This is a genomic window from Bacteroides sp. 2201st1_D9_2201SCRN_220225 (assembly GCF_040928965.1).
In the GTDB taxonomy this organism is placed as follows: domain Bacteria; phylum Bacteroidota; class Bacteroidia; order Bacteroidales; family Bacteroidaceae; genus Bacteroides; species Bacteroides stercoris.
Window position 1 is genome coordinate 1 of the sequence record NZ_JBCODG010000006.1, and the last position, 57,671, is coordinate 57,671.

Sequence of the window (57,671 nt, forward strand, 5' to 3'; positions counted from 1 at the left end):
AACGGAAAATCGGCGTTTGATGCGCTTCTGGTATCGCACGGTGGCTCTTGCGTTCCAATTCCCGTTCACATTCACGGGATAGCTTTCTATACCGCCTGTTTGGGTATTGTACGTCACAGCCCGTGTCACACTGTTCACCGTGTTCGCCCAAGTCATGTCTCCGTTCAAACCTATCTTCGTGTCTCGTGCTTCTAAGCGCACCCTTTGGTTGTACGAAGGGCGCAGGCTGGGATTTCCCCGTGTAATGTTCAGCGGATCGCTGTTGTCGGTCAGTGTCAGCAGTTCGGTCAGTCCCGGCTGTTTCGTATCTCCCTCGTAACTTAGTTGCACCCGTGTTTTCTTTTTGTGCCACAAGACGGTAACAGCCGGGTAGTAGTTCACGGAGGTTCTCAGCGTGTCAGCTTGTATCCGCCCGGTCTTCTGGTCGAGACTCTGCCGTTCGGGAACGACGGACAGGCCGGCGTTGATTTCCCAAGTTCTGTTCGTATAGTTAAGGTGGAGGGCCACTTCATGCGCTGTCGTGTGGCTTCGGCTTCTGTTGCTCAGGCTGTCGGTATAGGCTGCCTCGTAGCCTTCCGGCAGGGTGTACAAGGGTTCATCGTCCGTACCGTCGAAAAAGCGGGACAGGTCGTAGGTATTGCGGTCGTTGTTTTGGTTTTCCCGTCTGAATTTATACGAAAGTTGTGCCCGCAGGCTCTTGTGTAGTGGCTGTGTCAGTATCAGTCCCAAGCTGAATTTGCGGTTTCTGTTTGGGCTGTCATAATATTGGTTACGGTAGAGGACGGAATCGTTACCCCACTCATCCTGCAATTGGTAATAGGTGGTGGACGACATGGAAAACGCCTCGTTCTTTCCTCTCCCTTCCGAGTATTGCATGGTTAGCCCCAAACTGCTGCCTTTCTCGTTCAGCCGTCGGGTGAGGTCGGCGTTCAGGAAATACTGCCGGTTGGCGCTTGTTGAACGGGAGTTCATGCGGATGCCATTCACCCGGATATCGTTTTCCGTTTGGCCGTTTTCTTCCCCATTAAACGGTGCTGTGATATCCAATTCTGGATCTTCATTGTAGGTCGCCTGCCGGCTGTCACTCCCGTTTGTCCCTTTCATCGCACTAAAGCTGCCTGAAAGGTTCAGCAAGGTCATCTTATCGATATTCCATTTCATGCTTAGCATGGTGCTTGCCATGCGGTTGGTGTTGTGGCGGTCGCTGGTCGCATAGCGGTAGCGGTTCCCCGTTTTCAGGTATTGCTCGTAGTAAGATGTCCCCTCGTTCCCATTGATAGCATTGCTGTACATGACATTCCCGTTAAGGTGTATCTTCTTTCCGAACTTTTTCAGGAAGTTCACCGCTACATTGTCTTGGCGGTTGTCTTTGTTTGCGGATGTCATGTTGCGGTTGCCGCTTTTGGCGATTACCGACAGGTTTTCCCCGGCGGTTTTGAAGAAATTGCTGATTAGTTCCGCTTCTTTTTTCTTGTTGTTACCCTTGCCTGCGGCTACGGAAGTCATCAGTGTACCGTTGAACTCCTTCTTGGTTTGCAGGTCGAGCACATAGTTTTCTTCCCCTGTTTTTATCCCCATGAATTTCTCCATTTCGCTACGCTTGTCATACACTTTTATCCTGCTTACCAAATCGGCGGGCAGATTTTCCAAAGCCAGCGCATGGTTTCCGGCAAAGAACGCTTCCCCGTTTACATTGATTTCCGCAATGGGAAGCCCATTATAAACCAAGGTTTTGTTTTGCCTGTCATATTCCAAGCCCGGTATCTTTTTTACCAGCTCTTCCAAGTTCGAGCCTTCGGGAATCCGGTAGGCATCGGCATTGATGACGGTAGTGTCGCCCACCAGTTCCACCTCCTTTATGGGAGCCGTGACCACCACTTCGGACAGTTCAAGACCTTCTGTCAAGACAATGTTTCCGACATGGATTTTCGTCTTGCCTGTATTTAATGCACGAAACTCCGGCTTCATGCCTATATAAGAAACTTTCAGCAGGTAAGGCGATTCTTTCTTTGCATGGAAGCTAAGGCGGAAATTCCCGCCGGCATCACTCATCACCCCTTTTACAAGGGTGGAATCCCCGGCTTCGAGTACCAAGATATTGGTATAGGGCAACACCTCTTGTCCTTCTCCATTATTGGAAACGACAAGGGTTTTTCCGGTCACATCCACCCTCTGTTGGGCAAATAGAGTTATCGGAAACAGGAACATAAGTATCAGTCCGAGACCAGATATACGCACAATTACCCGTTATTTTTTTATAGTTTTTAAAAGAAATGAAAAACGGGTACAAAATTACAAGCTTTTACCAGCCGTGCCAATACCAAACAATCGGTATATATAATAACTCATTACTTTAACCTTCAACATATAAAAAATGGTCGGAACGATACAGAGTACAAGAAAACCTGCCGTACAACCGAGCCTTTTCCAGAGCATGGCGTCGTGTATGAACCGGACATTTGATTAACAAAAATAAACGGAATCATCTGTGTATTCCACCCGCAGGACTTAATGCGGGGGCCTCTCTGGATTCGGCCAGTGCCGCCACGCACTCTTCGCGTATGGACTTGATGTAATCCAGTACCATTAACGGATCGACATTCTTACCGTCGAGTTTACAGGTGATATGCAGATGTTCGCCGGTGCTGCGTCCTGTAGAACCGGTAATGCCGACGACATCCCTCGGCCCGATAGCAGCCCCTTTCCGGGTAAGGATACGCGACAGGTGGCAATAGCTGACCGTGTAGTCTCCATGCCGTAAGGTCACATACTTGCCGGAGGATTTGTCCTGCCCGACTTTCACTACCACTCCCGCCATCATGGCCATCACCTCGTCGCCCCGTGCGTGGAGGTCGATTCCGTTGTGAAACTTCTTTTTTCCGGTAAAAGGATCTTTCCGATACCCATAAAGCGAGTTGATTTTCATCCGGCGCAGCGGATAGCTTACGCTAAGGTAACGCTCTATCCATACGTGTTTGCAGGTGTCGGCGGGCAATGCCGGGGCAGCATCTCCTGCCGACGGTAAGGTGTCTTGGACGGAAAGCGTGTTTCCGGGCAAGGTCGCTGCATTATCCCTACCGGCAGAAACGACTTCAACCCTGTATCGGGACGGCACGGTCGAGACCGTATTGAATTGTGCTTGAACGGGGCCTGCGATACTTGCAGCACCCGCCATCAAAACCAGTAGTTTCTTTCTCATGCGGCAAATATAACCAGCCCTGCCCAAGATGTCCCGTTTCCACGGCCTTTTTCGATCAAAGTACAACAAAAAAAGCATTCAGAGTATGAATTTATGCACAAAATCATACTCTGAACATAAAAATAAACTCTCTTAATACACTAATATTATTCTATTATATACAAGGGAATGAAAAGAATCTATCTTTGCAAAGTGTAATTCAAAATACAAAATTAAATATGAATGTAGTACGATTTGAACTAATTAAATTGCCCTATCCGACACTGGCCCGATTCGGGCTTACACAGGAGATGATCGAGGACTTGCCGATGCGTGTCCTCGATGAGATTTGCGACGGCAGACACTCTCCCGTGCTTCCGGTCCGTGTCCGTGACGAGAAGGGAGAACTAATTGAAAGCCGCAGCCGCTTCGCCCTTGTCCGCAGAGATGACGGTCTGTCGGACGTGGTATTTTATCCCGTCCTGGAATCCTCGCCACTGGAACGCTACGACGAGGCGCAACAGAAACAGTTGCTCGACGGCAAGGCCATCATTGCGGACGTGGAGACGGCAGACGGACGACACAGCAAGGCATTCGTGCAGATAGACGAGGAAACGAAGCAGGTGATGTATATCCCCACGCCGATTATCGGGCGCAACCTGCAAGTGCTGGCCGACATAATGCACCTCGGTACAATGGAGGTAAACAGTATGCAGAACGGCGAACCGCTGACACTGGTCGTGGACGATGAACCCGTCACGGTGGGCATCGACCTGCATGACAAGACCGGCATCCGCTTCTGTTCGGGCGACAGCCAGAAATGGAAAGAACAGCCCAAACGCGAGTGGGACAAGTACACTTTCGGCGTGTACGGCTGCTGGGTGATGGACGATGACGGCAACCTCGACTATGTTCCCGAAGAGGAATATACCGAAGAACTGTGGAACGAACAGAAGAAAAGCGCCGAGCGTAACCGTGCGGCGGGAGTTCACAAATAATATCTTAACATCCAGCGAATATGGCAGAACACCAATATTATCCCGAAGAGGTCCTTATCGAGAAGATGGAGCGCGGCGAATACGGCTGGCTCGACTATGTGAATCATTTCTCGCCCGAATGGCAGGAGGAATATGCCCGCTATTGCAAGGAGCACAGCCTTATGGCGGGCAACGAATCCGCCGCCGAGTTCGTCCACTACAAGGACGAGCAACTGGAGGCGGCGATGGAGAACGGAGATGCATAACGGAAACCCTTTTTAACAACGGATTATGGCGATACGAAAGAATACCAACCCCCGAATGATGGACCTGCAACCCGAAATGCAGGACATATTGAGGCGTAACGGTATGCAGGCCCACGTGGTCAGCGACGGCACGGGCTACCGGCTCATGGTGCAGGGCCACGATTCGCCGCTGCTGACCTACGACCTTACCGAGCGTCAGATGTTGGCCCTGACGGACTGGGGAACAAACTCGGCCAACAAGAAAGCCTACAACGTGTTCACGAGCATTGTAGGGAAAGACTTTTATATGCCCAAGAACTTCGTCCATGCCCGCAATGCCAATGGCCGTGTCGCTATGGGGCTGCACGGCTACCGTATCGGTATCGGCGAATACGGGCGTGTGGGACGGCTGGGTATGCCGCCCCCGTTCCTCGGCTGGACGCCACGCCACCAGTGGGGCTTCCATCTGCGGCGGGTCGGCGGCCAACTGTTCTATCCGGGGCCGCCCATTGTCCCTGAACGGTGGGACGGACGCATGAAGCCGGGCGAATTGCAGTCGGGCGGCTACGGCTTCTATTACAAATACAAGGCCGGACAACCGGTGCAACCGGCACAACAGACCGACGTACTGCAAAACCTGCAGACGGTCATCACGCCGCTGGTCAGTCGTCCGCGCAGCACGGAACCGGCCCGTACCTACAAGGAACTGATAAGCTCTCCTGTCTATTTTTCCAATGAGAAATGGCAGGAATGTCTTGCCTCCCACGGCCTTATCGTCGATAAGGAGGCACGGACACTGACCGTACAGTCCGAAAAGGTCGCCGCCGATCTGGTCTATGACCTGACGGAAGAAGAAACGGCCGTCCTGACCTCCAACTCCATCGAGGAACAACCGGTCGAGAAGCGGCTGGAAGTCCTGAACGGGGTAATCAAGGCAGATTTTGCCGACAAGGTAACGATGGCAGACCTCGACAGCAAGCAGCGTATCGCCCTCGGTCTGCACCCCGAAGTACAGGAGGAACTGACGCAGCGACAACAACAGGAGCAGGAAATCCTCTCCCCACTGGAAAACCAGCTCCGGCAGGAGATGCCGTATGGCGCAACCGCTTCCGTCGATGGACGCGATATTTCCGTGCTCGACGAGCGCAAGGGCTGGTACCGGGAAGAACGGCACGGCAGGGAGGTCGAGGTCGGCGAGATAGCCGTACACCCATCCCCCATAGAGGGCAAGTACAAGATGACGGCCGTCATCGACGGACAGGTCATCAGCCACGAGATCAGCCAGAAGGACTATGACAAATTCCTCGCGGTCGATGACTACCACCGCATGAAAATCTTTTCGAAAATATTCAGCGAGGTGGACATGAAGATGCGGCCGGAAGCACAGCGCGGTCTCGGCGTGAAGATTTTCGCCGCCCTTGCGGCAGGAACGGTCGTCACGGCGGGTGTCGTCCACGGCCTGCGGCATCATCATCACGGTCCGGAGTTCTACGGTGAGCGTTTCGGAGGCGAGCCGCGTCCGTATTTCAAACCCGGTGTCGATACGCCGAGGGACGTGGCCATACGCAATTTCGAGGCACAGATGAATCAGGATATTAACGATATGAGAAGAGGGAGATAAAGACAATGAGAGAAGGAGACCTTACCTACGACGACTTCCTGCAAAGGCTGAACATTCAGGACGTGCTGATTGACGCAGGCTACCACCTGAACCGGCGCGACGGCCTGCGCTATCCCTCGTATGTCCGTCTGGACAGCGAGGGACGGCGTATCCGTGGCGACAAGTTCATCGTGACGCAACAAGGAAAGTGCTGCTTCCAAGCACAGCAGCAGAAAGTCTATAACATCATCTCGTTCATCAAGGCGCATCCGCAGTTTTTTGCGGAATACCGTGCGGGCATGGCTCCCGACCGACTGGTGAACCTCGTGTGTAACCGGCTGCTGAACCATCCCATCGAGGACCGGACAACGCGGATTATCCAGCCCAAGCGGGACATCCGCCCGTTCGACATCGCGAACTACGACATCCACAAGTTCAATCCGCAGGACCGGGAGACACAGAAGAAGTTCTATCCTTATTTCAAGAGCCGGGGGATCGATCTTTACACTCAGTACGCTTTCCACCGCCACTTCTGTCTGGCAACGAAACACCGTGAGGACGGTGCGGCATACACCAATCTCGCTTTTCCGCTGACCTTGCCCAAAGGCGACGGCACGGTCGTGGGCTTCGAGGAACGGGGACGTGCAAGAACGGACGGAAGCGGCAGCTACAAAGGCAAGGCCGAGGGAAGCAATTCGAGCGAGGGGCTGTGGATTGCCAGCCCTGCCCAAACCCCACTTGCGGAAGCCAAGCGTATCTATTGGTTCGAAAGTGCCTACGACGCGATGGCTTATTACCAGCTTAACCAGAAATGGGACAAGGAACTGCGAAAGGGAGTGTTCGTCTCTACCGGCGGGGCACCGAGCCAGCAGCAGTTCAAAGCCATGACAAAGGCCACTCCACGCGCTTACCACCATCTCTGCTTCGACCAGGACCGTGCCGGACAGATCTTCGCCATCAACTTCGCGCTCACCCAGGCGGGCAAGACATTCACCAGCAACGTGACGAAAGACGACAAACTGCTGGTCCGTATCAGTGGCGAGGAGAACCAGAACTACGAAATAAAACTCGAACCCTTCGACTTTCACAGGATAGTCGGCACGCTTTTACGTCCCAAAGAAATCTATCGGGAAGATGGTACGCTTGACTATCGGACAATCGGCGACGGATATTTGCAGGAGATGAGTATGGTGTGCCAAGACGAGTACGAGATGGCTCTTGCCGAGGGTTCGGCCAGTGAGGAAACACTGGAGGGCATGAGACAAAATATCATGGCTATAGAGGATGCGATCCGTAATCTTCCCGCTCCCGGTGAGGACGGCACCGGCCTTATCGTGTACGAGCCTGCTGAAAAAGGCTATAAGGACTGGAACGAACAGCTCTTGGCAAAGATCAAGCTGCAAGAATCAGTTCACGAAGAGCCGACCAGGAGAGAAGAACCCGAACAGGAACGGCAAGTACGTTTCCACCGATGACAATGCGGCACACCCCACATGAAACAATAAAAGAGAAAACAATGAATGACAAGGAACTGACACATGACGATTTTGTGCAAAGGATCGACATCCGGGATGTACTGCTCGATGCCGGGTATCGCCAGAACCGACGCTTTGGACTACGCCTCTCCTCGTTTATCCGCACGGACAGTGAGGGAAAGCGTATCCGGGGTGACAAGTTCGTCATAACGCAACAGGGAAAATGCTGTAGCCAGCCACCCCGGCAGAAGGAATACAACGTCGTTTCGTTCATCAAGGAACACCCGACGCTATTTGCAGAATACCACGAGGGAATAGACCCGAACCGGCTGGTAAACCTCGTGTGCAGCCGTCTGCTGAACATACCCGTCGAGGATAAGCAAGACCTACGGCCGTTCGACATTGCGGACTACGACCTACACCCATTCGATCCGCAGGACCGGGAGACGCAGAAGACGTTTTACCCCTATTTTAAGAACCGGGGTATCGACCTCAGCACGCAGAATGCTTTCCACCGTCATTTCTGTCTGGCGACAAAACACGGCGCAGACGGTGGGGCATATACCTGTCTCGCTTTTCCGCTGACCTTGCCCAAGGAGGGCGGTACGGTCGTGGGCTTCGAGGAACGGGACTGCGTGCGCATGGACGGGAGCGGCAGCTACCAAGACAAGGCCAAGGAAGGCAATGCGAACGAAGGGCTGTGGATTGCCAGTCCTGCCGGAACGCCCCTTGCCGAAGCCGAGCATATCTATTGGTTTGAGAGTGCCTACGATGCGATGGCTTATTACCAGCTCCATCAAGCGCAGAACCAAGAGCTACGAAAGGCGGTGTTTGTCTCTACGGGTGGTTCCCCAACCGTGGCGCAGATGCAGGGCGTGTTTTCTGCCGCTCTTCCTGCCCGGCAGCATATCTGTTTCGACACCGACCTCGCAGGAATCGAGTATGCTAAAAATCTTCAACAAGAGATGTACCGTGCAGTGTGTTCCACCATTGAGGCGACCTCCGAACGTAAGCCTTATCTCGACTCTGTTCCGGATGGCGAAAATCTGGACTGTGGAGAGGTGGAACTGCTGCCCAGGGATTTGCTAAGCAAGTATGGGAAATACGAATCAGCATGGATAGAAGCCAGGTCGATGCACTCGAGCGGTCTGTGCCATACGGACGATATACAGGTCCAAGAGGATATTGTAAACAGGCTTTACAAAGAGTTCCGCGAGGGACTGCGGGAGTTCCTCGGACTGGATAAAAGGAATGACACCTCCTTTGTCCGCGAACGGCCCGCCTATCCGCACAAGAACTGGAACGGATTGCTTCTGGCCGAGCAAAAACGGGAAGAATCCATCGGACAGAATCAGGAACGAGAGGAAAATGCCGAACAGGAACGACAAACACATTTTCGCCGATGACCACGCCATACTCCATACAAGATGTCCGAAACATCACCCTGTGGCCGCACGCCGGGCAATTCGTCATCGACGAACTGCCATTGATATTCATGTGCATGGCGGGGCTGGTGTACGGCGGCATGGAAGGTATGCCGCTGGGCAGTATGGCAACGGTCATTGCCTTGTTTCTGTTCCTCGTGCTGCTGTATCGTTTCATCTGCCTGCGCCGGATACGTTACCGGGTCGGCGAAGAACAGCTTGTCTGCGAGCGGGGGCTTTTCTGCCGTAGGGTGGACTACATGGAACTGTACCGTATCGTGGACTTTCAGGAACACCAGAGCCTCCTGCAACAGCTTTGCGGTCTGAAAACGGTCGTTATCCTTTCGACGGACCGGAACAGCCCGAAGCTCGACCTTATCGGTATCCGGCGCGGAAACGACATCGTGGCGATTATCCGTGAACGTGTGGAAATCAATAAACGAAAAAAGGGAATCTATGAGATTACGAATCATTAGTATATGGGTGGTCTTTGTGCTTGTCGGTCTGTTTCCGCAATTGGCCAAGGCGCAGGTTGCCGCTTCGAACCCGTTGGAATGGGCAGCCTTGGCCGAGGGAAACGAACTGATAAACGGCCAGATAGACAAACAAATCAAGGGGCAGACACAGACCGCCCTGATGCAGAACAGTATCGCGGCGGAGTTCAACCGCATACATGAGTGGGAAAAGCAGTACAACAGTTATCTCAAGACGGCGAACGGTTATGCTTCGTCGCTGAAAGCCTGCACCCACCTCTATAACGACGGCGTGCGGATTTTTCTCACGTTGGGAAAACTGGGCAAGGCGATACGGGACAACCCGCAGGGCATCGTCGCCAGCATGAACATGAACAACCTCTATATCGAGACGGCGACGGAGCTGGTCTCCGTGTTCACGCTGCTGAACGACGCCGTGGCCAAAGGCGGCACGGAAAACATGCTCACGGGAGCGGAACGGAGTAAGACCCTATGGGCATTGAACGACCAGCTTGCGGCGTTCAGCCGGAAACTTCACCTGCTCTATTTGAGCCTGCGCTATTATACGCTGAACGACGTGTGGGACAACATAACGGCGGGCATGATCGACCGCAGCAACGGAGAGGTGGCCCGTCTGGCCATGTCCCGCTGGCGCAGGGCGGCCGCTATCGCCCGCTGAAAAAAGAAAAATAAAAACGGAGAATGATGAAGTGGACAATCTGGATATGGATTCTGTTGCTGTGTGCCGGTATCCCGAAGGTGCAGGCCCAAAACGATGCAACCCTTGCGGGAATGATTCTGGTTTATACCAACAAGGCCGAGAAAGAACTGAAGAATCAAGAGAAGGTCATGCTGATGCAGACCACGGGGCATGTGTGGACGAAGGAGGAAGTGGAAGGCACGACGGACTTGCAACGGGAGTTCAACAATTACCTGAACTCGTTCCGCTCGATTGTCTGCTATGCGGCGCAGATTTACGGTTTCTACCATGAAATAGCGCAGCTGACGGACAACATGGGCGACTTCACCAAGCAACTGGGCAGACATTCGACCAACGCGCTGGCCGTCGCCCTTTCCACGCGGCGCAACCAGATTTATCGGGAGATGATACTGAACAGCGTGGAAATCGTGAACGACATACGCACGGCCTGCCTGTCGGACAACAAGATGACGGAGAGGGAACGCATGGAGATCGTGTTCGGCATACGCCCGAAACTCCGGTCGATGAACCGGACGCTGCAACGGCTGACCAAGGCAGTGAAATACACCACGATGGGCGACATCTGGCGGGAAATCGACGAGGGCGCACGCCCTGTCGCAGATAAGTACGACATCGTGAAAGCCGCCCAAAGACGCTGGCGGCAAATTGGAAGAAATGTAAGACCCTAAAAAAAGAATAAAAATATGGGAGCTTGGGATATGATATTGAAATACGGCGGAAAGGCCATGAAAGGCATGGGCAAGGCCGCCAACATGGCGGGAAAGAGTGCCGGTCATGCGGTACTGCACCCTTCGCAGACCCTTCGGGGAGCCGGGCAGGCGGTCAAGACGGCCACTGCCGGGGCTGCTGTCGGCTATGTGGGTTGGGAGAAACTGACGACTGATAAAAGCGTCGCACGGATAGTCAGCGAGGCCGTGGTCGGCAAATCTGCCACGGATGCCCTTGCGGGTACGACCGAAGACATGAAGGAGCTGAAAGACAAAGCCGGAGAGGCGGTTTCTGCGGTAAGCGAGGCCGTGGGCGGTGCAGACTCGAAACTGAACGGGGTGTCGCACTTCCTTCGGGAAACTTCCGGCGGCGGATTGTTCGACATGCTCGGCGGCTTTCTGCGAAACCTCGGAGGGGGCAACGTGTCGGGATTGAACATTGCCGGTCTGATCGCGGCAGCGTACCTCATGTTCGGACGTTTCGGCTGGCTGGGTAAAATCGCCGGATTGTTCCTGGGCATGATGCTTATCGGCAACAATGCGGGCGTTGTCCGCACGGCTTCCCCGGAAACGGTGTCGAGGGCACAGATGCCGACCCTCTCTCCGGAGGAGCAAACGCAAAGCGGAGGAATGAGAAGATAGAAACACGAAAATATATATATCAATGAAATATACGGAAGAAATGATTCTGCACTCCGACAGCGGCTATTGTATGCCGTTCGAGGAGCCGCAGGGGAAAGACGTGGAACTGTCGCTCGGCTATGGCGAGCAGGTACACCCGGCAACGGGAGAAAAGTTCTTTCATCACGGGATAGACTTCAACGTGAGGTGTTACATGCTGTCAGCCGTGGCCAGCGGCATTGTGTCGGGCGTGGGCAACGACCCGGTACACGGCATCTGCCAGACGGTCCGTTACGGCGGGTACGAGGTGACATACGGTCATCTGTCGAATGTGTTCGCCCAATTCGGACAGCGGGTGAAAGCCGGACAAACGGTGGCTTTGAGCGGCGAACGGCTGCATATAGAAGTCAAATTCAAGGGCGAGGAGCTGAACCCGATAGAGTTTCTGACCATGTTGTACGGCAATATCAAGGCTTTGCAGGAAGCCGACGGCAATGGTGCGGCATCTTTTTACGATGCGGAAGCAGGAGTAAAAAACGACTACGAGAAAGATCAAAGGGAAATAGAAGAGCTGATGCTCCGCTTTCTGCCACTTTACATGGAGGATTTGCAGCGGGGAGCGTACACGGTTCCCGCACATACGGAGCAGTCGCTACGCCACATCTTTACAATGGGAGCTGCGAAAGAGTATTTCTACGAGAAGATGCCGAGCATGTACAACCCGCTGGGACTGGGGCGCAAAGCCATGCCGCTGGCCTGCAAGGTACAGAACCTGCTGATAGCGGATTTTCTGAACTACCTTGCCCTGCGGCATGAGGTGTACCTTTCCGCAACAGGCGGCGAGGTAAAAAAAAACTTCATGACGAAGCCGTAGCGGGCAGCGGACTCATTGATCCGTTGGCGGAACTGGACATCGACATCCAGAGTTTCGACATACCGAGAATCGTCTCCGTCTATCCCGACCGTGCCGGAGTCCGCTGGTGGACGAAGGCATGGTTCAACAACCGGGAGGAAGGGGAAGCCTCGGTAGAAATCGAGCGGGAACAGGCAATACGTTTCATTCACGACAACATCGAAAAGGACACGTGGCTCGAAGAGTTTTTCCCAAAGCAAATGGAGGTGTACCATAACGCTATCGAGCAGACGAAGGAACAACTGTTGAAACAAATAAATATGATATAGAAAGGCATTGATTATATGGACGGAATCAAACATAGCAGAAGGTTTGCGGAGTTGGAGGCCCTGATGGGCAGTTATTTCCGCCATCATCTTGTCCCCGTCATGACGCAGACGCAATCCTACCTGACCGAAAAACAGGGCGAGGAAATGAAAGCGTATTCGACCTCCCTGGGCGGCATACTCGGCATGATGGCGTCAGCGGGGCAACCGCTCGCCGACCCGTACCAGACTCTCAAGGTTACGGGAGAGTGGAACTCCAAGACGACCGAGGACTACATCGGGATGTGCAAGGACAGGATTCTCTCGTCGGAGGAGATGCAGCACGACCTTGCCTACATGGCCGGACAGTGGCGCGATGCCGTCGTGAAGGAAGTCGGACGCGAGCGTTACGATAAACTGTCGCAGGAATTAGGCTGCGACCTCGCCTATGCCTTCGTGGACTATCGTGTAGAGCAACTGATGATAGACCAACTGGTCAAGGAGCGTATGCCCAAATCCTCGGCGGACTACATCATCCGTAAGGCAGCGGAATCGAGCCTGCTGGGATTGCCGCAGGCTTTGGGGCGCTCGCCGCTGGCCGAAGAGATAGAAAAACGCGGAGAGGCTGCCTACCGGCCGAGCAAGTTGGAGAAAGGTGCGGGCTGGGTGTTGGGGGCTTCGGCCGATACGGTCATGCTGGGCGGTACGGGTTCGTGGACGGCCGTTGCACGGTTCATCGGTGCGGACACGGCAATCTCAGCCGTTGCCGACCATTTCGGGAAGGAGGAAACGCAGCCGCCCTCTACAGAGGAGTGTATCAGCAAGGGCGTGTTCGGCAGCGACAGCAACGTGTTCGACGGCTTCCGCAAAGAGGCGGCAAGCATACCGGGCAAAGAAAACACGGCTCTTGTCGCAGCCAACGGAGAGTTGCAGAAGAAGATACCGATTGTAACATTCGATTTTATGGACTGGTGGAAAACAGACAATAGAAATATGCCGTGGCGGGAAGAAACCGCCGAGGAGAAACGGAAACGGGTGAAACGGTATAAAGACGTGCCGATGGTTATCGCTCCCGGACAGGAGGAAGCCTACCTGCAAGATATGGAAAGACGGAAAGCCGAAACAGAGGAACAGACCGGTCAGGAATCCGAACAGAGGGAAAAAGAAGTACAGGTTTTTACAGTCTCCACCGAAAAGACAGTACGGGAAGATCCGTCCGGGCAAGAAGCGCAGACCATACAGACCAACGAGAACGGTTGGGATGGACTGACCCGCTTCCTCGGACTGGAAGGTTTCGGCGAAGTCATGAGTAATCCAGGCAGTGTGTTGGCCATGCTGCCCGACATGCTACTGGGCATATTCACAGGCAAGACGCAATCTTTGGGACTGAAAGACAACCTGCTGCCGATTGCGAGTATCGTGGCGGGCATATTCGTCAAGAATCCGATGTTGAAGATGTTGCTTATCGGCTTGGGTGGCGCGAACCTGCTGAACAAGGCAGGGCACGAAGCATTGGGCAAAGAAAGGACAGAGAGAAGCAGATATGCGGCCACAGCCGACAGAGAGGTTCAATACAGAAGCTATCCCGATGAGCCGCTGAATCCGCGTATCGTAAACCCTGCACTACAAGGCTGCACGCTGGTCGCCACGATAGACCGTGTACCCTGCACGGTGCAGCTCACACCCGCTATGGCCGACGCTTACCGTGCAGGAGCCTTGCCGCTGAACACGCTGGCCAATGCCGTGCTCGCCCAAAGTGACAAGCTCCGCCAGATGGCTTCGCAGAACTACGACAACGGACAACAGGAGACCATCGTGAGGACACGGGGCATTCAGTAATCCTGTAACCGATAAAAATATGGGAATATGAAAGAAAAATCGCAAATGGAAAAGAATGCCGAGGAGCGTCAGATAGAGCTGCTCTCCACGGCTTTGAACGAAGCGTCGAATGCCGGAGGACACTGGCTCAACGCTACGGGCAAGGGTTTTCCGAAATTCTACCCGCGCGGTGTCGCTGTCAGCCCGTTCAACGGCCTGTTTATGGCCTTGCATTCGGACCGGAACGGGTGTAAGACCAACCTGTTCACACTTTATAGCGATGCCAAAGCACGCGGCACGTCGGTCCGTGAGCATGAACAAGGTGTTCCGTTCCTGTTCTACAACTGGAATAAGTACGTCCACCGCAACAATCCGGAGGACAACATCAGCCGGGAAGCCTATCTGAAACTGGACGAGGAGATACGAAAACAGTACAAGGGCATACATAACCGGGAGATCTATACACTTTTCAACATCGACCAGACGACACTACCCTACGTGGATAAGGAAGAATACGATGCGGTATTGCTGAAAGACGGCAGTGCCGTGGAACGGGGATATTCCGAAGCCGATGAACGGCGGCTGCATATCCGTTTCAACGACTTCCTGCTGAAAATGCGGGACAATCTCGTGCCCGTGCGTTCGGACGGCAGCGGAATGCCCCATTATGAGACGGACCGCGATGCGGTCTATATGCCGCGCCAACGGAACTTCGAGCATTATAACGACTACGTTCAGGAAGCCTTGCGGCAAATCGTGAGCGCCACGGGACACCAACAACGGCTGGCCCGTGAAGGCATGGTGATGAAAAACGGCATGGGTCCTTCGGAAGATGCCCTCAAACAGGAACGGCTGATCGTGGAGGTGGCTTCGGGCATCAAAATGCTGGAACTGGGACTGCCTGCCCGTCTGTCCGACAAAAGCCTTGAACTGGTGGACTACTGGAACCGGGAACTCAAAGAGAACCCCAACCTGATGGATGCCCTCGAAAGCGACGTGAACAACGCCCTCGAAGTAATCCACAAGGCGGAACGAGGCGAGAAAATCGAATATGCCACGATGCGTAACCGCCGACAGACTTCGGATATGCAGGAGCAGCTACCCAAGCATTTCTATGTGGCCGATGAGATCCGGAAACACCCGAACAAGGAGGACAAGACCATTGTCATCGTCATCGACCCGTCCTCAAAATCGGCGGACGTGATACTCCCTGCCGGTGCGTCGCCGGAGGTGGACAATGAAGTGCCGGGCATGAACAAAGCCCGTATCGGCAGGGCTTTGCGAAGGGAAGGTATTGAAAACGTGCGTTTCTTCAATCCCGACGGCGCATGGGGGTACAGGCCCGATGATGCCTATTTCGCCAAGAAACAGGTATCACTGGCCCGACTAAAGAACTGGGCACTGGAAATGCTTTCCACACTGGACGTGACGCCTGCGGTCAAACGGGCGGACGAAATCGGTTTCGACCAGGTACAGATGATCCAGGATGACAAGAACCGTTGGGCACTGTATCTGAAACCAGAACATCAGAGCGGGTACAGTATCTATCCCGATAAGGACGACCTGAACCGTTTCTTCTCCACGCTCAAACAGTCGATGGACAATATCGAAAATGTACGCATGGAACTGGCGCACAAGTATTATGCACTGGCGGAAACCCAGCCCGACCTGAAAGTGGACCTGTTCAGCAGCGGGGCGCAGGACATCGACCTGAACCGGATTCAGCGTGTGTCCGTGTTCAAGACCAAACAAGAGGGTATTCTGTGCGTGGCGACCATCGACGGAAAGAAACTGCAGCCCCGGAGCGTGACGCGGCAACAGTGGCAGCGTATGTGGCTGGCGGAGGACCGTGCCGGATATAAACACCATCTGGCGGCCACGCTTTTTGCCGATGTGCTGCGTAAAGGACAGACGCAGGAAGAGACTGCCGGAAAGAAACAAGGAGAAAAGGATACCCTACAGCAGGATAAAGACAAGCATCCCAAACAAGCCAATGAGGAATCCCCAAAAACTGCTTCATCCTTGAAAGAGTTGTCCATAAAAGATATACCGGAACAACTGTATGACAAATACAAGAAAATCAAAGAGGAACAACCGGAAGCGGTCGTCCTTTTCAAACATGAGAACAAGTATTACGCGTCCATGTATGATGCGGAAACCATAGCGAACGAGCTGAACATGCCTCCGGACAAAGAACGCATTCCGTATGATGCGGACAAAATCATATCGGTATTTGAACACAGCAATGAGGAAACAAGGCAGCAAATCCATGCGCTGCGGGCATACGTGATGGATTGTGACGGTATGTCCAAGGCGCAGCAAAACGAGCCTGCAGAGGCAACCGACGAACAGAACATGAACGAACAACGTCCAACCATGAGGAGGTAAAGATATGGCAAACAAGAATCAAGAATATACGGAACAATACGCAGATTATGCGATGGCACAGATGCGGAGGTACGGCATTCCGGCCTCCGTGACGCTGGCGCAGGGCATACTGGAAAGTTCCAACGGGCAGAGCCGTCTGGCCGTGAATGAGAACAACCATTTCGGCATCAAGGCCACGCCCGAATGGATTGCCGAAGGTGGCCGGTACGGCCTGTATTCCGATGACAAGCCGAACGAGAAGTTTTGCAGCTACGACAGCGTGGGCGATTCGTATGAGCACCACTCACGCTTTCTGAAAGAGAACAGCCGCTATGCCCGCTGTTTCTCGCTCTCGCCCGACGACTACAAGGGCTGGACACAGGGCCTCGAAAAGGCGGGCTATGCCACGGGAGGGCATTATGCCGACAGCCTACAACGTATCATCGAACAGAACGGGCTGCAAAAGTACGACCGGCAGGTCATGCAGGAAATGGAGACGCAGGGAAAGCGGTTCGGCGTGGAAGAGAACCCGCTCCGTGAGGTCGGAAATACAGTGGACTATTCGTTTCCGGTGGAGCGGAAAGAGTTTCTTTTCGTCACCTCGCCATTCGGTTTGCGGCAAGATCCGGCAGACGGCAAGGAGCGTATGCACACGGGTATCGACATCCGGTGCGACGGCGATACGGTCCTGGCCACGGAGAAAGACGGCAAGGTCGTCGCTGTCAAAGACAAAGGCCATGCACCCGGTAACAAATCGCTGACCGTGGAATACACCCGTCCGGACGGCAGCAAGGTACAGTGTACCTACATGCACCTCGGCGAAGTTTCCGTAAAGGCAGGCGATACGGTACAGGCAGGCCAGAAGCTCGGCCGTTCCGGTAACACGGGGACACGGACGACCGGGGAGCACCTGCACTTCGGTGTCCGGCAGATTTATGCGGATGGCACGCAGCGGGACGTCGATCCGGCAGCGTATCTGGCTGAAATCGCACAAAAGGGACACATCAAACAGCAGGTACTGCATAACGGCAACGACTTGCTCGCCCGATATAAGGGAACAGAAGAGAATGCCACCGGCAAAAGCCTTTCGCCCGATACGTGGATGAAAAAACTGCTCTCCTCGGAGGATAGCGGCGTGGGATTGTCGGGGTGCAGTGATCCTGTCGTGGAAATGGCCATGACCGCCTTTACCTCCCTGATGTTGCTGGCGACGCAAATCGACAGCAAGAACAAGGAGGTACAAAAGGCGGCCATTTCCGAGGCGATGGACAGCCGGCGTATCGACCTCAAAGCGTTGCTGCCGGGCATGAAAACCTGTGACCTCACAGTCGGGGAAAACGGGCGGGCTGTCCTGCAGGCGGACAACGGCAGCGTTCAGGTATCACGGGAACTGACCTCTGCCGAGTTAAGCCGCCTGTCGGTGACGCTGAACGACAGTTCTCTTTCGGAGGAAGCCAAACGGCTGCGTGTGACCGGCGTGCTGAACACGGTCATCCTCTCGGAGGCGGCGTCGCAGAACTTTGAACGGGGCATGTCCGAACAACGGGCACAATCGGAAAACCTGAAAAGATAATCCCAAAAGTCATGATAAAACGCGTGATGATACGACTTTGCGGATATTTGTCCGGGGTGTCCGCCTGCGCCTTGCATATCCTGTTTTGTTCCCGGCTATTCGGTTGGGTAGCAACACTCGTTATCGTGGGCGTCCAACTGGGTATCGCCGGCTGGATTGTCTACATGAGAATACGTGCTCCCGATTAGGAAACGCTTTCAACCTGTTCAACTTCAAGACACCCCGCTTTGTCCGGTGGACTATGTATCACTAAAAGACAAAATAAAATGATTAAATGCAATATTACGGCGTGCGGCACCATCGGCCGCGACGCTTCGATGCGCACGACCAAAGAAGAGAAAACATTCCTGACCTTTCCGCTCCGCGTCGTGCTCCAAGGCAAGGACGGCCGGAACGAAACGGTCGAGATCAGTGTCAGCAAGGAGGGCGGTCAGAAGAAGGTATCCGGCTATCGCAACGGATTGCGTGTCGAGGTTGCGGGGACGCTGTTCCTGAAACGCCGGGGCGAAAAGCTCTATTTCAACCTCTTTGCCGACCGTATCGGCCCGGCGGCAGACATCGCGGATTCCATCAAGGGCGAACTTTCGTTCCGGGGCAAGGTGGGCAAGAACATCGAGGAACGGAAGGACAAAAAGGATAAGTCCTATACGATGTTCTCTGCATTCAGCACCGAAAAGGTCGATGAGAATTTCGAGTACCAGTGGGTGCGTTTCTTCTGCTTCGACAGGCAACGTGAAGAGTGGCTGCAACCGGGCGTCAAGGTAGAAGCCAAGGGCGAGATGACAGTCTCGGTACATAACGGGAAGCCGGACATCTCCTGCCGGGTGGAAGAACTGGCGCAATATATTCCCGAATCGGATAACTTCAATCAGTAGCAGTCATGGCCGGTTATAGAAAGCGAAATACGGAGGGGCCGAGCAGCGAGGACAAGGCGCTGGACCTCTTTGCCGAGATGATGATCGAGAAAATCGAAAGCATCCACAAGGACTGGCATAAGCCGTGGTTTACCGAGGGGGCACTGCAATGGCCGCGTAACCTTTCCGGGCGGGAGTACAACGGTATGAACGCCCTTATGTTACTGTTGCATTGTGAGAATGAGGGGTACAAGATTCCGCGCTTCTGCACCTTTGACTGCGTGCAGCGGCTCAACAAGCCCGGCAAGGACGGGCAGGAATTACCCCGTGTATCTATATTGCGCGGCGAGAAATCGTTTCCCGTCATGCTGACCACATTCACCTGCATACATAAGGAAACAAAGGAGAAAATCAAGTACGACGACTACAAGAAACTCTCCGACGAAGAGAAGGCGCAATACAATGTCTATCCGAAAATGCAGGTGTTCCGGGTGTTCAATGTCGCCCAGACCAACCTGCAGGAGGCTCGACCGGAGTTATGGGAGCAGTTGGAAAGAGAGAACGGGAAAAGGGTCGAAAACGGCGAACATTTCAGTTTTGGGCCTGTCGATGCGATGATAAAGGACAACCTTTGGATTTGTCCCATCAAACCGACGCACCAAAACGAAGCATACTACTCAATCACAAAGAACGAGATTGTCGTACCCGAAAAGGAGCAGTTCAGAGACGGGGAATCTTTCTACGGAACGCTGTTCCATGAGATGGTCCATTCCACGGGTGCCGAAGGTGTGCTTGACCGACTCCAACCTACCTCTTTCGGTTCGAAAGAGTATGCCCGCGAGGAACTGGTGGCCGAACTGGGCAGCGCGTTGGTCGCACAACGCTACGGCATGACCAAGCATATAAAGGAAGACAGTTGCGCATACCTCAAAGGGTGGCTCGATGAGTTGAAAGAATCCCCACAGTTTATCAAGACAACGCTTCTGGACGTGAAAAGAGCTTCGTCAATCGTTACTCAAAAGGTGGATAAGATTGCGCAGGAGTTGGAACAAAATGTTACCGAAGAGCAAGAGGACAAACGCTCTGCCAAGGAACGTATTTTTTATGCTTCGGTGGCCTATCTCCAAACCGCTGACGACACGAAGCAACTGGACGAATTGAAGGACAAAGGCGACTACAAGGGTCTGCTTGCGCTCGCCAAGGAGTATTACGACGGCAACGGCATGGACGAGCAGTATACATACGCTTCTCCCCTCCAGAACCGGGGCGATGACCTGCTGATTGAAGATAAGGACTTTGCCGTGGTGTACAACGGAAGTGTCGGAGGCACATACGACATCATGCTGAAATACACGGAACAGGAGGTGCGGGACCATATCACACGTTACGGCACAGACCGTGCCAGCGATGATGTGAAAGAGGTGGCCAAAGATATGGCGGCGGAACAGTTTGCTGAACTGACACATCAGAGAATGCCGGTATTCGAAATGCCAAACGGAGATATTCTGTATGCAAGGTACAATAGGGACAAGGATACGCTGGACGTGGGTACGGCCACCAATGCAGGGATGGCCGTACAACATCATTACCCTTATGACCACAACATGACGCTGGAGGCCAACCTGCAAGCCGTGAACGAGAAGCTGAACGAGCTTGAAGAATACAGGGAGGAGCTACAAGAGGCGGAATATGGCGGCGGTCTGCGTCGGTAACGGCAGCGTAATATGAAGAATGTGGAGCGATTTCATACTGAAGGCGCTCCACATCCTTATAGTCCCTACCGGTTTTCATTCCGCTACAGACTATATGTTATCATTACGACAGCAGTTTGTCAATCATTGACTGTAACTGCAGCATATCGCAATATTGATTGTTTCCGCCGGTATAATCCTTTGCGTGCCGGGCAGTCCGTATCATGAACGAACCGAGTTCTATCTTTATCCCATCATCCATCCGCACATCCGCAGAATGGTTTATGTATACAAACTTACCATTACGTTCAATAAAGCAACTTGTATAATAATGCCCCTTATTCTCGGATACGACCGCCGCATCCACGGCTTCTGCATATTTGGATATTTCACGTAGCAATGCCGTTTGGAAATTACTGTATTCCTTTGAAACATAAGTTTCTGCGTCTGCAAGGACAGAAGATTGCCATTGGGTATAAAAAGTCTGTGTCATATTCTTTCAATTCTAATTCTGTAAATAAATTAGGCACATAGCAATAAAAGTATTGAATTTATAGTATTCAATTAACATTTAAGCAATTACCATGATGTTTTCAGAGACCAAAGTTACGGAGATTTATTGTATGGCAGATGATTTTTGCAAAGAAATTGCTCAATTTCAGGAAAAATATATGGTTGAAGATAAAGATATTGAATATTCCATGCCCCACTTCCTTTAATATAACTTTATTTCCAACTCCCTTTCTACCATAACAGCATACTGTTTTTGAAAGAAGCCCGCCATTGATGTATGTTTTTCAAAGACGGGCAACTGGCTATATTTTGAATTATACTCACGTTAAATAGCTTTCCCAATTCTCTTTGTCGATAGTTAATTTGTTCATTTCCCAATCGTATTCCACTTCCGGTATATCGGAATAAGGGAAGTGCACGGTATAGCCTATCTGTCCGTAGGAGCAATGCAGCGGTACAACGCAAATTTCCTGACCGCAATAAGACTGTGGCGTACAGTATTTCTTCCAATCAAAACGGCCTGCAACTATATTGCAGCAGAGCAGTTTTAGAGCCATTATGCCTTTCCAACTCTGAAAATCTTTCTTGTAACTTGCTCTTTTCATAATGAATACCATTTAATGAGCCATGTTGTAGTAAATTTCGGGTTCGCTCGATACGTTGTAAATCTGACTCCCGCAACGTACCAATAGGGCGTTTTTTCCGTAGTAAAGCTGCTTCATGCCGGTTATGTTCCCCGTGCGGTGAAAGTTTGGGAAACGGCTTATTCCTGCCTTTTCGGCGTCTCGTGTGTAGAGGGTTTTCGTTCTCATTGCATGGTTGTTTTTAATGTTTCATAAAGTTTTTCTATCATGGCTTCCGCCTGCTCCATATCGCTCACGATGTCTTTGATTCGGTAAGGTGCGCCGTTCTTGCCATGCCCGTCCGTACCAATCCACAGGTAGGCTTCATAGTCGGGGTCGAAGTCTTCGTAATATGTTTCAACTTCCTGTAACAAGCTGTCGGTGTCATTGCCTTTCATCTCAACCGAGAAACTGAAATCCTGCCCGTGAGGTGTGTATTGCTGAAAATCGAACACCACGATGTCCGGTTTGTCAGTATCGGTTTTAACTTGCCAGCCTAATTGTTCAGCTATGGCGATAATCTGTTCTATTGCTGTCATTGTTCTGTTTTTTTATTTCCCTTTTCTTGAAGCCTTCCGACTTCGCCCAAAGGGTTGATTTTTACGTGCAATTCCCAACGGCGAAAGCAAGAACAGCAGGCAAGGAACGGAGGTTAAAATTTTATGAAATGCCGCAATCTGCGATTGCGGAAAGTTTGCGTCAAATTTTATCCGGAGTAGCGAAGCGGTACTTGACACGCTGTTCGTTCGCCGTACCTTTGCTGCGTAAAAACAGGCCGTGGCGATAGTGGAGATTCCATGAAATGATACGCCCAAGCATACAAAGGGAATGGAGGCAAAGATCTCCGGCCGTTACAACAGGAAACGACGGCCGTATGTGTCTGCGGTATAAAGGGCAAAAAAAACGTCGAACGATTGTCCATCGGACAAAATGTAAGGGAATGGAAAAAGAATTGTCTGTATAACAGAATGTTCGACATGGCCTTTATCGGGAATATGAACAACCACCTGTCCCGATTGGCAGGTGGTTGCCCGATATAACTTCCGCAGCCGGTATCAGGCGGCCATGCGCTTTCGGATAAGGGCGATGTTCTTATGCACGAGGTTCATAATCCGCTTGTGATATTTCGTATTTTTATTACACAGTCCTCTCGACTGCAGCACCTTGAATGTTTCGAGGCTCAACTCAACGGTCTCGACCCTCTTGTTTTCTATCCGTGCGGAGAATACCAGCGTATCCGGTTTGAGGTAATATTCGCACTGTCCTACGCAGTGATGTAACGCATTGCCCTCGTCGTAATAGGCTTCCACGCTGTCCAGTACACGGACAACTATCGTCCCGTCCGTGAACTCCAGACCGAAAAACTTGCCTTTCAACTCCCTGAAACGTGCTTCGTTTTCCCTCGCCCGTTTCATCTGCTCCATGCGTTTTTCCCGCTCTTGGAGAATACGCACCTTGTTCTGGTACTTGTCGTGTTCGACTTTCAAATCGGCAGGGCAGACATAGTGGGCGTTGTGCAAGTCTTTGTCGCACCTGTCGAGCATACGGAGATAATCTGCCCATATTCCCATGTCCTTTATCCGATACTTCTGGCGTAACACGATTTTGTAGGACGGCCAACAGAAATCCAAATCCTGCGGGTGGTCTATAAAATACTTGAGGTCGCGTTTGCGTCCGCTTTTGAGTATCGTTTCCACACGGTTGTCTGACAGCAGGGCTTTCATCAGCTTTTGCGGGGCGATGTCTGAAAACGAACCTTTCAGACCGTTACGCCGTAACTTCGGAATAACCGTGTATTTCGGATAGACATAGCAGTCGGCAATGTGGCGATACACATAGTTATCGTTCCGCAGTTCCAACCCCGACCCGTACAGAAAACAATCCAAGTAACGTCCCATTGCCCGTTGTAAGGCCGTCAGAGCGGTTTTCCCGTTCTCGTCCAACCAATACCTCGCCACTTCGCACACGTCCGTCCGAGCTTTCCGGCTCTTGTGATAATAAACGGTCATTCTGAAAATCCGCTGCACCTGAAATCCGTCCTGCGTGGTGATGACAGAAAAATAGCTTTTCTCATCTGTCTTGCGGCAAAGCGTGTCTTTGAGCGTCAGTTTGGCGTGGCAGTTCGGGCAATGGCAACGCTTCGCCTTTGTCTCGTTCCACCTATGACCGCAATCGAGGCAGGTCGTTTGTCCGCTCGGTGTACGAAAAGCGTAATGTCCGACGGTATGCCGGAACGCCCATTCTGCCTGTTTCTCCGTGATAGGCAGCAACCGCCCGTTGGCGGCTACTACCTGATGCTGAAATTTTGTCCGTGCTTTCATGGTCAGAAATCGAAGAGTGAGAGTTCCGTTTGGGTATTCTGTACAGCTTTGGCGGTCGGCTTCGGCCTGCTGTGGCGTTGCTGTATCTTGCGCATTTCTTCCTCCTGATAGGCTTTCAGCGCGTCTTTTCGGGCTTGCGCCTTTTCTTCTTCGGTCAGCTCCACCTTGTGATTGACCACGACGCCACAACTGATAGGTTTGCCCACGTCGATGTTGTCCTCATCATAGTAATGAATGGCGAGCGACCACACCTCGTCGTCGGTCATTCCGCAACAGCCGCTTGCCTTGACTTGATTGAGAATGAATGTGATACAATCGTCCAAGTTTTTGTTTTCTTTGGCATAGGAGACGGCGAAAAGTTCGTCCGTCCGTGCCTTGCCATCCAAGTATTCCTTGATAGTCCGTTTGAAATGTTCCGTACCTTTCATCGTTCAGCGTTTTGAGGTTAAAAATGATAGTCGATGACACCGCCGATGTAGAGCAGCGTACCGGGTTTAAATTCACATGCCTGCCGCAGGAACTCGTAGGATTGCTCGGCGTTGGATTGCAGCCCCTCCTCGTCCATGTAGAACCAGTAAGCGGTATCGAGCGGGTTTTTCAGGAACTTTTCGAGTTGATAGACCGGGCCAATCCAGTCCTGCACGCTTTCGGGGGTAAGGGCTTCCGCCCTGCTTCGAATGTCTGCGATGAAATCTTCTCTCCATCGTTCCGCACCGCCTTTGTAGCGTATGGTATCGTCGGAAACAAGCTCGAACATGCCTTTGGGCAGAATGTTGTTTACCAAGTTGTCGATATGGAACTGGCGTTCCTCATCGTCAATCTCCGCACAATAGTCGAAGAAACTATCGTCGCCCTGCGTGAGGGTGTCCTCGTTCAGGTAGTTGTCCTTGCTCACCCGTGTTTCGGTAATTTGAAAAATCTTGCTGTGCATAACTTTAAATTTTTAATTTGTTGAACTTGCTTTTTTCTTCTCCCTGCTTTCGGAGCCTTTCGGCTTCCTTGGCGGGAGAGATTTTACATGCAAGCCAGACAGCGGGGAAAGGACGGAAAGGCAAGCAAACGGCCGGGGAATTTCACGGAATACCCAATCCGTCGAGGTACGAGGCGGGGGCTGAAAGGCCATCTTCGATTTGCGGAAGGCTGCCGGGCAAATCCGCGAGCCGTTAGCATAGTGGTGCTTGACGCCGGACGACCGCTGTACCTTTGCATGAGAAAATCCAACCGGCGAGGATGTGACGACAGGATGATGAGAGATATGTAATATGGTTAGAATAACCACTTAAAAAGTGGCAGATTGTTTGTGAATTGACATAAACCTGTTACGGTTAAATTCAACGTAGCATTTTGTTGTATGGCAATAAAGTAGTATTTTTGCATAAAATTAATGACTATGGCTATAACGATTAAGAATATTCCGGTTTTGGAAGGTGCTACGGCAGAAGATTTCGTGCGTAGTGCCGACAAGAATGCTGTAAAGGTAACTCCACGGTTGTCCGTGGCGGCCAAGAAACGGCTACAAAAGGTATTGGAAAAATCCCGTTCATTCCGATTCAACTGACAATGGACGGGATTTCCTTATACGATGATTGCGTCATGCTTGCCTATAACAAGGAAGTGCGGGAAAAGTGTCTCCCTTTCACTTGCGGCGAGGATGATCTTGATGATTTTTTCCTTCATGATGCCGATTTATATGCGGATGAACTTTTAGGGAAAACTTACTGTTGGGTGACGACTGAATTTCCGCACCGTATTGTAGCGTTGTTTACCTTGGCTAATGACAGCATCAAGACCAAATTAATCTCTTCCAATGACAAAAATCGTTTGCAACGTAACATCGTAAACCCTAAACGTGGGCGTAGCTATCCGGCTGTATTGATAGGAAGACTGGGGGTAAATCGAGAATATCAGGGCACACCGAGCCATGTCGGGCAGCAACTGATGGTCTTTATAAAAGACTGGTTCCGCCACGAGGACAATAAAACGGGATGCCGCTTTCTCGTAGTGGATGCGTACAACGAGGACAAAGTGCTTAAGTATTACGACAAAAACGGCTTTGTACCCCTGTACAAGACCGAAGAGATAGAAAAGCAGTATTATGACATTCCACAAGACGCACCCTTGAAAACGCGTTTGCTGTATTTTGACTTGAAAAAGGACTGATATAACTTGACATTCGATAGAAACGGTCTCGGACGATTATTCCGGGACCGTTTTTTTATGTGCATATCTCTGCCGGGGATTAATATTTGCCATGCGTATGCCTGTAAAAATAGTCTTGCAGGGATTGGTAACGGTTTTGAATATTCGCGTTTTCATTGAAACCGTTCAGGCAATGGAGCAAAGCTTTTTCGAGCGTGGTGTACCGACGGCTGAAAGTCTGTATATTATCCAAGCAACAGGCTTCCAGAGCGTATTCGAACGGTGCAAGGTTTTCAGGCTCTCTCCGAATCCGCACATGCCACAGGAAGAACAACTGAATCGTGAAACTGTCGGATTCACCCGCTTTCATCAAATGTCCTTCATCGAGCAACCGCCGGACAAGCTCCGGGGTAAGCTGACAATTATTTTTCCGGTAATACTTGCGTTTTGCCGTATTATAGGCTGCGAACTGTTCGATGTCCTGTGCCGTCAGCCCCGGATAGAATGCACGTACTTCTTTGCCTGTAACAGCGATTTTCTCTCCTCCGAACTCGTATTCATACGTCTTTTCATCGGATATTTCTTCTTCCGTAAAGGTTTTGAATGCGTAACATTCCGTTACGATGAACGGTTCTTTTCCAAACTCTGCCAGAGATTCGAGGGCATGGATACTGCCACAGGAGAAGAACATGTTGTTTCCGATACTTTCATCGCTTCCCAGCAGCCGGATTTTTACGTCTTCGGAATCGTTGGTGTACTTCCATACTATCCGACAGCTTGCATAATGAGGCTTCCTGCCGTTCACCTCGACAAATCCGGCAAATCCGCTCTTGATGGCGGCCTTTGTTTTCTCTACATCCGTCAGGACGCTTCGTACCTTACAGGTTTCGCACCAACCGGATTGCAAAGAATCGTCGGCAATTTCCGTTATCACTTGGGTGTTGGGGTTTACCGTGGCTTCGCATACTACCTGCGTACCGCCACATCGTGTACATATTATACTCATATCTTGTCAAGATTAAAAATTAATATATCTTTCTATCCGCTATTTTGAACTTGTCGATAAGGTTCTGCAAACGGCTGTAAATCCTTTTCAACCAAACCGTTTTTCCAGATTCAGCTTAAAGCGTAACATGAGGCGACACTTCCCATCGCATTTACGAACCGACCCCATATAGGCGCATTGACCGCTTGTTTCATCAAACAAAAAACATGACTGCTGAAATGTCTCAAAAATTTTTGTTTTAACCTGTCCGTCCAGAACTTTCCCTTCCGTAATTTGATTAATATCTGCGTGCATAATACATAAAAGTTTAATTAAACATCCGAATTATTTATTTCCCTCCCCTCGGAGGCCTTTCAGCTTTCCTTGCCGGGAGAGATTTTACATGCAAGCCAGCACAGTGGGAAAATGAGGAAAAGGCAAGGAAACCGCCGGGGATTGAACGGAATACCCAACCCGACAGCGCAGCACGGCGGGGACCGAAAGGTCATCTTCGATTTGGGAAGGCTGCCGGGCAAATCCGCGAGCCGGTTAGCGGAGCGGTACTTGACGACCGAATGACGCTGTACCTTCGCATGGGAAAATCACACCGACAAGGGAGTGCGGCAGGGAACGATAAGAATGAGAATAAATAAAAAGGAAAGGCGAACGGGATATAAGAGGGATAGAATATGGACTTGAAAAGGAAATTTTTCGGTATAATTATAATAAGGTGTTTCCGGACACGAGGCCGGGTAGCGGTCTTGTCTCTGCCATAACCGAAAGGTCCAGCGAACAATGAATAACGCAACATCGTTCAGCAGTCAGAAACAGTAACTATGCCGTCGTACTGATTTACGACAATGCCGATAAGATAAGGAAAAGCCGAAAAGAGGGGGTTGCCTTCTTTCCGGCTTTTCGTGAAAGTCCTATTATCCGGGCTTTCCGTTATTCTATACGGTCCAGCCTGCGGATTTCTCCTGAATCGTCCACAGACGGGCATAAAGCCCCTCGTGCCGCATCAGCTCGTCGTGCGTGCCCTGCTCCTTTACCCGTCCGTCTTCCAGAACGACGATCCGGTCCGCATTCATAATCGTCTTGAGCTTGTGGGCGATGACGATGACGGTGCGTCCCTCGATAAGCGTGTCGATGGCTTTCTGCACCTCCACCTCGTTTTCCGGGTCGAGCGATGCGGTCGCTTCGTCCAGCAGGATGATCGGCGCATCCTTCAGGATGGCGCGGGCGATGGATATGCGCTGCTTCTCGCCGCCGGAGAGCGTGCAGCCGCCTTCGCCCACCATCGTGTCGTATCCCTGCGGCAGGCGCATGATGAAATCGTGGCAGCAGGCTTTCTCGGCTGCTGCGATGACCTCCTCGTCCGTCGCACCGGGCTTTCCGAAGCGGATATTGTCGCGTATCGTGTCCTGAAACAGATAGACGTCCTGGAACACCATCGAGATGCGGCTCATCAGACTTTCGGGTTCTATATCTTTCATCGGGACGCTATCGAAAAGGACACGCCCCTGCTGCGGGTCGTAGAATCGGGCGCAAAGTTTCATCACCGTACTTTTCCCGCTGCCCGAAGGACCGACGAGAGCCGTCAGCGTGTTCTTCGAAAACGCAATGGAAACGTCCTGCAGCACCGTCTTGTCCTGATAGGCGAACGACACATGCTCGAAACGGATGTCGCCGGTGACCGGAGCCTGCCGTTCGCCTTCCATCTCCGGCTCGTTCATCAGCGTGAGAATGCGCCCTCCGGCAATGGAGAAGTAGCGGAACTCCGCAAAGTTGGTCAGCGCCGAAGTCAGCGGGTCGAACACACGCGAGCCGACCACGAGGAACAATACGAACACGAGCAGCGAGAGTTCGCCTCCCAGCAGCAGGTAGGTTCCGCACAGCACCATCAGGGTCAGTCCGGCCCGCACCAATGTAATGCACAGCAGCACGAAAGGACCCAGCAAAGCCTCCTGACGGATGCAGGCACGGCGCAATTCCGCAAAAGCGTCGCGCAGCCGGACAAAGCGGTCGCCCAGCAGGTTGTAGGCTTTCATCACCCGAATGCCCTGCAAGTATTCCTCCAAGCGGTTCCCGGCATTGATTTTGGCTTGTATCTGCTTGCCGCTCAACCTTTTCTGCACACTCGTGCTCATCCATAGGACAAGTATGGCGACCGGCAGGGCGGCGAACATGGCAACGGCCATCCGCCAGTCGATCCATACCAGCGAGAGGAACGCCAGTACGGGCATGACGACGGCTCCCATCAGTTGGGGCAAATGGTGGGAAATGCCCGTCTCGGCCATCGTGAAATCGGTAACGAGCATGGATGAAAGATCGCCGGGGTCGCGCCGGGAAAGAAATCCGAGAGAGAGTTTCCGCAGATGTTCCGCCAGTGCGATACGCCCCGACGCACTCATCTCGTAGGCTCCTCTGAAATTGGCCCGGTAGGAGGTCCGTTCAGCCAGAGCCATCACCAGCATATAGACGGCCAATATGCCGAAAATACACCACAGCCTTGCCGTGTCGAGCGGTCGTCCGCTGCCGTCGAATGCGGCGAAGATGATGCGCACCGCCTCGATGGAGAGACAGAAAGGTATGATATTGACCAGATTGACGAGCATGGTATAGCCCACGGGCTTATAAAGACGCTCCGTATGGCCTATCGTAATGTTTTTAATCGCATTCATATTCCACTCCTTTCATTTATGTGCGATGATATGCAGTTCTTCTTTTTTCTGAATCATCCGAATGTCGGAAAATCCGGCTTTGGACAGCAACCGTTTCAGGTCTTCGGCTCCATACACCGTCATTCCCTTTATCCTGTCCGTCCACGCCTTTCCGAGTTCGGGGTCGCTCGCTTCCAGACTGATGAGAAAGCATCCCCCTTTCCGGAGCACGCGGAAGACTTCGGCCAGCGCCTTGCTGACGGGAGACCAGAAATAGACGGTCTCGAAGGCCGTAACGGCATCGAAGGCCCCGTCCCCGTAAGGCAGGGAGCAGACATCGCCCTGCCGTATGAAACAGCGTCGATCCAGTTCTCCTGCATTGTGCCTGCGGGCGAAGGCGACGCTCTCCTCCGACAGGTCCATGCCGTAAACTTTTCCCTGCGGACACAGCTTCAGCAGACGCTTTACGTTGGCGCCGCCCCCGCATCCGATGTCCAGCACATTCCATTCCGGCCGCCAGTCCACCTGTTTCATGCCGCGACGGGCCAGCGAAGCGTGGAAACAGTTCATTCCCCGCAAAATCATCCGTCCCCAGAATCCCTGCGGGCAACTCGTATTCTGTAAAATATCGTTCAAGAAACTATTCTTTTTCATATCTCCGTATTCAATTTTTGTTCAACTTCCAATGATAAGCGCTCGTATAGGCATCCCACATGTTCTTGTAGAGACCCTCGGCGACGGATAAGTCGTCGTGCCGGCCCTGCTGTACGATCCGGCCCTGCTGCAAGACCACGATGTTGTCCGCCGAGACGATGGACGACAGCCGGTGGGCGATAATAATCACGGTCTTGCCCTTTATCAGGGATTGAAGGGCCTGCTGCATCTTGTATTCGTTCTCCGGGTCGGCGAAGGCCGTGGCTTCGTCCAGCACCAGTATCGGCGCATTCTTCAGAATGGCGCGGGCCACGCATACCCGCTGCGCCTCGCCGCCTGACAGATACACGCCCTCGTCGCCTATCCTCGTCTCGTAGCCTTGCGGCAGCCGCTCGATGAACTCGTGGCACTGGGCGGCTTTGGCCGCTGCCACTACCGTTTCTTTCGTGGCGGCGGGGGAACCGACGGCGATGTTCTCGTACAGCGTGTCATAGAACAGGAAAGTATCCTGAAAGACGAATGAAACGGTATCCATCAACTGCGGCGTAGCAATGTTCCTGATGTTCACGCCGCCGATGAGCACCTCGCCCTGCTCCACGTCCCAGAAACGGGGAATCAGATTCGCGACGGTGGACTTGCCGCTTCCCGAAGGCCCCACGAGCGCTGTAATCCGGCCTTGCGGCGCCGTAAAGCAGACATCGCGCAGCGCCTCGGTACGTGTGCCCTGTTCCGTATTTTCGTAGGAGAACGACACGTGGCGGAACTCCACCTCATACGACTGTGGCACTTCGGGGCGTTCCGGTTCGGGAACGGGCTTTTTCTCCAGAATGCGGTCGATCCGCGCCACGCCTTCGTCGATCTCCTTGGTGTTTCCGCCCAGAAACGTCAGTTTGTAGATGGGCGAAGCCACACCCGGCCCCATGATGATGAAAAACAGCCATACGGTGGCCAATGCAAGCGACTGGGGATTTCCTTGTATTAACAGGATACCCACAGGTAGAATGAACGTCACCATCGAGTTAAGCAGGACGGTGAACGCAATCATTCCGTTCTGGTAGGTGTCGCAGCATTTCAGGGCGAACGTCTTATACGCCTGTATCTCGGCATTGAACTGCCGGAACGAGCGGACGCTCTGTCCGAATATCTTCACTACGGGCATTCCCCTGACGTACTGCACGGCGGAGGCGCTCATCTTCTCCTGCGCGTCATAATAGATACTCATGAACTCCCGTGCCTTCTTTCCCATGAAATTGGAGAATTGCAGGGCGAAACTCACCAAAACCACGGCCAGACAGACCACTGTCAGCCATGTATCCAGCGAGAAAAAGATGACGAGCATCACCACGACCGTCGCCACTACGTTCACCAAGTCGGGAATCGTGTGGGCGATGAATCCCTCGATTTTCTCGATGTTCTGCTCCATCGTCTTCTTGATGGCTCCGGTAGAGGTGTTGTTGAGATAACCCAGCGACAGCTTGCCGATGTGTTCGGACAGCCGGACGCGCAACCCGTACAGAATGCGGAATGCCGCCACGTGCGAGAACATCAGGGCGGCGTACAACAGCACCAGTCCGCCGATAAGCCCGCAGAAGGCGATCCAGCCCCAGCGAATCATGCCGGCTCCGTCCACCGAAGCCGGGCTTGCACCGTGCGTCAGCAGCTCTTTCAACACCTCGTACACCGCCCAATAGGGTACGAGCATACACACGGCGCTGCCTGCCGACAGCAGACCTGCCAGAAAGAGCAGTCCTTTCTTCTGTCCCGCAATCTCGAACAGGCGGGACAGACCTTCTTTCTTCTTTGTCTTATCCATTGTCTTTTCCGATTTTATACCTTGTCATTTCGATACGATTTCATATCCCAACATTGAGCTGAACTTGTAGCACAACCGCGTCATCCGTCCCAATATCTGCCCGAAGAAGAAGCCCCAGCGCGGACGGAAGAATTTCATGTAGTTGGCCTGTTCCAGAAGGCGCAGGCGGGGTTCCCATTGTTCTACCAGACGCCCGTCGCTCAGACCGGAGCGGATTTGCGCCTCGTGTCCGCGGAGCGAATCGGGTTTCACCCCGTGACGGCTCATTATTGTGCCGCAGACATCGAACCACAGTTCGCCGCCCCCGAAACGCTCCGCTACATGATGCAGGAATGCCTTTACCTGCTTTTCGTAGAAATACATCAGCACGCCTTCGACCACGAAAATAAAATGCGCATCGGAATGCCGACGGCGCAGGTCGTCCAGCCAGTCGGTTTCCAGCAGGGAGGCCGCGATATAGGGATTGCCCGGCTGCTCCGGAATCAGCTCGCGGCGTAGCGCAATGACTTCCGGCAGGTCCATGTCGTAGAATACAGCCTTCCCGTCGCCGATACGCTGGAAACGGGTGTCCAGACCGCACCCCACGTTCACTACCACCGCATTAGCGTGTTTCCCGATGAAGCGGCGCACGGCACGGTCGAAAAACCACCCGCGCACCACGCAGCCGACCTCGCTCAGCTTCGCCCCGTCGAAACGGGAATAGTCGTATTCCAGACTGTCCACCAGACCCTCCGCAACCTTGTCGTTCAGAATCGGGTTCTTTCGGCGGCTCTCTTTCGCCCTGTAGTAGAGCGGAATGAGCAATGTCTCGGCGACAATGCTCTCGAATTTATGTTTCTGTTTCATTTGTTATGATATTTATTAATGAACGATATTCAGATTTGTTCACGAATAAAAAAAGAGGAAACCTTCGTGAAGATTTCCTCTTTTCCCGCTGCCCCGTCACGGCAGCTCGTCCGTATGTGTCTTTTCTATCCGTCATACCTTGATAATGGCCCTCCAACCTTGAATTTCAAACAGAATATAGTCGTGCAGAATGGATTCCATTTCCTGCTTGGGCACTGCGTGCATCAACAGTTCCTCGAACAGCGTGAACATCCACACCGTATGCAGGTGAATGATGAAGTCGGACACGGCCGTATTTATATCCGGATACTTTTTCTTCATGGCGGCGAACCATGCCTTGACCAGCCCGGTCGAGCGGTCGGTGTAGCTTTCGCGAAAATGTTCCAGCGAAGAGCCTTGGGCACGGAACAACAGGATCTCCAGCAGACTGCGATGCGTTTCGATGAGTGAAACGTATTCGTCGATACAGGCTTTCAGATATTTTTCGGAACGCATCGTCATCACGTCCTCGCCGCGTATGCCGTGATGCTCCTGCAACATGGCTTCCATAGCGTGCAGGACGGGACGGACCACTTCACAGAACAATTCGTCCTTGTTCCGGAAATAATTGTATATGTTTCCCACACCGACCCCGACGGCTCCGGCAATCTCACGCATGGAGGTCTTGGAATACCCCTGCTGCCCGAATCGCTGTTCGGCGACTGCCAATATGCGGCCGCGTATGTCTTCTTTGAGTACCTGCATAAATAATGAACGACGTTTCCGTTTATATTTTGCAAAAGTACGGGGTTTGAATTTACTGGACAATACCTATTTGTGGTGATTTTACATGATTGAAATAAGGGAAAAGCAGGTATTACCGGAGGTAGCGAAATACCTTGTTTATATCCGAAAGGAAAAGTCATATTGTTCATTGAAAAGGAGAAAGTCTCATAGATTATAATTACTTTTGTACTTAAAACTCAAAGAATCAAATATAAAATGGCAAAGATTACAGTAAAAGATACGAGTGTCACAATTATATCAGTCAACGAGAATGATTATATCAGCCTGACAGACATAGCAAGATACAAAAGCGATGATCCGACTGCGGTTATCGGGAACTGGCTGCGTAACCGGAATACAATAGAATATCTGGGTATTTGGGAGAGTTTATATAACCCTAATTTTAAACCCCTCGAATTCGAGGGGTTTAAAAAGGAAGCCGGGCTGAACGCCTTTACCTTATCACCGACAAAATGGATAAGTACGACAAACGCAATAGGAATACTATCCAAGTCAGGACGCTACGGCGGCACTTACGCTCACAAGGATATAGCATTTAAGTTTGCAAGCTGGATTTCCGTTGAATTTGAACTGTATATTATAAAGGAGTTCCAACGATTAAAGACCGAGGAACAACAGCAACTCGGTTGGTCTGCCAAACGGGAACTGTCGAAAATCAACTACCGCATACATACCGATGCTATAAAACAGAACCTTATCCCGGCAGAGGTAACCGCCAAACAAGCCAGTATTATTTATGCCGATGAAGCCGATATGCTGAATGTGGCGATGTTCGGTATGACCGCCAAGATGTGGCGTGAGCAACACCCCGAACTGAAAGGGAATATCCGGGACTATGCCTCTATTAACGAATTGATTTGCCTTTCAAATATGGAAAACCTCAATGCAGTATTTATAGACCAAGGTATTCCGCAGGGTGAGCGGTTGATTAAACTCAATCAGATAGCCATTCAACAGATGAAAGTATTGGAGAGTGACGGAAGCAAAAAATTGCTGAAATAGTAAAAAGAACAAGGATTGTCCATCGGGGTAATCCTTGCTTTCCATGGCGTATCTATCTTTTAGGTCACAGGTTTTATAATATACTATGGTAATTATATACATCCTAAATATTATTTTCGCCAAGGATATAACAAACCATGACGAATAAAGATGAAATAACAATGAACTCTGATAAAAACGCCTATTTTCTATCGCTTCCGGAGATAACCGAGTTATCTGTTCCTCCCAAAACGATATTACTGGAAGAAGGCAGGATAGCGGACAAGTTGTTCTTGATCCGGAAAGGTTGCCTGCGCCTGTTTTTCAACAACGAAGGGCAAGACATCACTTTCCAGTTCTTTTTCGAGGGGGATTTCGTCGCATCGTTCGACAGCCTGTATAAACGGACACCGAGCCTTTTTTCCTTGGAGAGCATAGAGCCGGCTGAACTGTCGGTAATGAAGCGGGAAGATTTTTTCAGAAACCTCGGACAGAAGCCCGTGTTACGGCAGATATACGAGGAAAAAATCATCGAACGCTTCCATGTCTATCAGCGGCTCTTCCTTTCCCGCATAAAGAACACCCCCCAACAACGGTATGAAGAACTGCTGAAAGAATACCCCTCCATCATACAGCGGGTTCCCCAGCATTATATTGCCTCCTATTTGGGAATTACAGCCGTTTCCCTGTCGAGGATCAGAAACAGGCGATAGTTCATTTCTTTACATTTGTTATCGTCCGGTTCCAGTCGAAGATGCGAACTTTGCCGCATCTATTAAAACCGAAAGACAGATGAAAAAGATTTTTGTAATAGACTGGAGTCTGATTCCCGTGTTTGTCCTGTCCGCATACTCCGGAATCGAATTGCATGTGGCCGACTATGAAGGTAATCACGAGGTATGGCATAATTGGGCAGTTTTCCATGTCCTGACGAGCCTGCTGTTCCTCATGGCCTCCATATTCCATATAGCGACGCATTGGGGCTGGTATAAGGGAACTGCCAAGAACGGAATAGGCCGGAAAAGCAAGGTCACGGCGGTACTGTCGATTCTGTTCCTGTCCGTGGTTCTGACCGGATTCGCTTTATTGGGCATAGAAGGAGCAGGTTCCCCGGTCGGGCTATGTCATTTTTGGACAGGAATCGTTACAACTGTCCTTTCTATCGGCCATATACTGAAACGCCTTCCGTTGCTACGCAAATCATTGAAATAAGCACAACCTATCCAACGGACAACTTTCGGACAAAGCGTTTTTACAGAAATCGGGGTACTTATTACAAATGCGGCTTCTTGCTTACCGAGAATACCGCATTTTTCTTTTATTCCCCGACCTATTATTCGATTTCAGCATTGCTCGTCTAACCATTTGGGGCATCCGGTCCATTCGTCACCATTCAAATCCGGCATCAGGGAATGCCTGTTGCCATAGGCTCCGACTTCATGCAGTCCCACGAATGTGGCATTTCCTCCGCAAAGTTTTTTGCTCTTCACGAGCTTATGCCTTTTTCCGAAGGAGATGCACGTGCCTGGCTTTCCCGACGATACTTCGGATAGACATTAAAATAGGTGTAAAATAAGATGTTACGCTTATAATTATACACAAAATCCTTTCATTTCGAACCATCATGCCTTATTTATACCGGACGGGGGCAATGTCGCTCCCGTAAAATAATTAAGGACTATGATAATAGGTTATTTAAGGGTCAGCACGGGCAAACAGAACCCGGCTAACCAACAAGACGAGATCCGGCGTTTCGCCGACAGTAGAAATCTTTCCGTCAGCCAGTGGGTAACGGAGATCGCCAGCGGCAAGAAAAAGGGGTGCGACCGCAAATTAGGGGGACTGATACGGCGCATGAAACATGGCGACACGCTGATTGTCACGGAAATATCACGCCTAAGCCGCACGCTGACGGACCTCATGGCCATCATGGGCAAGTGTCTGGAGAAGGGAATCAACCTTTACACGACCAAGGAGGGGTATTCGTTCGACAACTCCATCAACAGCAAGGTACTCTGTTTCGCATTCGGTTTGGTTGCGGAGATTGAACGCAACCTGATTTCGATGCGCACGAAGGAGGCGCTCGCCCTGCGGAAAGCCGAGGGTGTCGTCCTTGGCCGGAAAAAAGGCAGCTACACGAAAATGAACGTGCTGATCGAAAACCGGAAGGTCATCGTCGGCATGTTGAAGCGGAACTGTACGATTGCCGATATATGCAGGCGTTTCGACATTTCGCGGGATACGTTCATGAAATTCCGCAGTCACTATAAGGAAATAGATAAGGCCATGAAAGAGAAAGAGATAAGACGGAAAGGGGAGTTGCAAAAACGGACGGTATGATTTTACGTTGGTTAAATCGTTCGTTTTCAGCCACAAAATTACAAAAACACAAATTATCCACAAAAAAAATCTGCAAAAAATTGCGTTTCAACTCTTTGAGTAGGACAAATTTTCCCGGAGTGTCCGAATAATACGACCTTTTTTCCGATAGTCTTTTTAACGAACGATTAAACCAACAAATAAATCGGCATAACTAACAGTTATCCGGCTGATTATTTGTTGGTTCGGTGCTTTTTTGCCTCTAAAGAAAGAAGCACGGCACGGACAAACGTACAGAGATTGAATAAATAGCTGATATAAATAAATTGGCATAGACAGAATTATGACAATGAAACGAATACTGTTATTATTTCTTTTATTCTGCGGCGGGTATGTTCATGCGCAAGAGTTGGACTCGGTCCGTATCCATTACCGGCAGGGCCACAGGGAAGTGGACGTGCTCTTCCGGGACAACCGCGCGGAACTGGAGCGTTTTATCCGCACCCTGCGTGAAGAACACGGTGCGGGCCGCCTTGAAAGCGTCGTGATACGCTCGTGGGCATCGCCCGAAGGTGTGAACCGTCTCAACGAGGTGCTGTCAGAGCGCAGGGCCGACTCCCTGAAATCCTATCTCGTGCGCCACGCCGGAATCCCCGACAGTTTGATCTGCATACATGGAGAAGGTATTGCGTGGGACATGCTGCGCCAGATGGTTGCCGTCTCGGACATATTATACAAGGAAGAGGTGCTGCATATCCTTGACCATACGCCCGTATGGGTGTTCGACAAGGCAGGCCGCGTAGTGGACGGACGCAAAAAACAGCTCATGGACCTGCGGGGCGGTATGCCGTACACCTACATGCTGGAGAATTTCTTTCCCGAACTGCGCTCCAGCCTCTCGGTGGCCTGCTACCGGAAACCCGAACCGCCCGTAAAAGTCATTCCCCAAAAAGAGACGAAAGTGAAAGAGCAGGAACCGGCCCTGCAACCCGATAGCGTGGCAGAAACGACCTCCGAGCCGGCAACGGTGCGGCAGGAAGCGACCGTGCAACCGCAGAGACCGACGGTGCAGCGGCTGGCCGTCAAGACCAACCTGCTCTACGACGCGATACTGATGCCTTCGCTCGAAGTGGAGTACCGCATCTCCGACCGCTGGACGGTGAACCTCGAAGGCGACATGGCATGGTGGAAGAACGACGGCAAGCACAAGTATTATCAGGTGGCCACGATCAGCCCGGAGGGACGGTGGTGGTTCGGACAGAAGCAAGGCAGCCCGTGGCACGGACACTACCTCGGCGTGTTCGGCGGCTTCACGTGGTACGACCTTGAAAACGGCAAAGAGGGCTATCAGGGCGAGGCCGAAATGGTGGGTGTCAGCTACGGCTACATGTTCCCCATCGGACGGCGGCTCTCGCTGGAAGCCGGTATCGGTCTGGGGTACATGCACAGCAAGTACGAGGTGTACGACCCGATACCTTACCTGGGCGGCACGCATTACGTCTATCGGCAGACCAGCAAACTGGACTATTTCGGGCCGCTGAAACTGAAACTGACGCTCGTCTGGCGTTTGTGGAACACGGATAAGAAGAAAGGAGGTGCACGATGAGACGCACATCGCTATATATGGCATTATACGCCGCCACGCTCCTGCTGTTGGGTGGTTGCCGCAAGGATCTCTGTTACGACCACCCCGACCATGCTTTCTCCGTTCAGGTAGACCTCACCGCCACGTGGGAACAGGAATGGGAACGCAGCTACCAGACCGACTGGCAGTCCGTGTGGAACTCCGCATGGCCCCAACGCTATGACGACCTTCGCCCCGACGTGCCCACAGGTATCCGTGCCCGCATCTATACCGGCGGCATCGCCGAGAACGAGGGCAACCTGTCGCCCGAAGGCGGCCGTCTCTACATGAACGAGGGTACGCACGATCTGTTGTTCTACAACAATGACACGGAATACATCGTCTTCAACGACATCGCCGCACTGACTTCCGCACGTGCTACCACCCGCAGCCTGACGCGGGGGTCTTTCGAGGCCATGCACGCGGACGAGCGCACCGTGAACCAGCCCGACATGCTTTACGGCGCATACATAGGCAGCTACGAAGCCCTGCCCACGCAGGAGACTGTCAGCCTGCCCGTGCGTTTGCAGCCGCTCACCTATACCTACCTCGTGCGCTACGAGTTCCAACAGGGGTTGCAGTACGTGGCCCTCGCCCGCGGAGCACTGGCAGGCATGGCCGAGAGCGTCTATCTGAACGACGGACACACCGGCCCGGAATCGGCAACCGTGATGTTCGACTGCACCCTGCGTGACTACGGTCCGGAGGCCACGGTGAAATCCTTCGGCATTCCCGACTATCCCGGCGACCACTACGGTGACGACACCCGCACCACGGAACATACCTACCACCTCAATCTCGAAGTGCGCCTGCACAACGGCGCGATGAAGACCTTCGAGTTCGATGTGACGGACCAAGTAAAGGCCCAGCCCCGTGGCGGCGTGATTATCGTCTCCGACGGTCTTGTCATCACCGACGAGGAAGGGGCGGCAGGCTCCGGCGGCGGTTTCGACATCGACGTGGAGGGATGGGGCGATTACATCGACATCCCCCTGCCATTGTAAGAAAGGCGACCTGTATAAAACAGGGGACCATTGATAATTAAACAATTAACCAAACAACAATGTATTTTTAATTTAAACTTTTGCAACATGAAGAAGAGTTTATTTTTGCTGGGAGTCACCGCAGCGGTGCTCTCCGGCTGTAGCAATCAGGAAGTGATGGACGTGGCCGACTACGCCAACCAGCCCATCAAGTTTTCAACTTTTGTGGACAAGACCACCCGTTCCGGTGATGTCGCGCAAGCAACTTTTCAGAAGTTCTGGGTATTCGCACAGAACAAAGCCGTATCAAGTGCGGAGTGGGCAGATGCCTTTACCAACGTACAGGTGAATAAGATAGGCGATAACAATTGGCAGCCCATAAACACCTACTACTGGGAACAGAACAAAGAGTTCCGCTTTGCGGGCTATGCTAACGGGGAAAGCCAGCTTGACAACACAGTTGTCAGCTACGATGCCGGTTCAACGAATGACAATTCAACATCCGGCCTGCTGACTTTCAAAGAGTACAGCACGGACGGAAAGAACGACCTCGTGGCCGCAATGGGAAATGAGAATAACTACACATGGGACGGTTCTACTGGCGATGCTCCGGCGGTAGGCATGACGTTCCGGCACATGCTGTCCAAACTGACTTTCACATTCAAGACCAAAATGGCCAATACTTACACCGTGGCAGTAAGCAGCCTGCGGATAGAAAAGGCTACAACCAAGTCTACAGGAACGTACCACAAGGACAACAACGGAACAATCAAATGGAATAGCGACGGACTCTTGAATTATACGGGTACATACACCTTTGAAAACATCCCCAATGTAACGGCCGATGCCGCCAACGAACAGGGGTATTTCAGCCAGATGTGCGCACCCTTGTACGTCATTCCACAGAGCTGTGGCACACTGAAGGTCAACTTTACCGCAACGGTAAAGAACGATGCCCAAGAGACGGTAGGCCAGCAAGACTTCGTTGCCACGTTGAGTTACTCACCGAGTGAAACTGAAACTAATTTGCAAAAGGACACGTGGACAGCCGGATACTATTACAACTACACGGCCGAGTTGAAATTGGAAGATATTAACACCGACCCGAATGCCAAACCTATCAAGTTTGACGTGACTGTAGATGACTGGAAGCTTACCACGCCGGGAGACGACCTTACTCTGAAGTAAACGGTTGCCGTACCTGCCAATCCGTTTCCGTGAGTTGCCCGACCCACATCCGTGAGTTGAGCAACTCAGCATGGCGAGAAACTCAACTCGGCGAAACGGGAAACACAACTCGACCGATTAGTCCAATCGGTCCGAAGAATACAGGCCGGGCGGGGTTGAATGTTCCCTTCCCGGCCACAACGATGCAGGACAGACCGCAAACATGCAGCCTCCCTGCAAGAACAGAATAACCTTTATATGATGAGATATATGAACAGAAGAAAGAACACCCTCGGAATCCTGCCCCTGCTGGCGGCGGCACTGTTGTCGGCGGCTTCCTGCACAGAAAGCATGGAGCAGGACATGGAGACAGCCGGAGACAGCGGGGCGATACGTTTTTCGCTGCCCACGCTGACACGCTCCGCCATCGGGAGTGAGGACGACCTGAACACCGACGGCCAGTCGTTCAGCGTGTGGGGCTGCTATCGCCACACTGACGGCACAGGTAGCGACGTACAGATATTCGACAACACGACCGTGGCTTACGGCTCCGGTAGCGGCTGGACTTACGAAGGCGGCCTGCAGTACTGGCATTCGGGCAATACCTACGACTTCTACGCCCTCTATCCGTCCACAGAAACGCTGGGCGATGCCGTGTCCTCTGTCGCCTGCACGGACGGCACTTTTACCGTCAACGGTTTCGATGCCACGAAAGGGCTCGACCTGATGACGGCGGAAAAGACGGGTATCTCCGTCATGGCAGGCCAGACAGAGCCTCCCGGTCCGGTAGCCCTCAAATTCCAGCATTTGCTGGCACGCGTTACCTTTGCGGCACGCAGTGAGGGTGGCAACGCCACAGTGCATTCCATCTCCCTTGAGGGGCTGGATGTCAAGGGAGATTACGACAGCGGCAAGGAACCCCTGTGGAGCAACACGACAGAGGGAACCGTCAGCGTGGAGAAAGAGACTTCCGTAACCCCAGCCGGAGATGCGGATGTGTCGGGCGACCTGCTGCTCATTCCGCAATCGCTCACGGACGGGGTGAAGCTGACCGTCACCTACGACACCGATGCCGAGAAGGGAAAGACCGCTTCTTACACATTGCCTGCCACCACCGTAAGCATGTGGACAGCGGCGAACCATTACCGTTACTCGTTCACCCTCACCGGCGGAGGCTACATCGTGTTCGACCCGCCCACGGTCAACGCATGGAGCGACGCCATAGGCGGGAACGTAACCATCGATGTGACCCAATAACCTTATTATAAGCTATCTGTAACCTGACGATAAAATGAACATCCAAATGAAGCAACGATACATATTTTCGGTTCTCCTGCTCCTCTGCTCCGCCTGCCAGCAGGAGGAATGGGCGCAGCCCGAAGCCGACAGTTCCGACGCCATCCGCTTTGCCGCCCCGAGCATTACCGTGGAGAAGCTCACCCGGAGCACGTTCCACAACGCATTTCCTACCGGCGGCACGTTCGGTGTATTGGGCTACTGCGTGCCCTACCAGCGCGGTAGCGACACCGAAATGGACTGGGCATCGGGCAGTGCATATTGGGGCAACAAGAGCGGCAACGCCTTCCCCGACGTGTTCTTCAATCAAGCCGTCACCTACGACGGCTCGGCCTGCACTTATAACTTTGAGAACAGTGGCGGCCCGCGAAAATGGTACAACACGACGGACGATGCGGCAGCGACCTCTCCCGACAGCTACCGGTACACCTTCTTCGCCTATTACCCGATGGACGCTTTTACAGTGGAAAGTCCCGCCAGCGCCACCACACGGGGCGTGCCGAAACTGACGTTCACCATGCCGTTCACTGAGACGGGCGATGTAGCGACCGAGTTGGATGACACGCAGACGTCCGACGCGATGGTTTCCGTCGTCTATAACCACCTGCGCACCACGGGGAACGTGGGTTTCAACTTCAGCCATATCATGACGGGTTTGGGCTTCGCCGTGAACAACTACAATTACGGGGGAGATGATGAAACTGTTACCGTCAAAAAGGTTACGTTGTCGGGCAACTTCACCCGCTCGATTACCATAGATTTCAGCAAGAACACCAACGAAGACGGATTCTACACCTACAGCGGCACCTATCCCGGCACATACGCGATATATAACAACGAGGAAGGGCTTGCAGTAGCTCCCAACAGTTCCGTCCCCCTGATAGGCGACAGGCACCTGCTTCTGTTGAGCAACGCCACGGACGGCACTTATTTCGGCAAGGACGTGAAGGTTCAAGTCGAATATATCTACGGGAGGCAGGAAAAGATCGCCACGGCCGAACGTCCGTCGCAGTTCCAGCCCCGCGCGGGTGTCCGCTACACGGCACAGCTCAACTTCGTGGGCGAAACCTTCGCGCTGAACTTCATCGCCGCCGACAACGAGTTCTGGGAAGACGGAGGAGACAGCGATGTCTCTATCCAATAAAGCAACAACTGAAAACAGCATAAAGATGAAAAAGATACTTTACTACTTCTTGCCGGTGGCCGCCATGCTTTTGCCGGCAGCCTGCACCACGGAGGAGGATTTTGGCAGCGGTACCGTTCCGCCCGGTGACGGATTCACTATCGAGGCCGTGTGCCAGAACATGCTACCGCAGCAAGTCGTCACCCGCTCGGCCATCGCCAAGGACGACAAGGAGAAACGCATCAACCAGCTATACCTGTTCTTCTTCGACAAAAACGGCAACTATCTGGAATCGACCAACGAGAAGGTATTCTTGCCGTATATGGCTCCGTCAGCAGGAACGAGCAATGTCAGTATCCCTACGGACGTATTTGCGAGTCCGGACCTTGCCGAAAATACCTACATCTATGCCCTGGCCAATGTGACTCCAGAGGTGCTGACAGATGCCGATGGCGACGGTTATCCCGACAATTTCCCAAAAGAGGGCAAAGATGGGATGTGTCCCAAAGACCTGTTTGAAGCGTTTGTGTACAATCCTGACAATTACACTCCCGATTCCCGTGATGCCATCACGACCCTGCCGGAACATGGAATGCCGATGGCGGGCAAGAGCACGACTCGCGTGGACCTTACCGAGAAGGGAAGCCTCACGATACAGCTCAAGGCACTGATGGCCCGCATCGACATCAACATCAGTATCGATTCCGACCACTCGGACGAGAGCGGGCAACTGCCCCGCCTTTCCATTGCGAAATGGGGCGTGTACAACATGCCTACCGCCGTACCCCTGACCGAGCCTGCCGATGCCCAGACCAGCCTGACTACCAAGGACGCATACCGCAATGTAGAAAACATACCGAGCGATGCCGTCATCTACAACCACGGCGGGGCTGCCTCCCTGACCTTCTATATGTTCGAGAACATGATTGAACCGGACATAGATCCGGAGAGCTATAAGTATCCGGCCGGAGTAGTAGAAGATGTTGACAAGCAGCGGTGGAAACCGAAGTTAGTGAAGGAAAACAGCAAGGCCACCTATTTCAAGATGAAAGCCTATTACACCACCTATAACGGCGACCCTTCCCTGCCCGCAAATCAGGATAACACCACCATCGAGGCTGAATATACCTTCTATCTCGGAGGCGACCCGGTAAAGGACTTCAAGGTGATACGCAACAGGCACTACGCCAACAACATCGTCATCAGCGGACTGACCCATGTGGGCAACAACCCGGACCACATCACCTTCGATGCCCGCGTCAACATCACCGAGCAGAACAACCCGTTCTACCTCTCCATGCTGCGCGAGCGTGACCACGACGCCCACTTCTGTATCACACCTTTGGACGTGTACTTCTTCGAGGAAGATGCGAATCCCCAAATGACTATCACCCTCGGAAACGACGCCAATAATGCGGACGGCAAGCCTTGGATACGCATGGAACGTGTGCCTGCTGAAAATATGCGGGAAGGAACGCTGCCTGCCGACATGAGTACAGAAACCCATTTGATGACCGGAAAGAAGGATGGAAAGGAATGGACTGCGGGAAACGGCAAACGCAGGTACTTCACCACAGACTTGGTGACCAACACCCTTGCGAATAATACCCAATATATCATTAAGACGAACCGTGACCGTATCTATTTCTACTTGGACGAAAACCTAAGCACGAAAGACCGCACCGCCACCGTCAACATCTCGTACACCGACGACAAGACGCAGACGCCACGCACCCGTACCATTGAAATCGTACAGCACGGTCTGTTGCCGGTAACCGTACCGGGAGACGACGACAATCCCACGCAGCAAATCTATGTGGAAGCCTACGAGGAGTATATTTCCCATTACGACCCCCTGAATGAGTTTGAAGGGAATTATATCTATGACGGATTGGAATGGGGGCTGGGCGGACAGTATTTGAACAGTAGCCGACTAATTCAAACCGGTATGTTCAATTGGGAGAGAGTCCAAGGAATTTCTGGGGATTGGGAAAATGTGTATTACAACGGCTATGAGGCCACAATCAACATTATAACTACTGCCGGACAGACAGTGATGAACTTGAACGAGAAGCCCGAATCTGCCGCTGAATATTGCTACAACAAGAATAAGCGTAGTGAAGGGGGAAGTGTTCCGTCCAACACTTCAGGCTGGTTCCTGCCGGGTATCCGTCAATTAGAAGCCATACTGACCACCTATTACAATACATACCCGGAGTTCCAAAACAGATTCTATTGGTCATCTTCTGCAGCCAAAAGAAATCGCGTCGGATATGGTTTGATATGGTATTATCCGGAAGATGATAACTATGCCCGCGCCACCAAAGCCCTACGCGATGGCAGTTATGCAGAAAGTGATTGGGACGATATATACACGAATGATAACGGCACTACCGGTAAAGCACCCCGCATCAATAGATTTCTCCGCATCCGTGCTGCTTATGTTCCGCCCAGTGACGTAACTATCCAGTGACAACCGCCAAACTTTAATTCCGTGTCTTACTCACTGCCCGTCTGTAGGAAACCCCTCTACAGGCGGGCAGCACTGTCTCCATTCCTCCGGTATGTCTTTGCCTGTACAATCGACATGTTCAAGCATATTTTATACACAGGTCGGGATAGAAAAGGGTGTGGCAATATCGAATGGTAATGGGCATTTGGGCACTCGACGTTCGCTTGTGCCATCTGCGGAATGCTTGTAATAACTGCCGACGTATATGAAATTCCCGTCGAGCGTTATCCTTGCAGGTGGCTGCCGCATACTCCGCAGGGCTACGGTTGGCGTAATCGTTAATTCTTTATGGTCGCTAAACTTTTTCTTCCCTTTTCTCGAAAGCTGTTCCGGCTTCCTTATCGGGAAAGACTTTAACATGCAGGCCAGACTACGGGAAATGAGGGAAAGACAAGGAAACCATCGGGTATTGAACGGAATACCCAACCCGACGAAACAGCAAGGAGAGGACCGGAAAGAGAGCTTCGATTTGGAAAGGCTGCCGTTCCATCTACGAGCCGTTTAACGGAGCGATGTTTGACGACCGGAATGACGTTGTAGATTCGCATGGGAAAATCGTACCGTAAAGGAGCGCAGCAGAGAGACAAGAGGAAAGGATAAAAGAAAATATTTCGGGCGACTGTAAACGAAGGCGTAATCAAAGAAATTATCCGCAGAATCCCCAAAGCGTATCAGCGAGGTCGTATACGCCTTGGATTATCCATACGCCCAGTGTTTCAGCAGGGGATTCGAGAAAATGAAGGGGTGTACGCCGAATGAATACAAGGAAGCGATAACCACCCCTATATCCTAATTTTTCGGAAGTTCCGAACGATATGCCGATGGCGATATCCCCAACCGTTTCTGCACATACCGGCTGAAATATGAAAGCGACGAGAAGTGCAGCCGTTCGGCAATCTCGGCGACGGACAGTTCCTTGCAATGGAGCAGGCGGACGATTTCGTAAAGCGTAAAACGGTCTATCCACCACGTTGCCGGCCGCCCGCTCACTTTCTTGCTGATTTCTGTGAGGTAGTGCGGAGTGATGCAGAGGCGGGAAGCGTAGTATTCGAGGTCGCGGTCAGCAATGTATGAGCCGTCATACAACATGCCGATGAAACGGCTGATGAGTTTGGCCGCACGTTCCGGGATTTGCCTTGCCTCCTGTCCGCGTGCATGGATGTCGTAGAGGTCGAGGATATGCGCCGTCAGCAGATGTCCCATCATCTCTTCCCGGAACAGATGGTCTTTTTCCTCCAACCTTTCCCGTATGCGTTCCATGTCGTGCAGGCATTTTCTGAAATCGTGCTGCGAAAGTTTCATCACCGGATTCTGCAACAGGGCCATGTGACCTATGAAACCGTAATTGCTGCGTATGCCCATCGAAGCGACAAAGGGTTCGGACAAGCTCATTATTATTCCCTTGAAACCGGGAGAAGCTGTAAAGTCCGACACAAACGAGGCTTGCGGCAGAATGATGTAATCGCCTTGCACGATGTTGTACCGCACGTCGCAAAAGACGAAACTCATGCTTCCCTCCGTACAGAGAATGTGCAGTATGCGGTCGGCATATCTTACAAGATCGTATTCTCCGATGCTATCGGCAAAAAGGATTCCTTCACAGTCGTTTTCTTCCATATCGCAGCTTTCCGATACGGCAAAGATAGGCAAAAACCACGAAAAGTGAAAAAAGCTCCCCGATTTTCGCAACCTTTATATATCTGTTCCTCTGTAATTTTGCAGCGTAATTCAAAAACGAGGACACGATGAAGAAAAGAATGATTGGAAATCTCGAAGTTTCCGAAATAGGAATGGGCTGCATGGGGTTTTCCCACGGCTATGGCAAAGTACCCGAAGAGGGTTACGCTCTTGACGCGATCCGGAAAGCGTATGAAACGGGCTGCACGTTCTTCGATACGGCAGAGGTGTATGGTGATATCATGTTCTATCCGGGGCATAACGAACTGTTGGTGGGAAAAGCAATCTCCGGTTTCCGCAAGGATGTCGTACTGGCAACCAAACTGTTCATCTACTCCGAAGAATTGTCCGGCGGGAAAAGCATCCGCGAAGCAGTACGCGCACATTTGGAGAAATCGCTGGCCAACCTGAATACGGACTATATCGACCTTTATTACCTGCACCGTATCAATGCGGAAATTCCCCTCGAAGAAGTGGCCGAAGCCATGGGAAGTCTCATCAGGGAGGGAGTCATACGTGCATGGGGGCTGTCGCAGGTAGGTGTAGAGACATTGGCCAAGGCGCACGCCATCACGCCTGTCGCCGCCGTGCAGAATCTCTATTCCATGTTGGAGCGCGACTGTGAAAAGGAGATATTCCCTTATTGTATGGAACACGGTATCGGTGTCGTAGCGTTCTCTCCAATAGCCAGCGGATTCCTTTCGGGAAAGATCCACGCCGACACGCAGTTTGAAGCCGTGGACGATGTACGGAAATTCGTCCCCCAACTGAAAAAAGAGAACATCGAAGCAAACCTTCCCATATTGGATATCCTTCATGAATATGCAGACCGGAAAGGTGCCACTCCCGCCCAAATTTCACTGGCATGGATGCTCCACAAATATCCTAACGTCGTGCCTATCCCCGGTTCGAAGAATCAAGAGCGTATCCTTGAAAACCTCGGTGCGGCCAATGTGGAACTGACCGGCGAGGAGTTCCGGATGCTGGAGGCGGCCTTGAATGCCTGTCCGGTGTATGGCCACCGCGGACATGTGGAGACCGTGCAAGGCAATTTTGGGAACAACTGGAAAAAGAAAGAGGATTGAAAACAGATACGGACAATGAAAGAAGTAAGACTGAATAACGGGGTGATGATGCCGGCCATCGGTTTCGGCGTGTTTCAAATCCCCGAAAACGAAACGGAACGCGTTGTAAGCGACGCCCTCGAAACGGGCTACCGTATGATAGACACGGCAGCGGCTTATTTTAATGAGGAGCAGGTAGGCAATGCCATCCGCCACAGCGGGCTGAAGCGGGAGGAACTGTTCGTTACCACCAAACTATGGGTACAAGACTACGAATACGATGATGCCCTTCGGGCTTTCGACCTCTCGATGAAAAAACTCGGACTGGACTATCTTGACCTCTACCTGCTGCACAAGCCTTACGGCAATTATTACGCTGCATGGCGTGCTGCAGAAAAGCTGTACCGGGAAGGCCGCATCCGGGCTATCGGTGTGACCAGTTTTTCAAATGAACGGCTGCAAGACCTCTTCCTGCACAACGAGGTGAAGCCTGCCGTCAATCAAATTGAAACGCACCCGTTCTTCCAGCAGCGGGAAGCCAATCTTTTCCTGCAACAAGAAGGCATACAGCATGAGGCATGGGCACCGTTTGCCGAAGGCAAGAACGATATTTTCAACCAGCCGGTACTGAAAGAAATCGCACGTAAGCATGGCAAGAGTACGGGACAGGTCGTACTGCGCTGGCTCAACCAACGTAACGTGGTCGTTATCCCCAAGAGCGTGCGGAAGGAACGGATGGCGGAAAACCTCGATATTTTCGATTTTACACTGACCGGAGAAGAGTTGCAGTCCATCTCCGCATTGGATACAGGCCGCAGCCCCATCTATGACGATATGGATTTGGCAACTGTTAAAAGCATAGGAACCCATAAAATACATGACTGACATGAAGACAATCACATTGAACAACGGCATCGAAATGCCGGTATTGGGCTACGGGGTATTCCATGTAAGCCCGGAGGAATGCGAGCGCTGCGTGGCAGATGCCATACACACCGGCTACCGCCTGATAGACACGGCGCAGGCGTATTACAACGAGGAAGGCGTGGGAAATGCCATTGTCCGCCTCGACGTACCTCGCGAGGAGCTGTTTATCACGACCAAGGTGTGGATTTCCAATGCAGGAGAAGAGAAAGCGGCACGCAGCATAGACGAGTCGTTGCGTAAACTCCGCACAGACTATATAGACCTGCTGCTTGTTCACCAGCCTTTCGGCGATTACTACGGCACGTACCGGGCCATGCAGAAAGCCTACCGGGAAGGTAAAGTACGTGCTATAGGGTTGAGTAACTTCTACGGTGCCCGCTTCGTGGATTTGACCGAGAACATGGAAGTGAAACCGGCTGTCCTGCAAGTGGAAGCGCACGTGTTTGCCCAACAGACTGTCATGCGGGAGACGATTGCGCCTTACGGTACACGCCTCATGGCATGGGGACCGCTGGCCCAAGGTGCGGACAATCTTTTCAAGGATGAGACCTTACGGGGGATCGGGGCTAAATACGGTAAGAGCAACGCACAAGTCGCTCTGAAATTTTTAACGGACGAAGGTATCATTGCCATACCGAAGAGTATGCACAAAGAGCGTATGAAAGAGAATTTCGAGATCTTTGATTTTGAATTGACGGAAGAAGACAGAAGGGCAATCCATCGTCTGGATACCGGCAAGTTGAAAGTGGACCACAACGACCCTGTACTGGCAAAGTTCCTTTTGGATTACGACAAGAATTTCAATCCGAGTAACTGATATGACCTGCTTAAAGAATCCGGATACGGCATCTGACAAATGAAGAGAGTACCGATGATAAATGTCGGTACTCTCTTCATTTTCTATTTATTTATTTCGAAGCGGGATCGTCAGCCGAAAGCCCCTCAAGGTATTGTCTTATCCTCTCCATGCAGTTTTTACTTTGGATTCTTAATTTTGAGTGGTCGGGTGCGTTTTTAGAAATTCCGTCCTTAACAGCTTCTTCAACTCCTTGATCTCGTTCATGTACAGGGTATTTTTTCTTTGCCCTAAAAATAATGTATTCTTCATTTCCGTATATCCTCCCCAGACTTCCTTGATTTCTCCCTTGAGCAAAAATTCCCGGCATAGGGATTCCGGCAGGACAGCCAGACCCGTGCCGTTCCTCAGACAACAAACGATGGAGTATTTATCGGGGAGCACATAATTGGGCGTGAACCTGGGTGTTCTCCCGAAATTAAGCTTCCAGAACGAGGAAAGGTGTTCCCCGTAAACCGTGTTATACCAGACCTGCTTTTGCAGCCACGCCTCTATCTTTTTCTTGTTCAGCAGATTCAGATCCGGAAGCTCAGAAATATCGGTACATCCTCCGGCCACAAGTATAAAACGCGATGTTCCCAAAAGTTCGTACTGAACATTGCGGTTGGGAATGTCTTTTGTCGTTACAACCAAATCCATGTTGCCGTTTTCCAAAAGTGTCCCCAAGGTTTCATTATCATTCAATGTCATTACGACATTGCAGTCGAGCTTTTTTATATTAGGAACAAGAAGCTGCCTGAACAGTCCGGGATAAATGCCGACATACAAGGTAACAGACCTCGACTGGTTGCATTTCCTCTGCAAAAAATCCTCCGCTACTTCCAGTTGTGTCAAGGAAGAAGCGACTTTATTGTATAACTGTTTGGCATACAGGGTCGGTTTCATGTTACGTGTACTCCTTTCGAACAGAGGATGCCCTGCGTATGCCTCCAGAGCTTTTAGATGACCTGTCACGGAAGGCTGCGTTACCTCCAGCACCCTTGCCGCACCGCTGATTGTTCCAATCTCGAAAACAGCCTTAAAAGTCCTGAACAACTCCAAATCTATCTTCATCTATAATAAAATTTTATAGGTATGGTAAAAAAAGCCTATATACAGTTTTTTATTGTATAATCTATCTTTGCAGTCCAAAATTATAGGTTATTTAGACTTTATCAAAATAAAGTCTGTTCTGTGCATAAGTATTTAATGAAGATTAAGGTGAAAAAATTGTTTTTTATATCGAATGTTCTGATTTTATTTCTGATGGTCATACCGGTTCACGCCCAACAAACGAACCGGATGTCCATGATTTCGGGAAAGGTCCTGTCGGCAGACAAAAAAGAGGGAGTCGTGGAATTTGCCACCGTATATCTGAAAGGTACGTCCTACGGGGGTACCACCAACGAGGAAGGTATTTATCACCTGAACGCTCCGGCCGGCAAATATACACTCGTCGTATCGGCCATCGGCTATCAGACTGCGGAACAGGCCGTCACGCTCATAAAAAACTCCCGTCTCAAACTGAATGTCACGCTTACCCCCTCCGTGGAGCAACTGGACGAGGTGGTCGTGGCCGGAAGCATGGTAAACCGGGTCAATAAGTCCGCCTTTAATGTGGTGGCGGTAGATACCAAAAAACTTTTCAATACCTCACTCGATTTGGGGCATGTCCTCGACAAAATCTCCGGAGTGAAAATCCGGGAAGAAGGCGGTGTGGGGTCTGCCGCACAGATCAACCTGAACGGTTTCACCGGCAAGCATGTAAAGGTCTTCATGGACGGGGTTCCGTTGGAAGGGGCCGGTTCCTCCTTTCAGATAAACAACATTCCCGCCAGCCTTGCCAAACAGGTGGAAGTTTATAAAGGCGTCGTACCGGTGGATTTCGGCGGCGACGCATTGGAAGGAGCCATCAACATCGTGACGAACACTTCGTCGAACACGTTCGTGGATGCCTCCTATTCCTACGGCTCATTCAACACCCATAAATCCAATGTAAGTTTCGGCTATACGGCAAAAAACGGATTTACCGTGCAACTGAATGCCTACCAGAATTATTCGGACAATGACTACAAGGTAAAGACCAATGACAGCAACCGTGGAGATTCCGAAGAGAAATGGTACAGGCGTTTCCATGACGGCTACCACAATGAGGCGGTCATCGCCAAGGTTGGTGTCGTGAACAAGCCGTGGGCGGACCGTCTGCTGCTGGGATTCACTTACAGCCACGAGTATGCGGAAATACAGAACTCCAATATGATGGCCATCGTGTTCGGCGGCAAACATAGAAAGACGGAAGGGCTGGCCCCCACGCTGAACTACGTCAAGAAGAATCTGCTGGTCAAGAATCTCGACTTGAGCGTTTCCGCCCGCTATGACAAGACGACCACCAACAACATAGATACCGTGGCACGCACCTATTACTGGACCGGAGAATATATCAATAAGGAGACACAGGGGGAAAGCAACACGACCCTTTCCAAATTTTACGGGAAAACTGGTTCCGTGGTGGCCAATCTCAGATACCACTTTGCAGACCGGCATTATTTCTCCATCAATAACATGTACAGTGACTATGTGCGTAAAACGGACAATCTGGCCGCCAATGCCGGACAGAACACGGCCGCCTATTATATGGAACGGTATAACAAGAAGAATGTGCTGGGATTCTCATATAAATTCCTCCCCAGCGAGATCTGGAACGTAATGGCTTTCGGCAAGTATTACCATTCGTATGTGAAAGGGCCGGTGAACAAAGGCGGGAACGGAGCCGCCAGATACGAGCTGCAATCCCAGACAAACGACGCCTTGGGATACGGGCTGGCCGCCACATACAACCTGAATAGGGATTTGCAGGCAAAAGCATCCTTCGAGAAGACCTACCGCCTGCCGACCGACCGGGAATTGTTCGGGGACGGGGATCTTGAGATGGGAAGCTCCGACCTGAAACCGGAGAGCAGCCGGAACGTGAACGTCAATGTTTCCTATACACATGCTTTCAACACCGACCATTCGGTTTCCGTCGATGCCGGGTTCAACTACCGCTACATAACAGATTATATCATACGCAGTATCAAGAACGGTGGCATAGGTATCAGTGAGAATCATGGAAAAGTGCGGGGCATGGGAGGAGACGTGACCGTGAGGTATTTTTATAAGAATATATTCAGTGTAGGCGGGAATTTCTCCTATCAGGACACGCGGGACAGGGAACGGCATACCTCCTACGGCTCGGAATCCATTACCTATGGAGACCGTGTACCGAACATACCTTATATGTTCAGCAACGTGGATGCCGCTTATAACATCCACGGACTGTTGGGAGAGAGAAACACGCTGACCTTCGGCTATAACCTGCAATACGTCCATGAGTTCTATTGGGACTGGGAAAGCAACGGGGCCAAACGTAATATCCCGATGCAGATTTCCCATGACGCCAATGTGACCTGTTCACTGCAGGACGGACGCTACAACATCGCGCTGGAAGCACGCAATTTCACAAACTCGCTGTTATACGACAATTACAGCCTGCAGAAGCCGGGGCGCAGCTTTACCGTGAAGGTCCGCTATTTTTTCTTCAGACAGAACAGATAATCAATTTAAATACAAAAAGGAAATGAAAAGAAAATTATTGTTTGATTTGAACATGGGCATGTTCTTTATGGCCGGTTCACTCCTTGCATTGTCTTCATGCACGGACGAGGATACCGGAGGAGGCAAAGAGGTGGAACAAAAGACCGGTGAGTATTTCATCGCAGTCAAGAGCAGCCAAGGCTCGCGGGAATACGTCATGCAGGCGGAAACCTTGGAAGGCGGGGATTTGAACATCAGCGATAACGTGTTCGAACTTCCAAGTACCGAATATACATGGATATTCAGGGACAATCTGGCCGTCGGGCTGGTTTACCAGCAACAGTTTGCCGGTCTCGGCTATGGATTGCGGCTCAAAGCGGACAAGACGCTTGAGAAAGTTTCGGAGTTCACAATCAGTAACCGCTTCACGAATTTCGGCTTTTTTGAGAATTACCTGCTTACCAGCGTGGGAGGCCAGGTGAAGGCTGACAACAGCAGAAACGACGGAGCCACCTTCACATACTGGGACATCGACCAAAACCTTGCGAAAACCAACGAGAAAACACTCTGGACGGAGGATATTACCGGAAACGGACAACAGGTGACCTTCTCCGGAATCATCGACATGGGAAACGGGGAGTTCCTGACCAGCATGGTCGAATCGGGATTCCACCAGACGGGAACGGGAAACGGCTCCAGCATCGGTGACGTGGCTTATCCTGACAGCGTATGGGTGGCCGCTATGGATAAAGACTTGAACATCAAACGCATCTACCGGGATGACCGGATCAGCTATTCGGCCGGCCAGTTCCGTTCACAAGTGTGGGCACAGATTGGCAAAGCGGATGACGGGACCGTATATGTATTCTCGAACAACAATGTGAACACCCATAACGACGTGAAGACAAACAACCCCAGCGGGGCACTGCGCATCAAACCTGGAGCCACGGAGTTCGACAAGGGATATATGTTCAATCTCGACGAGCATTTGGAGGGATACCGCTTCCGCCGTGTATGGCACATGACCGGTAATAAGTTCTTCCTTGAAATCTACCGTGACAAGACGGCTTCCACCATTACACCGGGCACCCAGTATGCCATAGCGGATATGGAGAAACAGACCGTTACTTGGGTAACCGGAGTGCCGGACAAGAATAAAATCATTTCCGGACAGTATTCGGGTTGTATCCCCTTGTTTGACAACGGCAAACTTTACATGCCTATCACCGAAATGGGAAAGGACGCGACCATTTACATGATAGACCCGGACACCGGCGTGGCGACCGAGGGTATTACGATACAGGGGGTAAGCGAGATACGCGCCATAGGACATCTGAAATCAGAGTAAACCATTATATTTTTAACATTTAAACAGCTAAAAGAAAAATGAAAACAGTAAATTTCTTTAAGTATGCGGTGTTTGCTTTGGCTCTGGGCCTTTTCGCAACCGCATGTGACGATGATGACCCAGTAAAAGATCCGACAGAACAAGGAGATGGTAACGAGGGTAATGAACCGGGAGGAAGCGACCCTGAAGAACCTGTTGAGCCAACGACAGCAAAATTTGTGATTACCTCTTCCGAGAAGGCTTTGGATTTGAAAAGCCCGGCCTATTTGAAGGTATTCACTGACTTGACGCAAACTACAAGCGATGTACAGATTGTGGGTGGAGAGAATGTCGTGACAGCCCCGGATGCTTTCACACAGGTTTCATGGAACTCCGATTCGAAAACCTTTACGGGATATATCTACGGACGTGGAGCCATCACATTAGGAGGAGCCGGTTTGAGAAGTTATAAGTTAGACGGCGACAAGATGGTTGAAATCGGTAGTGCCGTTACCGTAGAAAACTTCGGTAACACCGGTACTTTTGGAAACTATTCATACGCTGCACAAATCAGCAACCCGTATGTGATGCGGGTGTCAAGATCAGACGACAACACCGCCGGAGATAATCGCTATATTGCGGATTTTACGGATAAATACGCTATTGATGGCGTAATGCCGGCTATCACTGAAATCATTGACCGTGGCAACAACGAAGTGGCTATGACATTGTATTACTCAAATAGTGACAAGGCTGCAGTTGCATTTGCCGATTATGACCTCAATGTGTCTTCTGTCATTTATGACGAACGTATCGGAGCTTCTTATGGAGCACAGCGAAGCGTTCGTTATGCTCAGGCTGCTACTGATGATGAAGGTAACATTTATGTATTTTCCGGACAATCGTCTAACGACAACCTTGTAGGCGCTCTGAAAATCGCCAAGGGAAGCAAGGAGTTCGATAAGAGCTATCACTTTAACATCGGCGAAAAGTCCGGCGGTTACCGCTTCCGTAAAGTGTACCACATCGGCGGTGATGATTTCCTGCTCGAATGTTTCCCTGAAACAGGAGCGGTGGAAAACATGAGCACCTCCGGCAAGATGGCCGTTGTGAACATGAAGAGCCTGTCTTTCAAATGGGTGACCGGCTTCCCTGAAGATGTTAATAGCATCAGTATCGGTTTCCCCGACAATGCTGACGGTAAGATTTATGTTCCGGTCAGTGGTGCCAGCAGTATGCACGGTGGTGGTAGCGGTGGCGGAAAACCGAGTGGAAAAGCAGCTTCCGCTACAGTAACTCCTACTATCTATGTCATCGGGGCAGACGGTGTTGCAACTCCGGGAATGACTTTCAAGAATACGGAACTGCTCAAGGCAATCACCATTCTGAAATAAGAGAAAATTTTTCATTTCCGCCTATTACAGAATACAGTATTAGGTAATGACAAGGCTGCATCATCGTTATGTTGGTGCAGCCTTTAATCAATAAAGAAACGATGAGAAAAGTATTTAGAAACATACATCTCTGGTTGTCCGTTCCTTTCGGGCTGATTATTACGTTAATCTGCTTTTCGGGTGCCATGCTTGTATTTGAGGGCGAAATCATGCAACTGACACACCGAAGTCTTTACTACGTGGAAAAAACGGACGGCAAACCTCTACCGATGGATAAACTGGCCTCGAAGGTGGCCGGGAAATTGCCCGAAGATGTGAGCATAACAGGGATTACAGTCTTTTCAGACCCGGAAAAATCCTATCAGGTGAACCTTTCCAAGCCCAAACGGGCTTCCGTCTATATAGACCAATATACGGGCGAGATAAAGGGCAAATACCAGCGTTCCCCGTTTTTCAGTACCATGTTTTTCCTGCACAGGTGGCTGTTGGACAGCCGTCCCGCAGGAGACGGCATATTCTGGGGTAAGATGATTGTAGGCGTCAGCACCCTGATGTTCGTTTTTGTCCTGATATCCGGTATTGTCATCTGGTGGCCGTGTACATGGAAAGCGTTGAAAAACAGCCTGAAGATAACTGCACGAAAAGGG

The 57,671-nt window shown here is 51.6% G+C and carries 55 protein-coding genes (1 of these 55 running past the window's edge); 37 read left to right on the top strand and 18 right to left on the bottom strand.

What is annotated here, in order from left to right; genetic code table 11:
• Both AB5903_RS02805 and AB5903_RS02810 read right to left on the bottom strand, forming a co-directional pair.
• On the bottom strand, positions 1-2,208 hold a 2,208-nt coding region (locus tag AB5903_RS02805), incomplete at its 3' end, for an outer membrane beta-barrel protein (protein ID WP_368117647.1).
• Between the two features lie 274 nt (positions 2,209-2,482).
• Positions 2,483-3,277 carry a M23 family metallopeptidase gene (locus AB5903_RS02810; protein WP_149923579.1) on the bottom strand — a complete coding sequence of 265 codons (795 nt, stop codon included), beginning with the start codon at positions 3,275-3,277 and terminating at the stop codon, positions 2,483-2,485.
• A 140-nt stretch (positions 3,278-3,417) separates the two neighbouring features.
• Between AB5903_RS02810 and AB5903_RS02815 the strand changes: the two genes are divergently transcribed.
• From AB5903_RS02815 to AB5903_RS02895, 17 genes are all read left to right on the top strand, one after another.
• Positions 3,418-4,176, top strand: coding sequence for a DUF4099 domain-containing protein (locus tag AB5903_RS02815; RefSeq protein ID WP_149923578.1), 759 nt, complete (start codon positions 3,418-3,420; stop codon positions 4,174-4,176).
• Between the two features lie 20 nt (positions 4,177-4,196).
• The gene (locus tag AB5903_RS02820; RefSeq protein ID WP_055173387.1) at positions 4,197-4,421 is read left to right on the top strand and encodes a hypothetical protein; all 225 of its coding nucleotides are present in this window, start codon (positions 4,197-4,199) and stop codon (positions 4,419-4,421) included.
• Between the two features lie 25 nt (positions 4,422-4,446).
• Positions 4,447-6,021: a hypothetical protein gene (locus AB5903_RS02825; protein WP_149923577.1), complete on the top strand. Its 1,575-nt coding sequence runs from the start codon at positions 4,447-4,449 to the stop codon at positions 6,019-6,021.
• Between the two features lie 5 nt (positions 6,022-6,026).
• On the top strand, positions 6,027-7,475 hold the full coding sequence (locus AB5903_RS02830) for a toprim domain-containing protein (protein WP_149923576.1): 1,449 nt from the start codon (positions 6,027-6,029) through the stop codon (positions 7,473-7,475).
• 41 nt (positions 7,476-7,516) lie between these two features.
• Positions 7,517-8,881 (top strand): toprim domain-containing protein, encoded by a 1,365-nt coding sequence (locus tag AB5903_RS02835; protein ID WP_149923636.1) that lies wholly within the window; start codon positions 7,517-7,519, stop codon positions 8,879-8,881.
• Positions 8,878-9,375, top strand: a complete 498-nt coding sequence (locus AB5903_RS02840; protein WP_149923575.1) for a PH domain-containing protein — start codon at positions 8,878-8,880, stop codon at positions 9,373-9,375. The genes AB5903_RS02835 and AB5903_RS02840 overlap by 4 nt, the downstream gene beginning before the upstream one ends.
• Positions 9,356-10,051: a hypothetical protein gene (locus tag AB5903_RS02845; RefSeq protein ID WP_149923574.1), complete on the top strand. Its 696-nt coding sequence runs from the start codon at positions 9,356-9,358 to the stop codon at positions 10,049-10,051. The genes AB5903_RS02840 and AB5903_RS02845 overlap by 20 nt, the downstream gene beginning before the upstream one ends.
• 26 nt (positions 10,052-10,077) lie before the next feature.
• Complete coding sequence (locus tag AB5903_RS02850; RefSeq protein WP_149923635.1) at positions 10,078-10,761, top strand: hypothetical protein; 684 nt, start codon at positions 10,078-10,080, stop codon at positions 10,759-10,761.
• 15 nt (positions 10,762-10,776) lie between these two features.
• Positions 10,777-11,442 carry a hypothetical protein gene (locus tag AB5903_RS02855; RefSeq protein ID WP_149923573.1) on the top strand — a complete coding sequence of 222 codons (666 nt, stop codon included), beginning with the start codon at positions 10,777-10,779 and terminating at the stop codon, positions 11,440-11,442.
• A 22-nt stretch (positions 11,443-11,464) separates the two neighbouring features.
• On the top strand, positions 11,465-12,295 hold the full coding sequence (locus tag AB5903_RS02860; protein WP_149923572.1) for a M23 family metallopeptidase: 831 nt from the start codon (positions 11,465-11,467) through the stop codon (positions 12,293-12,295).
• Between the two features lie 23 nt (positions 12,296-12,318).
• Entirely contained in the window at positions 12,319-12,603 is a 285-nt protein-coding gene (locus tag AB5903_RS02865; RefSeq protein WP_008655032.1) for a hypothetical protein, read from the top strand.
• A gap of 15 nt (positions 12,604-12,618) precedes the next feature.
• Positions 12,619-14,418, top strand: coding sequence for a hypothetical protein (locus AB5903_RS02870; RefSeq protein ID WP_149923571.1), 1,800 nt, complete (start codon positions 12,619-12,621; stop codon positions 14,416-14,418).
• A 27-nt stretch (positions 14,419-14,445) separates the two neighbouring features.
• Positions 14,446-16,785, top strand: a complete 2,340-nt coding sequence (locus AB5903_RS02875; RefSeq protein WP_149923570.1) for an ArdC-like ssDNA-binding domain-containing protein — start codon at positions 14,446-14,448, stop codon at positions 16,783-16,785.
• 4 nt (positions 16,786-16,789) lie between these two features.
• On the top strand, positions 16,790-18,337 hold the full coding sequence (locus tag AB5903_RS02880) for a glucosaminidase domain-containing protein (RefSeq protein WP_147542213.1): 1,548 nt from the start codon (positions 16,790-16,792) through the stop codon (positions 18,335-18,337).
• An 11-nt stretch (positions 18,338-18,348) separates the two neighbouring features.
• Positions 18,349-18,525 (top strand): hypothetical protein, encoded by a 177-nt coding sequence (locus AB5903_RS02885; RefSeq protein WP_165450459.1) that lies wholly within the window; start codon positions 18,349-18,351, stop codon positions 18,523-18,525.
• Between the two features lie 78 nt (positions 18,526-18,603).
• A complete protein-coding gene (locus tag AB5903_RS02890) occupies positions 18,604-19,212 on the top strand; it encodes a hypothetical protein (RefSeq protein ID WP_008655026.1) in 609 nt (202 codons plus the stop codon).
• Positions 19,213-19,217: 5 nt separating this feature from the next.
• Positions 19,218-20,903: a zincin-like metallopeptidase domain-containing protein gene (locus AB5903_RS02895; protein ID WP_149923569.1), complete on the top strand. Its 1,686-nt coding sequence runs from the start codon at positions 19,218-19,220 to the stop codon at positions 20,901-20,903.
• A 103-nt stretch (positions 20,904-21,006) separates the two neighbouring features.
• On the opposite strand, the gene AB5903_RS02900 is transcribed toward AB5903_RS02895, so the two are convergent.
• The 7 genes from AB5903_RS02900 to AB5903_RS02930 all read right to left on the bottom strand — a co-directional run bounded on the left by AB5903_RS02900 (position 21,007) and on the right by AB5903_RS02930 (position 25,270).
• A complete protein-coding gene (locus AB5903_RS02900; RefSeq protein ID WP_008655022.1) occupies positions 21,007-21,375 on the bottom strand; it encodes a hypothetical protein in 369 nt (122 codons plus the stop codon).
• A 340-nt stretch (positions 21,376-21,715) separates the two neighbouring features.
• Positions 21,716-22,000: a hypothetical protein gene (locus tag AB5903_RS02905; protein WP_008655007.1), complete on the bottom strand. Its 285-nt coding sequence runs from the start codon at positions 21,998-22,000 to the stop codon at positions 21,716-21,718.
• A 12-nt stretch (positions 22,001-22,012) separates the two neighbouring features.
• Positions 22,013-22,207: a hypothetical protein gene (locus tag AB5903_RS02910; RefSeq protein WP_008655004.1), complete on the bottom strand. Its 195-nt coding sequence runs from the start codon at positions 22,205-22,207 to the stop codon at positions 22,013-22,015.
• The gene (locus tag AB5903_RS02915) at positions 22,204-22,557 is read right to left on the bottom strand and encodes a hypothetical protein (RefSeq protein WP_117858275.1); all 354 of its coding nucleotides are present in this window, start codon (positions 22,555-22,557) and stop codon (positions 22,204-22,206) included. Before AB5903_RS02915 ends, AB5903_RS02910 begins: the two co-directional genes overlap by 4 nt.
• Positions 22,558-23,073: 516 nt before the next feature.
• Positions 23,074-24,339 carry a PcfJ domain-containing protein gene (locus AB5903_RS02920; RefSeq protein ID WP_117858274.1) on the bottom strand — a complete coding sequence of 422 codons (1,266 nt, stop codon included), beginning with the start codon at positions 24,337-24,339 and terminating at the stop codon, positions 23,074-23,076.
• Positions 24,340-24,341: 2 nt separating this feature from the next.
• Positions 24,342-24,767: a PcfK-like family protein gene (locus tag AB5903_RS02925; protein ID WP_008654998.1), complete on the bottom strand. Its 426-nt coding sequence runs from the start codon at positions 24,765-24,767 to the stop codon at positions 24,342-24,344.
• A gap of 17 nt (positions 24,768-24,784) precedes the next feature.
• Positions 24,785-25,270 carry a hypothetical protein gene (locus AB5903_RS02930; protein WP_008654997.1) on the bottom strand — a complete coding sequence of 162 codons (486 nt, stop codon included), beginning with the start codon at positions 25,268-25,270 and terminating at the stop codon, positions 24,785-24,787.
• A gap of 459 nt (positions 25,271-25,729) precedes the next feature.
• Between AB5903_RS02930 and AB5903_RS02935 the strand changes: the two genes are divergently transcribed.
• Complete coding sequence (locus AB5903_RS02935) at positions 25,730-25,897, top strand: hypothetical protein (protein WP_165450458.1); 168 nt, start codon at positions 25,730-25,732, stop codon at positions 25,895-25,897.
• Between the two features lie 2 nt (positions 25,898-25,899).
• Complete coding sequence (locus AB5903_RS02940) at positions 25,900-26,499, top strand: GNAT family N-acetyltransferase (RefSeq protein ID WP_117858270.1); 600 nt, start codon at positions 25,900-25,902, stop codon at positions 26,497-26,499.
• Positions 26,500-26,578: 79 nt separating this feature from the next.
• Here AB5903_RS02940 and AB5903_RS02945 read toward each other — a convergent pair whose 3' ends face one another.
• The 6 genes from AB5903_RS02945 to AB5903_RS02970 all read right to left on the bottom strand — a co-directional run bounded on the left by AB5903_RS02945 (position 26,579) and on the right by AB5903_RS02970 (position 34,180).
• Complete coding sequence (locus tag AB5903_RS02945) at positions 26,579-27,484, bottom strand: hypothetical protein (RefSeq protein ID WP_117858269.1); 906 nt, start codon at positions 27,482-27,484, stop codon at positions 26,579-26,581.
• Positions 27,485-28,413: 929 nt separating this feature from the next.
• A complete protein-coding gene (locus AB5903_RS02950) occupies positions 28,414-30,144 on the bottom strand; it encodes an ABC transporter ATP-binding protein (protein WP_149923568.1) in 1,731 nt (576 codons plus the stop codon).
• 12 nt (positions 30,145-30,156) lie between these two features.
• On the bottom strand, positions 30,157-30,777 hold the full coding sequence (locus AB5903_RS02955) for a class I SAM-dependent methyltransferase (RefSeq protein ID WP_117858264.1): 621 nt from the start codon (positions 30,775-30,777) through the stop codon (positions 30,157-30,159).
• 10 nt (positions 30,778-30,787) lie between these two features.
• Entirely contained in the window at positions 30,788-32,590 is a 1,803-nt protein-coding gene (locus tag AB5903_RS02960; protein WP_149923567.1) for an ABC transporter ATP-binding protein, read from the bottom strand.
• A gap of 24 nt (positions 32,591-32,614) precedes the next feature.
• Entirely contained in the window at positions 32,615-33,436 is an 822-nt protein-coding gene (locus AB5903_RS02965; protein WP_149923566.1) for a class I SAM-dependent methyltransferase, read from the bottom strand.
• Positions 33,437-33,568: 132 nt separating this feature from the next.
• On the bottom strand, positions 33,569-34,180 hold the full coding sequence (locus tag AB5903_RS02970) for a TetR/AcrR family transcriptional regulator (RefSeq protein ID WP_117858261.1): 612 nt from the start codon (positions 34,178-34,180) through the stop codon (positions 33,569-33,571).
• A gap of 237 nt (positions 34,181-34,417) precedes the next feature.
• Here AB5903_RS02970 and AB5903_RS02975 point away from each other — a divergent pair, with 237 nt between their 5' ends.
• The 3 genes from AB5903_RS02975 (at position 34,418) to AB5903_RS02985 (ending at position 36,415) form a co-directional block, all read left to right on the top strand.
• Positions 34,418-35,224: a KilA-N domain-containing protein gene (locus tag AB5903_RS02975; RefSeq protein ID WP_147542211.1), complete on the top strand. Its 807-nt coding sequence runs from the start codon at positions 34,418-34,420 to the stop codon at positions 35,222-35,224.
• A 161-nt stretch (positions 35,225-35,385) separates the two neighbouring features.
• The gene (locus AB5903_RS02980; protein WP_172624273.1) at positions 35,386-35,916 is read left to right on the top strand and encodes a Crp/Fnr family transcriptional regulator; all 531 of its coding nucleotides are present in this window, start codon (positions 35,386-35,388) and stop codon (positions 35,914-35,916) included.
• 79 nt (positions 35,917-35,995) lie between these two features.
• Positions 35,996-36,415, top strand: a complete 420-nt coding sequence (locus tag AB5903_RS02985; protein WP_117859335.1) for a DUF4405 domain-containing protein — start codon at positions 35,996-35,998, stop codon at positions 36,413-36,415.
• Between the two features lie 131 nt (positions 36,416-36,546).
• On the opposite strand, the gene AB5903_RS02990 is transcribed toward AB5903_RS02985, so the two are convergent.
• The gene (locus AB5903_RS02990) at positions 36,547-36,693 is read right to left on the bottom strand and encodes a hypothetical protein (RefSeq protein ID WP_172774847.1); all 147 of its coding nucleotides are present in this window, start codon (positions 36,691-36,693) and stop codon (positions 36,547-36,549) included.
• Between the two features lie 190 nt (positions 36,694-36,883).
• Here AB5903_RS02990 and AB5903_RS02995 point away from each other — a divergent pair, with 190 nt between their 5' ends.
• The 8 genes from AB5903_RS02995 (at position 36,884) to AB5903_RS03030 (ending at position 46,732) form a co-directional block, all read left to right on the top strand.
• The gene (locus tag AB5903_RS02995; RefSeq protein WP_117859333.1) at positions 36,884-37,543 is read left to right on the top strand and encodes a recombinase family protein; all 660 of its coding nucleotides are present in this window, start codon (positions 36,884-36,886) and stop codon (positions 37,541-37,543) included.
• Positions 37,544-38,066: 523 nt separating this feature from the next.
• On the top strand, positions 38,067-39,128 hold the full coding sequence (locus AB5903_RS03000; protein ID WP_227212753.1) for a DUF3575 domain-containing protein: 1,062 nt from the start codon (positions 38,067-38,069) through the stop codon (positions 39,126-39,128).
• A complete protein-coding gene (locus tag AB5903_RS03005; protein WP_149923564.1) occupies positions 39,125-40,150 on the top strand; it encodes a DUF5119 domain-containing protein in 1,026 nt (341 codons plus the stop codon). The genes AB5903_RS03000 and AB5903_RS03005 overlap by 4 nt, the downstream gene beginning before the upstream one ends.
• Before the next feature lie 87 nt (positions 40,151-40,237).
• Positions 40,238-41,317, top strand: coding sequence for a fimbrillin family protein (locus AB5903_RS03010; protein WP_149923563.1), 1,080 nt, complete (start codon positions 40,238-40,240; stop codon positions 41,315-41,317).
• A 249-nt stretch (positions 41,318-41,566) separates the two neighbouring features.
• Entirely contained in the window at positions 41,567-42,553 is a 987-nt protein-coding gene (locus AB5903_RS03015) for a fimbrillin family protein (protein ID WP_226890772.1), read from the top strand.
• Between the two features lie 274 nt (positions 42,554-42,827).
• Positions 42,828-43,736, top strand: a complete 909-nt coding sequence (locus tag AB5903_RS03020; protein ID WP_368117648.1) for a fimbrillin family protein — start codon at positions 42,828-42,830, stop codon at positions 43,734-43,736.
• A 25-nt stretch (positions 43,737-43,761) separates the two neighbouring features.
• On the top strand, positions 43,762-46,188 hold the full coding sequence (locus AB5903_RS03025) for a DUF4906 domain-containing protein (RefSeq protein WP_368117641.1): 2,427 nt from the start codon (positions 43,762-43,764) through the stop codon (positions 46,186-46,188).
• A gap of 244 nt (positions 46,189-46,432) precedes the next feature.
• Entirely contained in the window at positions 46,433-46,732 is a 300-nt protein-coding gene (locus AB5903_RS03030; protein ID WP_149927849.1) for a hypothetical protein, read from the top strand.
• Between the two features lie 284 nt (positions 46,733-47,016).
• On the opposite strand, the gene AB5903_RS03035 is transcribed toward AB5903_RS03030, so the two are convergent.
• Complete coding sequence (locus AB5903_RS03035; RefSeq protein ID WP_149923558.1) at positions 47,017-47,844, bottom strand: AraC family transcriptional regulator; 828 nt, start codon at positions 47,842-47,844, stop codon at positions 47,017-47,019.
• 128 nt (positions 47,845-47,972) lie between these two features.
• Here AB5903_RS03035 and AB5903_RS03040 point away from each other — a divergent pair, with 128 nt between their 5' ends.
• From AB5903_RS03040 to AB5903_RS03050, 3 genes are read left to right on the top strand one after another with little or no spacing between them, the layout of a single operon-like run.
• Positions 47,973-48,989, top strand: a complete 1,017-nt coding sequence (locus AB5903_RS03040) for an aldo/keto reductase (RefSeq protein WP_149923557.1) — start codon at positions 47,973-47,975, stop codon at positions 48,987-48,989.
• A 15-nt stretch (positions 48,990-49,004) separates the two neighbouring features.
• Positions 49,005-49,853 (top strand): aldo/keto reductase, encoded by an 849-nt coding sequence (locus AB5903_RS03045; RefSeq protein ID WP_149923556.1) that lies wholly within the window; start codon positions 49,005-49,007, stop codon positions 49,851-49,853.
• Between the two features lies 1 nt (position 49,854).
• Positions 49,855-50,712 carry an aldo/keto reductase gene (locus tag AB5903_RS03050; RefSeq protein WP_149923555.1) on the top strand — a complete coding sequence of 286 codons (858 nt, stop codon included), beginning with the start codon at positions 49,855-49,857 and terminating at the stop codon, positions 50,710-50,712.
• Between the two features lie 171 nt (positions 50,713-50,883).
• Here the strand turns inward: AB5903_RS03050 and AB5903_RS03055 are convergent, their stop codons facing one another.
• Positions 50,884-51,804, bottom strand: coding sequence for a LysR family transcriptional regulator (locus AB5903_RS03055; protein ID WP_149923554.1), 921 nt, complete (start codon positions 51,802-51,804; stop codon positions 50,884-50,886).
• A 234-nt stretch (positions 51,805-52,038) separates the two neighbouring features.
• Between AB5903_RS03055 and AB5903_RS03060 the strand changes: the two genes are divergently transcribed.
• From AB5903_RS03060 to AB5903_RS03075, 4 genes are all read left to right on the top strand, one after another.
• A complete protein-coding gene (locus AB5903_RS03060; RefSeq protein ID WP_149927876.1) occupies positions 52,039-54,324 on the top strand; it encodes a TonB-dependent receptor in 2,286 nt (761 codons plus the stop codon).
• Positions 54,325-54,346: 22 nt separating this feature from the next.
• Positions 54,347-55,651 carry a DUF4374 domain-containing protein gene (locus AB5903_RS03065; RefSeq protein WP_149923553.1) on the top strand — a complete coding sequence of 435 codons (1,305 nt, stop codon included), beginning with the start codon at positions 54,347-54,349 and terminating at the stop codon, positions 55,649-55,651.
• A 38-nt stretch (positions 55,652-55,689) separates the two neighbouring features.
• On the top strand, positions 55,690-57,024 hold the full coding sequence (locus tag AB5903_RS03070) for a DUF4374 domain-containing protein (RefSeq protein ID WP_149923552.1): 1,335 nt from the start codon (positions 55,690-55,692) through the stop codon (positions 57,022-57,024).
• 101 nt (positions 57,025-57,125) lie between these two features.
• Positions 57,126-57,671, top strand: partial view of a PepSY domain-containing protein gene (locus tag AB5903_RS03075; protein ID WP_149923551.1) — the start only. It continues 624 nt past the right edge of the window; 546 of the gene's 1,170 nt are visible here — the first part of the coding sequence; the start codon lies at positions 57,126-57,128; the stop codon falls past the right edge of the window.

What these genes read in the sequence shown, in the direction of transcription:
- AB5903_RS02810 (WP_149923579.1), bottom strand. Translation starts at nt 3,277, where the DNA reads ATGCTTTTTTTGTTGTACTTTGATCGAAAAAGGCCGTGGAAACGGGAC.
- AB5903_RS02815 (WP_149923578.1), top strand. Translation starts at nt 3,418, where the DNA reads ATGAATGTAGTACGATTTGAACTAATTAAATTGCCCTATCCGACACTG.
- AB5903_RS02820 (WP_055173387.1), top strand. Translation starts at nt 4,197, where the DNA reads ATGGCAGAACACCAATATTATCCCGAAGAGGTCCTTATCGAGAAGATG.
- AB5903_RS02825 (WP_149923577.1), top strand. Translation starts at nt 4,447, where the DNA reads ATGGCGATACGAAAGAATACCAACCCCCGAATGATGGACCTGCAACCC.
- AB5903_RS02830 (WP_149923576.1), top strand. Translation starts at nt 6,027, where the DNA reads ATGAGAGAAGGAGACCTTACCTACGACGACTTCCTGCAAAGGCTGAAC.
- AB5903_RS02835 (WP_149923636.1), top strand. Translation starts at nt 7,517, where the DNA reads ATGAATGACAAGGAACTGACACATGACGATTTTGTGCAAAGGATCGAC.
- AB5903_RS02840 (WP_149923575.1), top strand. Translation starts at nt 8,878, where the DNA reads ATGACCACGCCATACTCCATACAAGATGTCCGAAACATCACCCTGTGG.
- AB5903_RS02845 (WP_149923574.1), top strand. Translation starts at nt 9,356, where the DNA reads ATGAGATTACGAATCATTAGTATATGGGTGGTCTTTGTGCTTGTCGGT.
- AB5903_RS02850 (WP_149923635.1), top strand. Translation starts at nt 10,078, where the DNA reads ATGAAGTGGACAATCTGGATATGGATTCTGTTGCTGTGTGCCGGTATC.
- AB5903_RS02855 (WP_149923573.1), top strand. Translation starts at nt 10,777, where the DNA reads ATGGGAGCTTGGGATATGATATTGAAATACGGCGGAAAGGCCATGAAA.
- AB5903_RS02860 (WP_149923572.1), top strand. Translation starts at nt 11,465, where the DNA reads ATGAAATATACGGAAGAAATGATTCTGCACTCCGACAGCGGCTATTGT.
- AB5903_RS02870 (WP_149923571.1), top strand. Translation starts at nt 12,619, where the DNA reads ATGGACGGAATCAAACATAGCAGAAGGTTTGCGGAGTTGGAGGCCCTG.
- AB5903_RS02875 (WP_149923570.1), top strand. Translation starts at nt 14,446, where the DNA reads ATGAAAGAAAAATCGCAAATGGAAAAGAATGCCGAGGAGCGTCAGATA.
- AB5903_RS02880 (WP_147542213.1), top strand. Translation starts at nt 16,790, where the DNA reads ATGGCAAACAAGAATCAAGAATATACGGAACAATACGCAGATTATGCG.
- AB5903_RS02885 (WP_165450459.1), top strand. Translation starts at nt 18,349, where the DNA reads ATGATAAAACGCGTGATGATACGACTTTGCGGATATTTGTCCGGGGTG.
- AB5903_RS02890 (WP_008655026.1), top strand. Translation starts at nt 18,604, where the DNA reads ATGATTAAATGCAATATTACGGCGTGCGGCACCATCGGCCGCGACGCT.
- AB5903_RS02895 (WP_149923569.1), top strand. Translation starts at nt 19,218, where the DNA reads ATGGCCGGTTATAGAAAGCGAAATACGGAGGGGCCGAGCAGCGAGGAC.
- AB5903_RS02900 (WP_008655022.1), bottom strand. Translation starts at nt 21,375, where the DNA reads ATGACACAGACTTTTTATACCCAATGGCAATCTTCTGTCCTTGCAGAC.
- AB5903_RS02905 (WP_008655007.1), bottom strand. Translation starts at nt 22,000, where the DNA reads ATGAAAAGAGCAAGTTACAAGAAAGATTTTCAGAGTTGGAAAGGCATA.
- AB5903_RS02910 (WP_008655004.1), bottom strand. Translation starts at nt 22,207, where the DNA reads ATGAGAACGAAAACCCTCTACACACGAGACGCCGAAAAGGCAGGAATA.
- AB5903_RS02915 (WP_117858275.1), bottom strand. Translation starts at nt 22,557, where the DNA reads ATGACAGCAATAGAACAGATTATCGCCATAGCTGAACAATTAGGCTGG.
- AB5903_RS02920 (WP_117858274.1), bottom strand. Translation starts at nt 24,339, where the DNA reads ATGAAAGCACGGACAAAATTTCAGCATCAGGTAGTAGCCGCCAACGGG.
- AB5903_RS02925 (WP_008654998.1), bottom strand. Translation starts at nt 24,767, where the DNA reads ATGAAAGGTACGGAACATTTCAAACGGACTATCAAGGAATACTTGGAT.
- AB5903_RS02930 (WP_008654997.1), bottom strand. Translation starts at nt 25,270, where the DNA reads ATGCACAGCAAGATTTTTCAAATTACCGAAACACGGGTGAGCAAGGAC.
- AB5903_RS02935 (WP_165450458.1), top strand. Translation starts at nt 25,730, where the DNA reads ATGGCTATAACGATTAAGAATATTCCGGTTTTGGAAGGTGCTACGGCA.
- AB5903_RS02940 (WP_117858270.1), top strand. Translation starts at nt 25,900, where the DNA reads ATGGACGGGATTTCCTTATACGATGATTGCGTCATGCTTGCCTATAAC.
- AB5903_RS02945 (WP_117858269.1), bottom strand. Translation starts at nt 27,484, where the DNA reads ATGAGTATAATATGTACACGATGTGGCGGTACGCAGGTAGTATGCGAA.
- AB5903_RS02950 (WP_149923568.1), bottom strand. Translation starts at nt 30,144, where the DNA reads ATGAATGCGATTAAAAACATTACGATAGGCCATACGGAGCGTCTTTAT.
- AB5903_RS02955 (WP_117858264.1), bottom strand. Translation starts at nt 30,777, where the DNA reads ATGAAAAAGAATAGTTTCTTGAACGATATTTTACAGAATACGAGTTGC.
- AB5903_RS02960 (WP_149923567.1), bottom strand. Translation starts at nt 32,590, where the DNA reads ATGGATAAGACAAAGAAGAAAGAAGGTCTGTCCCGCCTGTTCGAGATT.
- AB5903_RS02965 (WP_149923566.1), bottom strand. Translation starts at nt 33,436, where the DNA reads ATGAAACAGAAACATAAATTCGAGAGCATTGTCGCCGAGACATTGCTC.
- AB5903_RS02970 (WP_117858261.1), bottom strand. Translation starts at nt 34,180, where the DNA reads ATGCAGGTACTCAAAGAAGACATACGCGGCCGCATATTGGCAGTCGCC.
- AB5903_RS02975 (WP_147542211.1), top strand. Translation starts at nt 34,418, where the DNA reads ATGGCAAAGATTACAGTAAAAGATACGAGTGTCACAATTATATCAGTC.
- AB5903_RS02980 (WP_172624273.1), top strand. Translation starts at nt 35,386, where the DNA reads ATGAACTCTGATAAAAACGCCTATTTTCTATCGCTTCCGGAGATAACC.
- AB5903_RS02985 (WP_117859335.1), top strand. Translation starts at nt 35,996, where the DNA reads ATGAAAAAGATTTTTGTAATAGACTGGAGTCTGATTCCCGTGTTTGTC.
- AB5903_RS02995 (WP_117859333.1), top strand. Translation starts at nt 36,884, where the DNA reads ATGATAATAGGTTATTTAAGGGTCAGCACGGGCAAACAGAACCCGGCT.
- AB5903_RS03005 (WP_149923564.1), top strand. Translation starts at nt 39,125, where the DNA reads ATGAGACGCACATCGCTATATATGGCATTATACGCCGCCACGCTCCTG.
- AB5903_RS03010 (WP_149923563.1), top strand. Translation starts at nt 40,238, where the DNA reads ATGAAGAAGAGTTTATTTTTGCTGGGAGTCACCGCAGCGGTGCTCTCC.
- AB5903_RS03015 (WP_226890772.1), top strand. Translation starts at nt 41,567, where the DNA reads ATGAACAGAAGAAAGAACACCCTCGGAATCCTGCCCCTGCTGGCGGCG.
- AB5903_RS03020 (WP_368117648.1), top strand. Translation starts at nt 42,828, where the DNA reads ATGGACTGGGCATCGGGCAGTGCATATTGGGGCAACAAGAGCGGCAAC.
- AB5903_RS03025 (WP_368117641.1), top strand. Translation starts at nt 43,762, where the DNA reads ATGAAAAAGATACTTTACTACTTCTTGCCGGTGGCCGCCATGCTTTTG.
- AB5903_RS03030 (WP_149927849.1), top strand. Translation starts at nt 46,433, where the DNA reads ATGAAATTCCCGTCGAGCGTTATCCTTGCAGGTGGCTGCCGCATACTC.
- AB5903_RS03035 (WP_149923558.1), bottom strand. Translation starts at nt 47,844, where the DNA reads ATGGAAGAAAACGACTGTGAAGGAATCCTTTTTGCCGATAGCATCGGA.
- AB5903_RS03040 (WP_149923557.1), top strand. Translation starts at nt 47,973, where the DNA reads ATGAAGAAAAGAATGATTGGAAATCTCGAAGTTTCCGAAATAGGAATG.
- AB5903_RS03045 (WP_149923556.1), top strand. Translation starts at nt 49,005, where the DNA reads ATGAAAGAAGTAAGACTGAATAACGGGGTGATGATGCCGGCCATCGGT.
- AB5903_RS03050 (WP_149923555.1), top strand. Translation starts at nt 49,855, where the DNA reads ATGAAGACAATCACATTGAACAACGGCATCGAAATGCCGGTATTGGGC.
- AB5903_RS03055 (WP_149923554.1), bottom strand. Translation starts at nt 51,804, where the DNA reads ATGAAGATAGATTTGGAGTTGTTCAGGACTTTTAAGGCTGTTTTCGAG.
- AB5903_RS03060 (WP_149927876.1), top strand. Translation starts at nt 52,039, where the DNA reads ATGATTTCGGGAAAGGTCCTGTCGGCAGACAAAAAAGAGGGAGTCGTG.
- AB5903_RS03065 (WP_149923553.1), top strand. Translation starts at nt 54,347, where the DNA reads ATGAAAAGAAAATTATTGTTTGATTTGAACATGGGCATGTTCTTTATG.
- AB5903_RS03070 (WP_149923552.1), top strand. Translation starts at nt 55,690, where the DNA reads ATGAAAACAGTAAATTTCTTTAAGTATGCGGTGTTTGCTTTGGCTCTG.